Source organism: Methylonatrum kenyense (assembly GCF_023195885.1).
Classification (GTDB): domain Bacteria; phylum Pseudomonadota; class Gammaproteobacteria; order Nitrococcales; family Aquisalimonadaceae; genus Methylonatrum; species Methylonatrum kenyense.
The window spans coordinates 54,972-112,642 of the sequence record NZ_JALPKO010000008.1 but is presented as its reverse complement, the minus strand read 5'-3'; the positions used below and the strand labels follow the sequence as shown (position 1 = coordinate 112,642).

The 57,671-nt window shown below is 63.2% G+C and carries 27 protein-coding genes (2 of these 27 cut by a window edge); 20 read left to right on the top strand and 7 right to left on the bottom strand.

Annotated elements, in window-relative coordinates:
• The 8 genes in view from M0534_RS10785 to M0534_RS10750 are tightly spaced (at most 53 nt apart) and all read left to right on the top strand, a layout consistent with a single transcriptional unit that may run on beyond the window.
• A protein-coding gene (locus M0534_RS10785; protein ID WP_248568437.1) for a type I polyketide synthase crosses the window boundary here: on the top strand, positions 1–3,100 show its final stretch. The gene continues 4,706 nt to the left of window position 1, outside the view; only the last 3,100 of its 7,806 coding nucleotides appear in the window; its start codon lies off the left edge, out of view; the stop codon is at positions 3,098–3,100.
• Entirely contained in the window at positions 3,097–7,560 is a 4,464-nt protein-coding gene (locus M0534_RS10780; protein ID WP_248568436.1) for a type I polyketide synthase, read from the top strand. Before M0534_RS10785 ends, M0534_RS10780 begins: the two co-directional genes overlap by 4 nt.
• Before the next feature lie 53 nt (positions 7,561–7,613).
• On the top strand, positions 7,614–15,305 hold the full coding sequence (locus tag M0534_RS10775) for a type I polyketide synthase (RefSeq protein WP_248568435.1): 7,692 nt from the start codon (positions 7,614–7,616) through the stop codon (positions 15,303–15,305).
• The gene (locus M0534_RS10770; RefSeq protein ID WP_248568434.1) at positions 15,298–21,171 is read left to right on the top strand and encodes a type I polyketide synthase; all 5,874 of its coding nucleotides are present in this window, start codon (positions 15,298–15,300) and stop codon (positions 21,169–21,171) included. Before M0534_RS10775 ends, M0534_RS10770 begins: the two co-directional genes overlap by 8 nt.
• Positions 21,168–27,506, top strand: a complete 6,339-nt coding sequence (locus M0534_RS10765) for a type I polyketide synthase (RefSeq protein ID WP_248568433.1) — start codon at positions 21,168–21,170, stop codon at positions 27,504–27,506. Before M0534_RS10770 ends, M0534_RS10765 begins: the two co-directional genes overlap by 4 nt.
• A gap of 1 nt (position 27,507) precedes the next feature.
• The gene (locus M0534_RS10760) at positions 27,508–31,683 is read left to right on the top strand and encodes a non-ribosomal peptide synthetase (protein WP_248568432.1); all 4,176 of its coding nucleotides are present in this window, start codon (positions 27,508–27,510) and stop codon (positions 31,681–31,683) included.
• Positions 31,680–32,516, top strand: coding sequence for an alpha/beta fold hydrolase (locus M0534_RS10755; protein WP_248568431.1), 837 nt, complete (start codon positions 31,680–31,682; stop codon positions 32,514–32,516). Before M0534_RS10760 ends, M0534_RS10755 begins: the two co-directional genes overlap by 4 nt.
• Positions 32,513–34,009: an oligosaccharide flippase family protein gene (locus tag M0534_RS10750; protein ID WP_248568430.1), complete on the top strand. Its 1,497-nt coding sequence runs from the start codon at positions 32,513–32,515 to the stop codon at positions 34,007–34,009. The genes M0534_RS10755 and M0534_RS10750 overlap by 4 nt, the downstream gene beginning before the upstream one ends.
• Before the next feature lie 60 nt (positions 34,010–34,069).
• Here the strand turns inward: M0534_RS10750 and M0534_RS10745 are convergent, their stop codons facing one another.
• The 4 genes from M0534_RS10745 to M0534_RS10730 all read right to left on the bottom strand — a co-directional run bounded on the left by M0534_RS10745 (position 34,070) and on the right by M0534_RS10730 (position 37,726).
• On the bottom strand, positions 34,070–35,053 hold the full coding sequence (locus tag M0534_RS10745; RefSeq protein WP_248568429.1) for an SGNH/GDSL hydrolase family protein: 984 nt from the start codon (positions 35,051–35,053) through the stop codon (positions 34,070–34,072).
• Between the two features lie 112 nt (positions 35,054–35,165).
• A complete protein-coding gene (locus M0534_RS10740) occupies positions 35,166–36,170 on the bottom strand; it encodes a glycosyltransferase family 2 protein (protein ID WP_248568428.1) in 1,005 nt (334 codons plus the stop codon).
• 75 nt (positions 36,171–36,245) lie between these two features.
• Positions 36,246–36,929 carry a 4'-phosphopantetheinyl transferase family protein gene (locus M0534_RS10735; RefSeq protein ID WP_248568427.1) on the bottom strand — a complete coding sequence of 228 codons (684 nt, stop codon included), beginning with the start codon at positions 36,927–36,929 and terminating at the stop codon, positions 36,246–36,248.
• Complete coding sequence (locus tag M0534_RS10730) at positions 36,926–37,726, bottom strand: thioesterase II family protein (RefSeq protein WP_248568426.1); 801 nt, start codon at positions 37,724–37,726, stop codon at positions 36,926–36,928. Before M0534_RS10730 ends, M0534_RS10735 begins: the two co-directional genes overlap by 4 nt.
• A 710-nt stretch (positions 37,727–38,436) precedes the next feature.
• Here M0534_RS10730 and M0534_RS10725 point away from each other — a divergent pair.
• The 3 genes from M0534_RS10725 to M0534_RS10715 all read left to right on the top strand — a co-directional run bounded on the left by M0534_RS10725 (position 38,437) and on the right by M0534_RS10715 (position 42,300).
• The gene (locus M0534_RS10725; RefSeq protein ID WP_248568425.1) at positions 38,437–39,627 is read left to right on the top strand and encodes a hypothetical protein; all 1,191 of its coding nucleotides are present in this window, start codon (positions 38,437–38,439) and stop codon (positions 39,625–39,627) included.
• Positions 39,628–40,137: 510 nt separating this feature from the next.
• Entirely contained in the window at positions 40,138–41,100 is a 963-nt protein-coding gene (locus M0534_RS10720; RefSeq protein ID WP_248568424.1) for a phenylacetate--CoA ligase family protein, read from the top strand.
• A gap of 195 nt (positions 41,101–41,295) precedes the next feature.
• Positions 41,296–42,300, top strand: coding sequence for a glycosyltransferase (locus M0534_RS10715; protein ID WP_248568423.1), 1,005 nt, complete (start codon positions 41,296–41,298; stop codon positions 42,298–42,300).
• A 60-nt stretch (positions 42,301–42,360) separates the two neighbouring features.
• On the opposite strand, the gene M0534_RS10710 is transcribed toward M0534_RS10715, so the two are convergent.
• Positions 42,361–43,464, bottom strand: a complete 1,104-nt coding sequence (locus tag M0534_RS10710) for a hypothetical protein (protein WP_248568422.1) — start codon at positions 43,462–43,464, stop codon at positions 42,361–42,363.
• Between the two features lie 289 nt (positions 43,465–43,753).
• On the bottom strand, positions 43,754–44,638 hold the full coding sequence (locus M0534_RS10705) for a glycosyltransferase family 2 protein (protein ID WP_248568421.1): 885 nt from the start codon (positions 44,636–44,638) through the stop codon (positions 43,754–43,756).
• Between the two features lie 570 nt (positions 44,639–45,208).
• Between M0534_RS10705 and M0534_RS10700 the strand changes: the two genes are divergently transcribed.
• From M0534_RS10700 to M0534_RS10665, 8 genes are all read left to right on the top strand, one after another.
• On the top strand, positions 45,209–46,717 hold the full coding sequence (locus tag M0534_RS10700) for an oligosaccharide flippase family protein (RefSeq protein WP_248568420.1): 1,509 nt from the start codon (positions 45,209–45,211) through the stop codon (positions 46,715–46,717).
• A gap of 12 nt (positions 46,718–46,729) precedes the next feature.
• Positions 46,730–47,854, top strand: coding sequence for a glycosyltransferase (locus tag M0534_RS10695; protein WP_248568419.1), 1,125 nt, complete (start codon positions 46,730–46,732; stop codon positions 47,852–47,854).
• Between the two features lie 168 nt (positions 47,855–48,022).
• Positions 48,023–48,865: a polysaccharide deacetylase family protein gene (locus M0534_RS10690; protein ID WP_248568418.1), complete on the top strand. Its 843-nt coding sequence runs from the start codon at positions 48,023–48,025 to the stop codon at positions 48,863–48,865.
• Entirely contained in the window at positions 48,862–50,226 is a 1,365-nt protein-coding gene (locus M0534_RS10685) for an O-antigen ligase family protein (RefSeq protein WP_248568417.1), read from the top strand. Before M0534_RS10690 ends, M0534_RS10685 begins: the two co-directional genes overlap by 4 nt.
• The gene (locus M0534_RS10680; RefSeq protein ID WP_248568416.1) at positions 50,223–51,344 is read left to right on the top strand and encodes a glycosyltransferase family 4 protein; all 1,122 of its coding nucleotides are present in this window, start codon (positions 50,223–50,225) and stop codon (positions 51,342–51,344) included. The genes M0534_RS10685 and M0534_RS10680 overlap by 4 nt, the downstream gene beginning before the upstream one ends.
• Positions 51,345–51,347: 3 nt before the next feature.
• The gene (asnB, locus tag M0534_RS10675; RefSeq protein WP_248568415.1) at positions 51,348–53,306 is read left to right on the top strand and encodes an asparagine synthase (glutamine-hydrolyzing); all 1,959 of its coding nucleotides are present in this window, start codon (positions 51,348–51,350) and stop codon (positions 53,304–53,306) included.
• The gene (locus M0534_RS10670; RefSeq protein ID WP_248568414.1) at positions 53,306–55,480 is read left to right on the top strand and encodes a GNAT family N-acetyltransferase; all 2,175 of its coding nucleotides are present in this window, start codon (positions 53,306–53,308) and stop codon (positions 55,478–55,480) included. Before asnB ends, M0534_RS10670 begins: the two co-directional genes overlap by 1 nt.
• A gap of 3 nt (positions 55,481–55,483) precedes the next feature.
• Complete coding sequence (locus M0534_RS10665; protein WP_345894721.1) at positions 55,484–56,392, top strand: glycosyltransferase family 2 protein; 909 nt, start codon at positions 55,484–55,486, stop codon at positions 56,390–56,392.
• Here M0534_RS10665 and M0534_RS10660 read toward each other — a convergent pair.
• On the bottom strand, positions 56,367–57,239 hold the full coding sequence (locus M0534_RS10660; protein ID WP_248568412.1) for a sulfotransferase family protein: 873 nt from the start codon (positions 57,237–57,239) through the stop codon (positions 56,367–56,369). The two genes, M0534_RS10665 and M0534_RS10660, sit on opposite strands and share 26 nt — an antisense overlap.
• Before the next feature lie 114 nt (positions 57,240–57,353).
• On the opposite strand from M0534_RS10660, the gene M0534_RS10655 reads away from it, so the two are divergent.
• On the top strand, positions 57,354–57,671 hold the 5' end (the start) of the coding sequence (locus tag M0534_RS10655) for a glycosyltransferase family 2 protein (protein ID WP_248568411.1). It continues 567 nt past the right edge of the window; the window shows 318 of its 885 coding nt (coding positions 1–318); its start codon is at positions 57,354–57,356; the stop codon falls past the right edge of the window.

Genomic DNA, 57,671 nt, shown 5'->3' with positions numbered 1-57,671 from the left:
CCCGCTGCTTGGCCGCTCCCGCTGGCGCACGCTGCTCACGGAGACGGGCTTCGACGCCACCGCCATGGTTCCCGCAGAGACGGACTGCAGCAACGGTGTCGACCAGGCGCTGGTCCTGGCACAAAGGGATGCATCCGCCGGGATTTCCCCGGCGGCCGGCAACGAGGGGCAGCAGTGCTGGCTTGTCTTCGCGGATGCCGGGGGGGTGGGCGAGAGGCTAGCGGCAGCGTTGCGCGCGCGCGGCGACTGTTGTGAGCTGGTGTTTGCGAACACCGGGGTTGATGGGGTGACGGAGTCCGCCGCATGGCTTGATCCCGCGGATCCCGGAGCGTTGATCAACTGGCTTGGCGCCCGCGCGACCGGCGGCGACCGGCAGCCGGACAGGGTTGTTTACCTCTGGGCCCTGGACGGTCTTCCGGCCGAGGTGCTGGACGCGGCGTCCACGGACATCGAGCAAGAACGCTGGTGTGGGGCGGCGCTGGCGTTGATCCAGGGTCTCGCCCGGCATGGCGGCGAGCACCCGCCCCGACTCTGGATCTGCACCCGCGGGGCGCAGGCGGCGAGCGCCGATGGCGAGCCTCCGTCGCCGCTGGGCGCGGTGCTTTGGGGGCTCGGTCGGGTTGCCGTGCTGGAACATCCGGAACTGCGCCTGGCCAATGTGGACCTGGATCCCGATCCTTCGGTGGATACGGTGGAATGCCTGCTGGAGGTCCTGTGCAGGCCGGAGGAGTCCAGCGAGCTCGCCTGCCGTCGTGGTCTGCGCTGGACGCCGCAGCTACAAGCCGCATTGCCGGTTGAGCAGACATCCGTCGCGCCTTGGCTGGAACTCCCGCAGGGGCCCTATCGGCTGGGGTTCTCCGAGCGGGGGTCCCTGGACAACCTGCGTCTTGAGGTCCTGGAACGCCGGGAACCCGGCCCCGGCGAAGCGGAGGTCCGGGTCGTCGCCACGGCGCTCAACTTCCGGGATGTCCTGAATGTCATGGGGCTGTACCCCGGGGATCCCGGCCTGCCCGGCGCCGAATGCAGTGGCACGGTGCTTCGGATAGGGCCCGGAGTAACCGGCCTGAACATCGGTGATGCGGTGGTGGCGCTGCCCCTGGCCGGGGGCTTTGCCTCCCATCTCACGACGCGTGCCGACTGGGTGGTGCCGGTGCCGCCAGGTGTCGATGTCGAGGCCGCTGCCACCATCCCCTCGGTTTTCCTTACCGCCCACCTGGCCGTACGGGAACTCGCCCGCCCGGAGGCCGGCGAGCGGGTGCTGATCCACTCCGCCGCTGGTGGTGTCGGCCTGGCCGCAGTGATGCTGGCCCAGGCCCTGGGTGCCGAGGTGCTTGCCACAGCCGGCTCAGCGGAAAAGCGGCGCTTGCTCAGGGAAATGGGCGTTGCCCATGTGATGGATTCCCGATCCCCGGATTTCGCCGACACGGTGCTGGAAATAACCGACGGTCGGGGTGTGGACGTGGTACTGAATTCGCTGACAGACCGTCAAATGGCGCGAAGTTTCGAAGTCACCGCCTGCGGCGGGCGGTTCGTGGAACTCGGCAAGCGCGGCATATGGACCGCGGAGCAGGTCGAGGCACTTGGCCGTGGAATCCGTTACTTCATCCTGGATGTTGCCGAGCTGGCACGGCGGGAACCGGAGCGGATTCACGGGATTCTCCAGAGCCTGATGGGGCAACTGGAAAGCGGAGAGATTCGGCCCCTGCCCTACCGCCGTTACACTTTGCAGGCCACGCGCAACGCTTTCCGGAGCATGGCCCGTGGTCGTCACGTGGGCAAGCTTGTGGTCTGCCATCCCCCAGTGACGGACGAGTGCGCTGACGGTACCCGGATACGGCCGGATGGTAGTTACCTGGTGACAGGCGGCTTGCGGGGACTGGGCCTGCTCACTGCATCCTGGCTGGTTTCACGGGGTGCACGGCATCTGCTGTTGACGGGGCGCGGCGAGGCCGGTGCCGAGGACGCAGCGATCATCGAGTCGCTGCGCGCCGACGGCGTTGAGATCCGGGTGGCGCAAGTGGACGTCGCCGACGAACGGGAAATGGCGCGCGTTCTGGCGGAAATGCGGACCGGCATGCCGGCCCTCCGGGGTGTCATCCACAGCGCCGGGGTGTTGGACGATGGCGCCCTGCTGCAGCAGCGCTGGCATCGCTTTCGTAGCGTGTTTCGGCCCAAGGTTCAGGGGAGCCTTGTGCTGGACCGACTGACTGCTGCGGACCCGTTGGATTTCTTTGTTCTGTACTCGTCGCTGGTGGGAGCCTTCGGAACCCCAGGGCAGGCCAACCACGCCGCTGCCAACGCCTACATGGATAGCTTGGTGGATCGTCGCCGGGCGCTGGGCGTGCCCGGCTTGAGCGTGAGCTGGGGTGCCTGGTCCGGAGCCGGTGCCGCGGTGGAGCGCGGCGTCACCGAGCAGCTGGAGGAGGCCGGTTACGGACTGATCCCGCCGCAACGCGGATTCGCCGCACTTGAGGCGGCCATGGCTACCGGGTGGTCGCGGGTCGTGGTTTTGCCCGCCGACTGGGAGCGGCTCGATCGCTACGCCCGGGAGAACGGGAGAGTCGCACCGATGCTGGCGCGTTACGCGGCCGCGCGGGTCCGCTCGGCGCAGCCGGTCGCGGACCGCGTAGCCGACGCCGCACCGCCTGCTACGGCGCCGGCCGACCTGGCAGCCAGGATGGAAGCGGCGGCGCCCAACCAACGGCGGGCCTTGCTGATGGAGCAGATTCGCAGCGATGCCTGCCGGATACTGGGGCTGGACGAACAAAGCAACACCCTCAGCAGCAGCAAGCCACTCAGGGAGTTGGGTCTGGATTCCCTGATGTCGGTGGAACTGCGTAACGCCATCGGCGCCAGCGTGGGCCGGAGTTTGCCGGCTACACTACTGTTCGACTACCCCACGGTGAACGCGCTGGTGGATTACGTGGGCGAGCGCGTGTTCGATCTGGCGTCGGGCGACAGCGATCCGGATCGGCAACCGCCGGCCGCGGAGTCGGAGCGCGAGTTCGTCCACGGCACGGACCTGCTTGACCGGATCGAGCAGCTTGATGAAGACGACATCGATCGTCTCTCGCGGGGAAGGGGGGGTGGAACGGGATGAGCGATTTTCTCGAGAGGGTCTCCAAGCTCTCACCCAAACGGCTGGCCTTCCTTGCGTCCGAGCTGAATGCCAATCTGGAAGCGTTGAAGCAGCGCCATGCGGAGCCACTGGCCATCATTGGCTTGGGGTGCCGTTTCCCGGGGGGGGGCAGCAGCCCGGATGCTTACTGGCAGTTGTTGGTCGAGGGGCGGAACGGCGTATCGGAGGTGCCCGCCGAGCGATGGGATATCGAGACACTCTACGATCCCGATCCCGACGCGCCGGGCAAGATGAATACCCGCTGGGCAGGTTTCCTGGAAAATATCGATCTTTTCGATCCGGATTTCTTCGGCATCTCGCCGCGGGAAGCCCCCGGTATGGATCCGCAGCAGCGGCTGCTGCTTGAGGTCGTATGGGAGGCTCTGGAGCACGCCGGCCAAAGTCCGGACCGGCTGGCGGGCACCCGCACCGGGATGTTCGCCGGCGTCTGCAATGGCGACTACTGGCAGATGAACTACGCTGCCGGTGCCGAGGCCATGGACGCCTACGTGGCCACCGGGAATGCCCATAGCGTTGTCTCCGGCAGGATCTCCTACCTTCTGGGACTGCAGGGCCCAAGCCTGTCGGTGGACACGGCCTGTTCTTCGTCTTTGGTCGCAGTTCACCTGGCGTGCCAGAGTCTGCGTGCAGATGAATGCCGTATGGCCATCGCCGCCGGCGTGAACCTGATTCTAACCCCTGAACCCACCATCACCCTCTCCAAGGCCCGGATGATGTCGCCGGAGGGGCGTTGCAAGGCTTTCGATGCCTCGGCGGATGGCTTCGTGCGCGCCGAGGGTTGTGGCGCGGTGGTCCTCAAGCGCCTGTCCCAGGCCCGCGCCGACGGTGATCGGGTGCTGGCGGTGATCCGTGGCAGTGCCTGCAATCAGGATGGTCGCAGCGGGGGGCTGACGGCCCCCAATGGGCCGTCGCAGGTTGCCGTGATCCGAGAGGCACTGAAGAACGCTGGCCTGTCGCCTGCGGAGATCGATCTGCTGGAGGCCCACGGTACCGGTACCTCCCTGGGCGATCCGATCGAGGCTGGCGCCCTGGCGGAGGTGTTTGCGGCGAACCGCATGCAAAACCGGCCATTGTGGGTGGGTTCGTCCAAATCCAATTTCGGCCATGCCGAAGCGGCGGCCGGCATCGGTGGGCTGATCAAGGCGATTCTGGCGCTGCAGCATGAGGCCATCCCGCCAAGCCTGCACCTGCGCAGCCTTAGTCCGCATATCGACTGGGACCCGCAGGCCATGCGGGTGGCTACAACGGTTGTGCCCTGGCCGCGGGACGGCGCCGTTCGGGCGGCGGGGGTCAGTTCCTTCGGCTTCAGCGGCACCAATGCCCACGTGGTGCTGGGTGACCCCCCGGATACCCGGGAAGCGGATCGCCACGGGGCGGCGGAGGTCGTTCCGGATGCCTGGTTATTGCCGGTTTCAGCACGCAGTGAGGCGGCCCTGGCGGAGTTGGTGGCAAGCTACCGGTGCTTCCTGGAGGCGGGAGACCGCGGATTGTCGGCCAGCGACATTTGCCGCACCGCTGCCGTCGGGCGTTCCCATTTCGAGCACCGGCTGGTAATACGCGGCAGCGACCTTGATGCGCTGCGGCTTGGCCTGTCCCGGGTTTCGGAGGGCGCGCTCCGCGGCGCTGTGCAGCGTGGCTGCTGCAATCTGTCGGCGTCACCGGGGGTGGTCTTGCTGTTCACCGGCCAGGGTTCGCAGTATCCCGGCATGGCCCGTCGGCTTTTCGACAGCCAACCCTTGTTCCGACACGAGCTCCATCGCTGCGAGGAAATCCTCGAACCATTGCTGGATCGACCCTTGACGGAGATCCTGTTTGCACCGCATGCCGACGACGCAAGTCAGCACGACGGATTACCCCTGCTTCACGGAACCGAATATGCGCAGCCGGCGATTTTCGCGGTGGAGTACGCCCTGGCGGCGTTGTGGCGATCCTGGGGCGTGGAGCCCGTGGCGGTGCTCGGTCACAGCGTGGGCGAATATGTGGCTGCCTGTGTGGCCGGGGTGTTCGGGCTGGAAGATGGCCTGCGGCTGATCAGCGAGCGCGGGCGTCTGATGGCAGAGATGCAGCCCGGTGCGATGGCCGCGGTGTTCACCGGGGGCGATCGGGTGCAGGCGGCGCTGGATCGTGGTGGCGGCTGCGAGATCGCGTGTTTCAACGGTCCCGACAACGTGGTCATTTCAGGGGACGAGCCCGCCGTCGACGAGCTGCTGCGGCGTTTCACCGCGGAGGGTATCGGCAGTCGGCGGCTCGCCGTCTCCCGCGCGTTCCATTCAGCACTGATGGAACCCATGCTGGATCGATTTCAGCAGGTGGCGGAAGGCATTACCTTCCGGGAGCCCCGGGTCGCCATCATTTCCAATCTTACCGGTGCTCCCGCGACGAAAGGGCTGCTTACCTCTGCGGCGTACTGGCGGCGCCACGTGCGTGAGCCGGTGCGTTTTCACCAGTCCGTCCAGGGCTTGCTGGATTCCGGCCAGCGCCTGTTCCTGGAAATCGGCCCGCAGCCGGTGCTCTCCGGCATGGCCCGGGGGCTGGACACCGAGGGCGAGGCAGTCTGGCTGTCAAGCCTGTGCCGCGACGGTGAGGACTGGAGCAGTCTCCTGGAGGCGGTGGCCGGGTTGTACGTCAATGGTTTCAATCCGGACTGGGGCGCGCTTTACCGGCATTGCGGCGGCCGGATCGTATCCCTGCCCAACTATCCGTTCGAGCGCCGCCGGTTCTGGCTCGCCGATGTCGACCATCGACAGCGGATCCGGAAGCACGCTCCGCTATTCGAGAGTGCCTGGAGCGCCGGTCGGCGCCAGTCTGCCTACGTGCCGATCGGGGTGGACCTTGATGCCTATCCAGGCCGGTGGGAGGCCCTGGAACGCTTCACCGTGGCGCATGTGGCCGAGACACTGCGGGCCATGGGGGCATTCACCAAGCCCGGCGAATCCCGGGACGCGGACTCGCTGATTCATGACCTCGGCATCCCGGCCCTATACCGCCACCTGATGCAGAAGTGGCTGGAGCGGCTTGCCAGGGACGGGGTGCTGCGACGGGAGGGCGACACTTTCATGGTGGACGCGCCATTGCCGCCGCAGGACCTGGGTGCCCGGCTCCGTGAGTCCGAGCAGATCATGGGTGACGACCCTGCACTGATGGCCTTTATCCGTCATTGTGCCAGCAAGCTGCGGGAGGTGGTCGCCGGCCGTGAAAGTCCCCTGGAGATGCTGTTCCCCGAGGGCTCCTATGACCTGTCCGAGGCCCTCTACGAATCCGCCAACATGAACCGCTATGCCAATGCCGTGGCCGGCGCTGTGCTGGAGGCGGCTGCCCGCCAGGGTCGGCCGCAGCGCCCGTATCGCGTTCTGGAAGTGGGCGCGGGCACGGGCGGGACCTCCGCCACTCTGCTGCCGTTACTGGATCCGGAAACCACCAGTTACGTGTTCAGCGATGTTTCCGACGTGTTCCTGAACCATGCCCGCCGTAAATTCGCCGATTACGGTTTCGCCCGTTACATCGAGTTCGACCTGGACAGGGAGCTGGAGACCCAGGGGCTGGTCGCGGGAAGCTTCGACGCCATTGTCGGCGCCAATGTGATGCATGCCGCCCGGGACCTGGAGGGTGCCATCGGTCGCTTGGCCAAGTTGCTTGCGCCAGGTGGACTGCTGCTGCTGGTCGAAGTGACCGAGCAGCATGCCTGGTTGGAGATCAGCGCCGGGCTGGTGGAGGGTTGGCAGCACTTCGCGGACGGGTTGCGGGGAGACAACCCCTTGTTGCCTGCCTCCCGGTGGCAGGATGCCCTCACGGCCCACGGATTCGTCGAGGCCCGGGTGTTGCCGGAGGCGGGGTCGCCGGCGGGTGTGTTCGGTCAGCACGTGATCATGGCGCGCACGGCGGCGGCCGACGGTCAGCAACAGCCGAGCCAAGCGCTGGCCCCGGCGCTGCATGCGGTCGAGGCTGCCACCGAGGTGAGCGGCGGAGTGGCTGCCGTGGCCAGCCCCGACGTGATCCGTGAACGGCGCACAGCGCTGGAGGTGGCGGCGTCGGAGGAGCAACTGGAACTGCTGGTGGACTATGTTCGGGAGCAGGTGATGGCGGTCTTGCGACTGGATCCGGATCGGCGTCCCGATCGTCGCCACCGGCTGATGGATCTGGGCCTGGATTCGCTGATGGCGGTGCAGTTGCGGAATCGATTGGAACGTGGCCTGGCAATCGAACGGACGCTGCCGGCGACGTTGATGTTCGACTACCCGACTATCGAGGCCATCGCCGGCTTCCTGCAGGCGCGGCTGTTTGCGGGCGAGACGCCGGAGGCATCGCAGATCAACGGGAGGGATGCGGAACGCCTACGCCGCTCCATGGAAATCGACGAGCTGACGGATGAAGAGGCCGAGGCGGAACTGCTGCGGCGGATCGAGGGTGGCCAGGAGGATTGACTGCGTGGGCTGGAATCGCCAGCAACGGATCGGCACGGGGTGAATCAAAACAGATGACCGAACAACTTTCGCCGCTCAAGCGCGCGTTGCTCGAATTCGAGACATTGCAAGGCCGCGTTCGCGAACTGGAGGCCCGGCAGGCCGAGCCCGTGGCGGTAGTGGGTATCGGGTGTCGTATGCCGGGCGGGGTGGATTCGCCGGCGGCCTTGTGGCAAATGCTGCGCGATGGTGCGGATGCAGTCTGCGCGTGCCCCCCGGTGCCACGCCCCGGTTGGCCGCAAGACGGCGAACTTCCTCCCGCCGGCTATCTCAGCCTGGATCCCGGCGCATTTGATCCGGAGTTGTTCGGTGTCTCCCACCGGGAAGCGGCCAGTATCGATCCCCAGCAGCGTATCGCCCTGGAATGTGCCTGGGAAGCGCTGGAGAATGCCGGAATTGCCCCCGACAGCCTGCGCCAGACTGCCACCGGGGTCTTCATGGGCATCACGGGCAGTGATTACGCCCAGATCCAGGGGCAGGCGGCGAACAGGAGGGAGTTGATCCACGCCCATTACGCCTCCGGTGTGGGGCTGTCCATGGCCTCCGGCAGGATTGCTTACCTGCTGGGGTTGCAGGGGCCGGCACTGTCCATTGATACGGCCTGCTCGTCGTCCCTGGTGGCTACCCACCTGGCGTGTCAGTCCCTGCGAAACCGGGAATGTAATCTCGCCCTGGCGGGAGGTACCAGCCTGATCCTGGGGGGCGATCTCACCGCCGCCTTTCAGGCGTCGCGGATGCTGGCGCCCGACGGCCGCTGCAAGGCCTTCGATGCGCGCGCCAATGGGTTCGGTCGCGGCGAGGGCTGCGGTGTGCTGGTGCTGAAGCGGCTGAGTGATGCCCGGCAGGACAATGACCCGATATGGGCGGTGATCCGCGGTTCAGCGTTGAACCAGGATGGTCCCAGCAGTGGACTAACCGCGCCCAATGGTCCATCGCAGGAGGCGGTGATTCGTGCAGCCCTGGCGCAGGCCGGCCTGGAGCCGGCGGATGTGGGCTATGTGGAAGCCCACGGCACCGGCACGGAACTCGGCGACCCGCTGGAGGTTCAAGCCCTTGGCGCCGCCTACGGCCGCGGCCGTGAGGACGGCAAGTCGGATCTGCTGATCGGTACCATCAAGGCGAGCCTTGGCCACCTGGAGGGTGCGGCGGGTATCGCCGGGCTGATCAAGGCCATTCTGGTCGTGCAGGCCGGTGAGGTTCCCCGGCAACTGCATTTCGAAACCCCGAACCCCCATATTCCCTGGGAATCGCTGCCGGTTCGGGTGGCGGCGGAGCACCAGCCGTTCCCGGCCACGGCCGACGGCAAGCGCCGGGCGGGGGTCAGTTCCTTCGGTTTCAGCGGCACCAACGCCCACATCCTCGTCGAGGAACCGCCGCCCGCACGGCCGGTGGAGATCACGTCGGCCCGACCGGTGCCGGTGCTGCCGCTGTCGGCGCAGACTCCGGCAGCACTTGGTGCCCTGGCGGCGGCCTGGGCCGGAGCCCTGGCCGAGACCAGTGCTCCCCTGGCGGATGTCTGCCATACGGCCGGGGCGGGTCGGGCCCACCTGCCGGAACGTCTCGCCCTGGTGTGCAAATCACGGGACGACACGCTAGCCGCGTTACGGGACTTCGCCACCGATCCGGATCAGCCGCGGCCGGGACGTTTCCGGGGCAGGGCGACCGGCGACGTGGCGCGCCCGGTCTTCCTGTTTACCGGCCAGGGTTCGCAGCGGGTTGGTATGGGGCGGGAGCTCTATGCCCAGGAGATCGTGTTCCGTGAGGTGATGGACCGTTGTGATGCCGTCCTCAGGGAGTCCTTCGATATCCCTTTGCTGGATATCATGTTCGGCAGGATCGAGAACGCGGAACCGGCGCTGATGCGCACTGCGGTCGCCCAGCCGGCGCTGTATGCCCTGGGGCTGGCGCTGGCCGAGCTTTGGCAGAGCTGGGGTGTCCGGCCAGCAGCAGTACTGGGCCACAGTGTCGGCGAGTATACGGCGGCTGCCGTTGCCGGGGTCCTGTCCCTGGAGGACGGTCTTCGAATTGTTGCGGACCGCGGCCGATTGATGGACGCCCTGCCGGCCGGTGGCGCGATGCTGGCCGTGGCGGTAGGAGAGGGGCGGGTTACACCACTGCTGGCGCCCCATGCCCACGCCATGGGCCTGGCCGCAGTTAACGGCCCCGATGCCGTGGTCGTCTCCGGAGAGGCCGCAGCGGTAGACCTGCTGGCGGCAGAAGCCCGCGCGGAGGGAATCGACTGCAGCAGACTTAAGGTGTCCCATGCCTTTCACTCCCATCTGCTGGATCCGATGCTGGATGGATTGCGACAGGTCGTATCCCGCGCCTGCTTCCGGCAGCCGCGGGTGCCGCTCATTTCCAATCTGACAGGACGTCCCGTCAGCGCCGCGGAGCTCGCGGATCCGGCGTACTGGGTCCGTCATGCCCGTGAGCCGGTGCGTTTCCATGCCGGTCTGGAATACGCCCGGGAACGGGGTTTCCGTACCTTCCTGGAATGCGGTCCGGCACCCGTGCTCTGCGGTATGGGCGCCAGGGCAATGCCTGACACCGAGCTTCACTGGATCGGCTCGCTGCGCCGCGACGGCGACCAGGGCGAACACCTGGCCGCCGCCGTGGCTGCCCTTTACGCCGCCGGCGGGACACTGGACTGGCGGGCCAGGGACATGGGTCGGGAATACCGCAGGCTGCGGTTGCCCACTTATCCGTTCCAGCGCGATCCCCTGTGGGTGCCCCTGGTGCCGCAGCGTGACGGCGTGGCCAGTCCGGCACGTCGTCGCGAGCGACATCCCTTGCTGGGGGACCGGCTGGTCAGCCCTGGCGGCGGCTGGTGCTGGGAGGCGGCCATGACCGGAACCAGCCCGGTATTCCTGGCGGATCATGCGGTCAACGGCCGGATCATCGTGCCGGCTGCCGCCTACCTGGAGATGGCCCTGGCCGCGGCCCGCCGTGGTCCGGGCTGGGCCCGGCCCGAGCTGCTGGACTTCACCATCCTGGCGCCGCTGGTCCTGGACGATCGCATGCGCGCGGTGCAACTGCGCATCCAGCCGGTTGCGGATGGGCCTGCGCGGCTGACGGTGCACAGCATCGGCGAGGACGAACAAGGGTTCACCCTGCATGTGGACGGCCGTATCGCGCCCGGGGAGCCGCGGGGGCGGGATGCGGTGGCCGTTGCCAGCAAGTCGGCTTGCGGTTCGCAATATCTGGACGCGGAGGCTTTCTACGCGCGGTTGAGAACCCGGGGGCTGGATTTCGGCCCGGCCTTCCGGGGTGTTCGCGGTGTGCGTTTCGGTGACGGCGAGGCGTTCGGCGAAATCGCATGTGCGGAAGCGGTCACCGATGCCGATGCCGGGTACTGCATCCATCCAACGGTACTGGATGCCGGATTGCAGCTCATGGTAGCGGCGCTGGACGGCCGTGGTGGCGACGACGAGGCGCTCTATCTGCCGGTGACCGCAGAGCACATTCGCTTCGGTGACGGTGGCGTGCCGGTAACCAGCCACGTACGCCTGGACGACCAGGGTGTCGGTGACGGCGCAACCCTGTCCGCCACCATCCGGATGGACGATGCGGACGGTACGCCGGCCGTTAGCATCCAGCGCCTGGTGGTGAAACGCGCGCCACCCGGGTTTGGCGCCGGTGCGTCATCCGCCGGCAGTGAGGCCACCTACCGGATACGCTGGTTGCAGGAGGAGGCGGGGCCGAAGCAGGCAGTCACCGCCGGGCTGGACAGCGCGGCTACCGCCCGGGACCTGACAACCGCCATGGCGGACCTCCTCGCCGGTGATGCCGGTCGAGCTGTCGACGCATTCTATGCTGATCTTCGCCGACTCACGGTCGCCTACATCGTCGAGGCGCTGCAGATGTTGGGCTGGAAGCCAGCCGAGGGTGACATTGTGCAGGCCGGGGATCTGGTGGCGGCGCTCGGAATCCTTCCACGCCACCAACAGCTTGTCTCCCGCTACCTGACAATCCTGGCGGAGCAGGGAGTGCTGCAATCGGGGACCGACGGCTACACGGTCCGGATTCTGCCCGAACAGACGGTGTCGGCGCTGGCGGAGGGTATCGCAAGCCGTGATTACGCATCCAGCCCGGAGTTTGCCGTGGTCCGGCGCTGCGGCGAGAACCTGGCAGCAATGCTCGATGGGCGGGAAGACCCTCACGGAATCCTTTTCCCGGGCGGCGACGCGCGGGACCTCGCCGCGCTCTACCGGGACACCCCGGTGGCCAGGGGGTTGAACGGCCTGGTCCGCGATGCGGTGGAGACGGTGCTGCGCAGTGCCCCGGCCGACCGGCCTGTTCGCCTGCTCGAGATCGGCGGCGGCACCGGCGGCACCACCGCCCATGTGCTGCCGGCACTGCCGGCCGGGCGGTTCAGCTACCTGTTTACCGATATCGGTGCGCTCTTCGTCTCCCGCGCCGCCGAGGAATTCGGCCATCACCAGGGCACCGACTTCCGGGTTTTCGATCTGGACAAGGATCCGGAGGTTCAGGGTATCCCCACGGGTGGTCACGACGTTGTGCTTGCCTCGAATGTGCTGCATGCCACCCGGGACATCCGTGCCTCGCTGCGCCGGGTGCGGGAGCTTCTGGCCCCGGGCGGTGTGCTGATTGCCCTGGAAGCAGTGGAGCCGGAGCCGTGGCACGACCTGACCGTGGGCCTGCTGGACGGCTGGTGGGCTTTCACCGATACGGACTTGCGGCTGGACTACCCGCTGCTGGACCGCGCCCGCTGGCGACAGGTCTGCGGCGAGCTGGGTTTCTCGGTGACGGTAACTGCCGCGCCCGGTGAGGGGGACTCGGTAATCAGTCGTCAGGCACTGGTCATCGCCCGCCGCGACGACGATCCGGGCACGGTGGTACTGCCGGAGTCGGCGCGGGCGTGGACGGTGTTGGCCGATCGGGGTGGTACTGCCGCGCGGCTTGCCGACGATCTGCGCCGGGCCGGTGCCACGGTCGAGCTGCGCGAGGTCCCACCCGTTGCCGAGGATTGCGCCGCGCTGATCCAGCCGCCGTCTGGCACTACGGATGTGCTGTATTGCTGGTCTCTGGATCAGCCGGTCGGCGAGGCGGTGAGCGAGGAGGGAAGTTCGCTTGATCTGTGGGGCGAGGGCCTGCTGCGCCTGCTCCAGTCCCTGGCCGCCCTGGGTGATGCCGCACCGAGGCTGCACGTGCTGACCCGCGGGGCGATGCAGGCATCGGTGGTCGATACGGTAGCGAATCCGGCCCAGGCGAGCCTCTGGGGCATGCTCCGGGCTATCCGTGTGGAACGGCCTGAGATAAGCACCCGGATTATTGATTTGCCATCAATACCAGATAAAGCGCTTGAGGCTAGTCTGGTGACTCGCCTGGCGGTTCCTGTGACCGAGCCCGAGTTGGCCCTGCGTGCCGACGGCTTCCAGCTGCCGCGACTGGAAACGTTGCCGTTGGAGGACATCGCATCGGCAGACGCCGAGCCGTCGCGGCTCACCTTCGGCCGGGCCGGGGTGCTGGACGAACTGCATTTCGAGCCCTGCCCGCGCACGCCGCCGGCCGACGACGAGGTGGAAATCGAGATCGAGGCGGCCGGCCTGAACTTCCGCGACGTGATGCATGCCCTGGGGGTGCAGTACGTCGGCACCCGTCTGGGCGGGGAATGCGTTGGCGTGGTGCGTCGTGCCGGCAGCGCCGTCCATAACGTGGCGGTGGGCGACCGGGTCATGGCCGCGGCCGGTGCCTTCGGCGATTTCGTCAATCTGCATGCCGACCTGGTCGCCAGGGTGCCGGAGCGGTTCTCCATCGCCGCCGCGGCGACCATGCCCATTGCCTTCCTGACCGCGGATCATGCGCTGCGCCACGTCGGTGGCATGCAACCCGGCGAAACCGTGCTGATCCATGCCGGCGCCGGCGGCGTGGGCATGGCCGCTGTCCAGCTTGCCCTGGCGGCCGGTCTGCGCGTGTTCGGCACCGCCGGTACCGAGCACAAGCGGCAGCTGCTGCGCGACATGGGCGTCGAGGCGGTGTTCGACTCCCGTAGCCTGGACTTCGCGGAGCAGGTGCTGACCGTCACCGATGGCCGCGGAGTTGATCTGCTGCTCAACAGCCTGGCGGGGGAGTTCATCCCGGCGGGCCTGCGAACCATGGCGACCAACGGGCGATTCCTGGAATTGGGCAAGACCGGCATCTGGGATCAGGAGGCGGTGGAACGGACGGCGGGGCTGCAATCCGGAATCCGTTATCTGGTGGTGGACCTGAGCCCCCTGATCGAAACCGAACCGGACGCCATCCAGCGTGGTCTGCAGGCCCTGGTGCCGCGTTTCGAGCGTGGCGAACTGAAACCGCTGCCCCATCGCATCCTGCCCATGAACCGTGCGGTGGAAGCCTTCCGGGACATGGCCGCGGGCCGCCATGTCGGCAAACTGGTGCTGGCCCGGACGCCTCGTGGCGAAATCCCCGCCCGGCCGGATGGCAGTTACCTGGTGACCGGGGGCCTGTCGGGGTTGGGGCTGCTGGTGGCCGAACGGCTCTGCCAGCGGGGCGCCGGCCGCTTGCTGCTGGTGGGGCGCAACGCCCCGGACGATGATGCCGTCGCCTGTGTTCGCCGGTTGCAGGAGCAGGGCACGGCCGTGGAGGTCTTGCAGGGCGACATGGGTTCGGCGGCGGACCGGGCACGCGTTCTCGCGTCGGCGCGAGCGGACCAGGCTCGGCCGTTGCGCGGTCTGGTGCACAGTGCGGGCATGCTCGACGACGCCTTGCTGCCGGAACAGAGCTGGGAGCGCTTCCGCCGGGTCTTTACGGCCAAGGTTCATGCCAGCACCGCCCTGGCCGCGGAAACAGCGTCTGATCCGCTGGATTTTCTGGTCTTCTTCGCATCCATCTCCGGGGTTTTCGGCTCGTCCGGGCAGGCCAACCACTCGGCGGCGAACGCCTACCTGGACGCGCTTGCCACCTCCCTGACCGCTGCTGGACGGCCGGCGCTGTCCATTGCCTGGGGCGCCTGGAGCGGCACCGGCGCCGCTGTCCGTTACGGCACGGTGTCCCGCGTGGCTCAGCGGGGTGTGCTGGAGATCGCCCCGGAGCGTGGCCTGGCGCTGTTCGAACAGCTAGCGGGCCAGTTCCGCGGCGGCAGCGTGGTGGCTTCGCCTATGGACTGGAACGCCTTTATGGCCTCCCTGGGCCGGCACAACCCGCTGCTGGACGGGTTCCTGCGCGCCTCGGTGCCGGCCTCCGGCAGCCGGCGCCAGGATCAGCCGGCATCTCGCGAAACCATCGCCGCGGCAGTGGCCAGGGCGTCTCCCCGCCGCCGCATGCAGGTCCTGCGCAAGGGCGTGGAACAGTGCGTGAGCAGGGTCCTGGCGCTACCCGCTGGCCGGGTGCCGGACGGTGGCCAGCCGCTGGGTGAGGTCGGCCTGGATTCCCTGCTGGCAGTGGAACTCCGCAACGCCCTGGCCAGCGAGATCGGGGAATCGCTGCCGGCAACGCTGCTGTTCGATTTTCCCACCGTCGATGCGCTGGTGGCGCATCTGGCCAACCGGATGATGCCTGAGGACGAAGCCGAAGACGGCGCCCCGTCTGCCGCCGCTGCGGAGCGGCAGGCGGCGGAGTCCGGCAGACGGGAGCAGACGGCCCGAAGCAGGGGGTCGCTGTCGGTGCTGGACCTGGTGGAAGGCTTGTCCGACGCGGAGGTTGCGCGGCGGTTTCGGGGACAGACGGGTACCGATCATGAGTGATTTTCTGGAACGCATCGCCAAGCTGCCGCCCGATCGACTTGCCCTGCTGGCGGCGGAACTGAAGGACCGGCTGGACCAGGCCGAGGGCACCGCCGCGCGGGACCAGGAACCCATCGCCGTGATCGGCACCGGCTGCCGGTTGCCTGGTGGCTGCGATGGTCCCGACAGCTACTGGCGGTTCCTGCGGGACGGGAAGGATGGTGTTCGCGAAGTGCCGGCGGAACGCTGGGACGCGGATCGGTTGCGGGACGCCGACCCGGATGTGCCCGGCAAGATGGTGACCTGCCGAGGCGGGTTCCTGGACGATGTCGAGCATTTCGATGCCCGTTTCTTCGGCATCGCCCCCCGGGAAGCGGTGAGTGTCGACCCTCAGCATCGGCTGTTGCTGGAAGTGGCCTGGGAGGCCCTAGAGAACGCCGGTCTGGCCGGCGATGCGCTGACCGCGGTGCCGGGTGGCGTGTTCGTGGGCCTGTGCGGGCACGAATACTTCGAGCTGATGCTGGAACATCCCCTGGAGGAGATCGACAGCTACTACGCATCGGGGGTTGCCGGCAGCATGGCCGCCGGCCGTATTGCCTACCTGCTGGGACTTTCCGGGCCCGCGCTGACCGTGGATACCGCCTGCTCTTCATCTCTGGTGGCGGTGCACCTCGCCTGTGAAAGCCTGCGTCGCGACGAGTGCGGCTTCGCCATCGCTGGCGGTGCCAACCTGCTGCTGGGGGTGGAGACCATGATCACCCTCAGCAAGGCGCGCATGCTGTCTCCGGACGGCCGCTGCAGCACTTTCGACGAGTCGGCCAACGGCATCGTCCGCGGCGAGGGTTGCGGCGTGGTGGTGCTCAAGCGCCTGTCGGATGCCCAGGCGGACGGTGACACCATCCATGCGCTGATTCGTGCCACCGCAATCAACCAGGACGGCCGTTCCAGCGGAATCACCGCGCCCAATGGCAGTGCGCAGGAGGCGCTCATGCGGCTGGCCCTGGAACGCGCCCATCTGAGTGCCGGCGATGTCGACTACGTGGAGGCGCACGGCACCGGTACGCGTCTGGGGGACCCCATCGAGGTGCGTGCCCTGGGTGCGGTCTACGGCCAGCGCGACGCTGAAAGCCCGTTGCGCATCGGTTCGGTGAAAACCAACTTCGGCCATCTGGAGGCAGCGGCGGGCGTCGCCGGACTGCTCAAGGTGATCCTGGCGCTTCAGCACCGTCAGATCCCGCCGCATCGCAACCTGCGTCGCCGCAACCCGCTGATCGAGTGGGAGCAATGGCCCATTGACGTGCCCACCACGCTGACCCCCTGGGAGGAGCCGGCGCGGGGCGGACCCCGCCGTGCTGCGGTCAGTTCCTTCGGCTTCAGCGGAACCAACGCCCACTTGATCCTGGAGCAGGCGCCCGCGCCACCGGAGGTGGACGAGGCGGGAGGCGACGACGGTATCCGATTGCTATCCCTGTCGGCCCGCACCCCGACTGCACTCAAGACGCTGGCGCAGCGCTATGCCGATGCGCTGGAGGGCGGCATACCCGGCAGCGGAACCTTCCGCGACGTCTGCAAGACGGCAGCGATGGGGCGGGCTCGCTTCCAGGAACGACTCTGCGTGACGGCGGCGACCGGTGACGAGGCGGCCGTCCACCTGCGTGACTGGTTGGCGGGACAGCGAACCCGGGCGGTACTGGCGGGACGTGCCACCGGCAGCAGGGAGCCTGTCTTTCTGTTCACCGGCCAGGGGGCGCAGTATCCGCACATGGGTCGGGATTTACTGGACAGCAGTGAGGTGTTCCGTGATGCCTTCCTGCGCTGTGAACAGGCCCTGGAATCGCTGCTGGAGACGCCCCTGCGGGAGGTGCTGTACCCCGTCGGAGAGGACCAGGTGGGTCGGGCGGAAATCCTGCTGCAACAGACCGCCTATGCGCAGCCGGCACTTTATGCGGTGGAATACGCCCTGGCGGAACTGTGGCGGTCACGCGGGATCGAGCCGGCGGCCGTGGCCGGTCACAGTGTCGGGGAGTTCGTGGCCGCCACGGTGGCAGGCATGCTGACCCCGGCGGATGCGTTGACCCTGGTGGCGACGCGAGGCCGGTTGATGCAGAAGGTGGCCGACGGCGGGGGAATGGCTGCGGTGATGGCCGATGCAGCCACCGTGGAGGCCGCCCTGGCGAATCATCCGGCAGTCTGTATTGCTGCGTTCAATGCGCCGGAGAACACGGTGATCTCGGGGCCGCACGAGCCACTGGAAGCAGTGCTGGGCCACCTGTCGGGCAATGGTGTGGAGGTGCGCCGGCTGCCGGTTGCCGGCGCATTTCACTCGGTCATGATGGAGCCGGTGCTGGACGACTTCGAACGGGTGCTGGCCGGCGTACGCATCGGCGTGCCAGAGATCCCAATAGTGTCCACCTGTACCGGCGAGCTGATGGATGACGGCGCGTGGGCGTCACCGGCGTACTGGCGCCGGCAGATGCGCCAGCCGGTGCGGTTCGCCGACGCTGTCCGCTGCCTGCGCCGGGAGGGATTCGACACCTTCCTGGAAATCGGTCCCCGGCCCACCCTTTGCGGCCTGGGCCAGGCGACCCTGGGGGACGACGGTTCGCTGTTCGTTCCCTCTCTGCGCCAGGGCCAGTCCGAGTCCCGGGAACTGGTGCGCGGCCTGGCCGCCCTGCACGTCAATGGCATCGAGCCGGACTGGAACGCGCTGTTGGGCGAGCAGCCTGGTCGCCGCGTTGCCTTGCCAAGCTATCCATTCGAACGGAGCCGTTACTGGCTTGGTTGGTCCCGGCGGGCCTGCGGCGAGACCGCGGGCACCGCGGCGGCGCAGAGCCGGGATGAAGGCGACGGTCTGCTGTGGCTGCGCCGCTGGATAGACGATCCGGGCGGTTCCGGGGTAATGGACCCGGAGGCCGTGGTGGCGGTGCTGGACGATCGTGTGGCTGGCCTGGTTGAGGCTCACGGCGGCGCGATCTACCGCGATTTCTTGCCCCGACTGGACGCGCTGTGCACCGTCTACGTGGTGCAGGCCTTGCGCGAAATGGGGCTGAAACTGATCCCCGGGGAGACCCTGGAAGAGGGCGACCTGCGGGATCGCCTTGGCGTGTTGCCCGAGCACCGCCGGCTGTTCCACCGTCTGCTGGAAATTCTGGCGGAGGACGGGTTGGTATCCGCCGCCGGAGCCAAGACCTGGCAAGTGGAGCGCGTGCCCGAGGCGGCGGAGGTAGGGGCCATGCTGGATGCCCTGTGCACGGATTTTCCTGCCTGTCGCGTCGAGGCGGAGATGACCGCCCGGTGCGCCGGGGGGCTGGCTGGTGCGCTGCAGGGAAAGACGGATCCCATGGAGTTGCTGTTCCCTGAGGGCTCGCTCGAGCCCACCGAGCGCCTGTATGCGGACACGCCATCGTTCCGGGTCTTCAATGGCCTGGCTGCCGAGGCGGTGGCAGCCCTTGCGCGAGCCGCGCAGGGCACCGGGCGGTCATTACGGATTCTGGAGATCGGCGGCGGCACTGGTGGTACCACATCCCGCCTGCTGCCATTGCTGCGGGATCTGGAGGTAAATTACCTGTTCACCGATGTCTCGCCACTGTTCCTGGAACGGGCTCGGGACAAGTTCCAGGCGTACGATTTCCTCGAATACCGGCTGCTGGATGTGACGGCCGATCCCGGTGGCCAGGGTGTCACCCCGGCGAGCTTCGACGTGGTGCTTGCCTCCAACGTGCTCCACGCAACACCGGATCTGGCCGAAACCCTGGCCCGCGTCAACGACTTGCTGGTGCCGGGCGGCACCCTGGTGCTGCTGGAAGGGCTGCGGCCGCAGCGTTTTGGCGACCTGACGGTGGGACTGACCGATGGCTGGTGGTCGTTCACGGACACCAGGCGGCGCCCCGGTTACGCCCTCATGGACCGCAAGGGCTGGCTTGAGCTGCTGCAGGACGGCGGCTTCGATACTGCTGTCCTGCCTCGGGCCGAAGCGGGTGACGGCGGGTTGCTGGATCAACAGGGCGTCATCCTGGCCAGGCGAGGCAACCGGACACCGATCGCGGATTCCCGCAACGGGCGGTCCTGGCTGGCGGTGGTCCGCAAAGGTGGAGAATCGGAACGGCTGGCCCTGGGGTTGCGGAAGCGGGGGCTTGCGGTGCGAACCATCGACGCCCTGGCTGTGAGCGGCGCGCAGCCAGAAGCCGGCGAGGCCTATGCCGGGGCACTGGCGTCCCTGGGTTCCGAGGACGGACCGGGGGGCTTGCTGCATCTGTTGTCCGTGGATGAGACCAGTGCGCCGGATGATGATGCGACGACCGCCATGGCCCGCCAGCAACGCAGTATCGGCAGCGCTCTTGGATTGGTCCGGGCGGCGGTGGACGCCGGCAACGTCGAACTGATTTTTCTTACCCGACTGGCGCAGGCCACGGACGGCGAGGCAGTGGATCCTGTCGGCGCGCCGCTCTGGGGAGTGGCCCGCACGGTGGCGGTGGAGCATCCGGATTTACCATGCAGGGCCGTGGATTTGCCGGCGGACTGGGAAAGCGAACTGGACGCCCTCGCAGATTTGCTGCGGGGCGGTGCTCCTGTGACAGAGAACGAGGTCGCCCTGCGTTCCGGCCGGCGACTGGTGGCCCGGGTCACCCGGCAGGCTGTCGGGCAGGCTGCCGTTGCCCCGGACCCGGAGGGCAGCTACATCGTTACCGGCGGACTTTCCGGCCTCGGGCTTGCGGTGGCCCGCTGGCTGGCACAGGGCGGTGCCGGTCGCCTGGTTCTCTGCGGCCGCAGTGCGCCCGGTCCCGAGACCAGGGATTTGGTGGATCAGCTGCAACAGACTGGTGTGGACGTCCGGCTGGTGCGGGGCGATGTCGGAGATGGTGATTGCGTCGCCGCGCTGATGGACGCCGCCGAATCGAGCCGGCTCCGGGGTGTGTTCCATTGTGCCGGCGTTACCGCTGACGCGACCCTGCTGCACCAGAGCTGGGGTCAGATGGCAGAGGTCATGAACGCCAAGGTAGCCGGCGCCTGGAACCTGCACCGCGCCACCTGCGACTGCCGTCTGGACCATTTCGTGCTGTTCTCCACCGGCGCAGCCTTTCTGGGTACCGCCGGACAGGCCAACCATGCGGCGGCCAATGCCTACCTGGCCGGGCTTGCCCTGCATCGGCGGGCTGCAGGATTACCCGGGCTCGCCATCGACTGGGGTGCCTGGAGCGAGATTGGTGCGGCTACCCGCGGGGATGTGATCCGCCGGGCACGTGCCGTGGGCATGGACACCATTGATCCCCGCAGGGGGCTGAACCTGCTTGGTCGGCTCATGGCCGGGGACTGTTCACACGTAGCGGCCCTGGCCATCGACTGGGACGTGTTCCTGTCCCGTTATCCCGTCCTCGCCGCGCGGGGGGCATTCAGCTCCCTGTTGACCCGCCGGAGCGGTGCGCCGGCCGGGGAAGCGGTTGCTCCCGAGCGTGCCGAAGTGTCGGCGGAGCAAGCTGCGGCCGGCGAGCTCTCGCGGGACGTGCTGTCGGCCTCCGCGGGTAGTCGTCGGCAGGTCCTTTTCGATGGTTTGCACCGTGCCGCCGCCCGAGCACTTGGCTTGCCGCCCGGGGAAAGTATTGACCCGGGACTGCCGCTTACCGAACTGGGGCTGGATTCCCTGATGGCGGTGGAGCTGCGCAATGCCCTGGGCACCCAGCTGGGCCGCAGCCTGCCGGCCACGCTGCTGTTTACCTACCCGACCCTGGAAGAATTGACCGGACACCTGCTTTCCGGATTCGGAATGCCCTCGGAAGAGGAGGACGACAAGCTGCGGCCACCGTCCCCGTCGGTTGACGCGCTGGACGAGGATGAGCTGGCGGAATTGCTGGAGCGCAAGCTGAAGCTGCCCGGAGTTGAGAAGCAATGAACGAGTCGGGCGAACGGAAAGACCTGTTAAAACGTGCCTTCCTGCGCATCGAGGAACTGGAGCGCGAGCTGGAGTCAGGGCGCGACTTCACGCGTGAACCGCTTGCCATTGTCGGCATGAGTTGCCGATTTCCCGGTGGCGCCAATACGCCGGAGGATTTCTGGCAGCGATTGCAGGCGGGTTTCGACGCGACCTGCGAGATTCCGGCGGATCGTTGGGACGTGGATGCCTACTACGATGCGGACCCGGAGGCGGCGGGATGCATGTACACCCGGCGGGGCGCCTTTCTGGACACGCAGGTGGATCGTTTCGACGCCCAGTTTTTCGGTATCGCGCCCCGCGAGGCGGATGCCATGGATCCGCAGCAGCGGCTATTGCTGGAGGTGGTCTGGGAGGCCCTGGAACGCGGTGGACAGGCGTCATCCCGATTGAGTGGCTCGGCCACCGGCGTGTTCGTCGGCATGACGGCCCATGACTGGGCCCACATCCAGGACCGCGGCACTGATACGACCTACATCGATACCTATTACGGCACCGGGACTTCCCACAGCGTCGCCGCCGGCCGTATCGCCTATATCCTGGGTCTGAAAGGACCGGCCCTGACGATCGATACCGCCTGTTCCTCTTCACTCGTGGCATTTCATGCCGCCTGCCAGAGCCTGCGGGCCGGCGAGATTCGCATGGGCATCGTCGCCGGCGTACTGCTGATGCTCACACCCAACGGCCACGTGATCGCCTCCAGCGGACGGATGCTCTCCCGGGACGGTCGTTGCAAGGCCTTCGACGCCCGCGCCGACGGTTACGCTCGCGGTGAGGGCTGCGGCGTGGTGCTGCTCAAGCGCCTTCGTGACGCTCAAGCCGACGGCGACAACATTCTCGCTCTGGTGCGTGGTACGGCCAGCAACCAGGACGGCCGCAGTGCCGGGCTGACGGCGCCGAACGCACGGGCCCAGGAGGAGGTGATCAGTGCCGCGCTGAAGGCCTCGGGTCTGGAGCCACGGGCGGTGAGTTACGTGGAGGCCCACGGCACCGGAACGGAGCTGGGTGATCCCATCGAGATCCAGTCGCTGAGCGCGGTCCATGCCGGCCGCGATCGAGACCTGCCGCCCCTGTACGTGGGCGCGGTGAAGACCAACATCGGCCACCTGGAGTCGACCGCCGGGATCGCCGGTGTCATCAAGACAGTGCTGGCACTGCAACACGGGGTGATCCCGCCCAACCTGCATTTCGAGACGCCCAATCCGCATATCCCCTGGGAGACGAGTCCCGTGCGCATCCCGACGGAGCCCATCCCGTGGCCGGTCATTGACCGCCGTCGGATTGCCGGGGTCAGTTCCTTCGGCTTCAGCGGCACCAACGTGCACGTGATCCTGGAGACGGCGCCCACGGTGGAGGCAAGCGAGGCGGAGGGGCAGCCGAAATTACCCGCGGTCTACGCGTTGTCGGCCCGGACCCCGGCGGCGCTTGCCGAGCTGGCAGGCCGGATTGCCTCCCGCCTGGAGGCGGACCCCTCCCTGGATCCGCAACGCGTCGCGTCCACGCTGAGCTGCGGGCGGAGCCACTGGGAACACAGGGCGGCCGCGGTGATCGACTCACATGCCGGCTTGCTTGCCGCACTGCGGGAGACCGCCGACGGCGGCGCAGATATCCTCCGCGGTGAGGCCCTGATCAAGCGTTCGCCACGGGTGGCCTTCCTGTTTACCGGCCAGGGTTCGCAACGGCCGGGAATGGCCCGGGAACTGCTCGCCACCGATCCGGTGTTCCGCACCGAACTGGAGCGCTGTGACGCAATTCTCCAGCCCTTGCTCGGACGTTCCATCCTGGAGCTGGTGCGGGCCGACTCCGAGGACGCGGAGGCTGCCGCTGCGCTCCAGCAGACCCGGGTGACCCAGCCGGTGCTGTTCGGTGTGGAATGGGCGCTGGCCAGGATGTGGCGGTCCTGGGGCGTGGAACCGGCTGTTGTCATGGGACACAGCCTCGGGGAATACGTGGCCGCTTGTGTCGCCGGGGTGTTCAGCCTGGAACAGGGCTTGCGCCTGGTGGCGGCCCGCGGGCGGCTGCTCGGAGAACTGCCGACGGGTGGCGCCATGGCGGCAGTCTTCGCCGACGAGGCGACGGTGCGTGCCTCTCTGGAACCCTTTGCCGGGCGACTCGACGTGGCCGCGGTCAACGGCGCGGCCAACACGGTGGTCTCTGGCGAGGAGGCGGCCGTGGAGGAATTGTTGTCGACCCTTGGTCGGCAGTCGGTGGAGGGGAAGCGGCTGGTGGTCTCCCACGCCTTCCACTCCCGGCTGATGGAACCCGCCCTGGAGACGTTCAAGGCCGTCGCCGACGAGATCCGGTACCGGTCGCCGCAGATCGACCTGATACTCAACCGCACGGGGGCACGGGCCGAAGCGATACCGGATGCGGACTACTGGGTCCGGCATATCCGTGAACCCGTCCGCTTTGCGGAGTCGGTGGCGAGCCTGCGCCAAGCCGGCGCCACGGTGTTGCTGGAGTTGGGTCCGGCACCAGTGCTGCTGGGGCTGGCGGCGGCCTGCCCCGGGGCGTCGCCAGCCGAGGTTTACGCGCCGTCCCTGCGACCGGGGCGCGATGCCGCCTGGTCCACCCGCGAGGCACTGGCGAGCCTTTACGTGGCCGGCGTCCCTGTCGCTTGGGAGCGGATCCCGCCGGGTCGCCTGCAAGCGGTGGAGTTGCCCACCTATCCGTTCCAACGTGAACGCCACTGGCCGACACTGCAGCGCAGGAAGAAACAGCTGCCCGCAGACGGGCATCCATTGCTGGGCCTTGCGTTGCAATCGCCACGGCTGAAGGGGGCGGTGTTCGAGGCCCTGCTCGACGAGTCGGATCCCGACTGGGTGGCGTGCCACAGGGTCTTCGGCCGTGCCGTGCTGCCGGCCACGGCCTACCTGGAGCTGGCGCGGGCCGCGGGAGCCGCCTCCGGCAGGGCGTATCCCGTGGTGGAGAACATCCACATCCTGGAACCGCTGGCGGTGACCGCTCCCCGCCGCGTCCAGACCCTGATCGACGGCGACCGCCTGGAAGTGGTGAGCCGGGCCGCGGAGGGGGATGAATGGCAGACCCACATGGTTGCCCGGCTGGTGGACGGGCAGGGAAGCAGCCCCGACCACACCACGTTTCCCAACGAAGCCGGCGAGATCTGGGATTCCGCCGAGTACCTGGCGCGGATCGAGGCGGCCGGCGTGGCCTATTCCGGGCCGTTCCGCTCCCTGGGGCGGATCACCCGGGGCGAGGGCTGGGCGCGGGGGGAGATCGATGCCAGCATGCTGCCGCTTTCGGAGAAGCGGCATTACGGTGTGCACCCGGCCTTCCTGGATGCCGCCTTTCAGCTCTGCGGTGCCTGCCTTTCCGCCGAGAGCAGCGTCTACCTGCCGGTGGATATCACCGCCTATCGGGTGATTCCGGGGCAGGCGCCGACGGAGTTGCAAGGCCTGCAGGCCCTGGCACTGCTGCGGGAAGGCGATGCCGGTGCATCGCAGTTGCTGTGTGATGTCCGGCTGACGGATGCCAGCGGCCGTGAACTGGCCCGAGTGGACGGCATTCGCTTCCAGCGTGTCGGGACACCGGATGCGCTGCTCGAGCGTCGGGTGCTGGAGACACTGTACGAGGTGCAATGGACGGACTGTCGGATCCCCGAGGCATCGGTTGCTGCCGGCCTCTGGTACGTGGTCGGTGACGGTGACGACACTGCGGCAGTGGTCAGGGCCTTGCAAAGGCTGGGGCGCACCGCCGAGCATCGCTCGCCGGACGACGCCCTGACTGCGGACCCCTCTCCCGAGGGGATTGTCTTTGTCGCCCCCACAGCGGGGACGGAGATGCGTGCAGCCGAAATCGGCGGTGCGCTCCGCCGCTCGCTGGAGCCATTGCATCTCCTGGGCCGGGCACTGGCAGAAGCAAGCCTTCCCCCGCGGCTGTGCGTCGTCAGTCGCGGTGCCGTCGCCGTGGCCAGAGGCGATACGGTGAATCCCGTGAACGCCGCCCTATGGGGCCTCGGCCAGACCATGGCGGCAGAAATCCCTGCCGCCGGCTGTCGCCGCATCGACCTGCCGCCCGCTGCTGTCGGCTCCCTGCCGGCGGGACTCGCTGATGCGCTGTTGATGGACGGACCAGAGGACCGGCTTGCCTATCGCGGCGAGGACTGGCGGGCGGCCAGGCTGGTTCGCTATGGCAGCGAGTTTGTTCGCCAGGCCAGGGTGCGCCCGCAACCGGCCTACCGGCTGGAGGTGGAAGAGCAGGGACGACTGGACAGGCTTGCCCTGGTGCCGGACCGGCCCCAGCCGCCGGCAGCGGATCAAGTGCAAATCCGGGTTTGTTCCACCGGTCTCAACTTCCGCGATGTGCTGAACGTCCTGGGAATGTATCCCGGCGATGCGGGTCCCCTGGGCAGCGAGTGCGTCGGAACGGTGGAGGCTGTGGGAAGGTCGGTGCGTGACCTGTCACCCGGGGACCGCGTGATGGCGATCACCCCCCGGGGCTTCTGCTCCCTGGTCAACGCATCCGCGGCCGTCACCGTGCCGGTGCCGAAAGGGATGTCAACCGGTGCCGCGGCTACCATCCCCATCGCCTTTCTCACCGCGGACTGGGCGCTGAACGTGCTCGGCGGCATGCAGGCCGGGGAGCGGGTGCTCATCCACGCGGCGGCCGGTGGCGTGGGTATGGCGGCGGTGCAGCTGGCACGTTTGGCCGGTGCCGAGGTGTTCGCCACCGCCGGCAGCGAGCGGAAACGCGCTGTGCTGCGCCGCATGGGGATCCGCCATATCTATGACTCCCGGTCCGTGGATTTTCGCGAACAGATCCTGGCGGATACTGATGGCGCGGGCGTTCACCTCGTGCTCAACGCGCTCACCGGTGACGCTATCCAGGCCTCCTTCGAGGTGTTGTGCGACGACGGGCGCTTCCTGGAGATCGGCAAGACCGGCGTATGGGACGAGGAGCGCGTCCGTGCGCTCCGGCCCAATGCCCGCTATCACGTCATTTACCTGGGAGAGGCCTGTGCACAGGAGCCGGAGCGGGTGCGTGCCCGGTTCCTGGCGCTGGCGGACCGTTTCGCGGCGGGCGATCTGCAACCCTTGCCGGTACAGCGGTTCCTGGTGGATGAGGCGGTGGAGGCGTTCCACTACATGGCCCAGGCCCGCCACATTGGCAAGGTGGTGCTGTTCGATCAGATTTCGGAGGCGGACCGGTTGAATGGTGGTGCGGTCTGGATCACCGGTGGAATCGGCGGACTCGGGCTGGCCATTGCCCGCGACCTGGTGAACCGGGGGGCGCGGCAACTGGCCCTGACCGGTCGAAGCGGACCATCGGCAATCGCCCAGGATGCCATCGACGCGTTGCGGAACCTGGGTGCGGATGTGCTGGTTGCCGAGTGCGACGTCGCCGATATCGACAGCATGCGTCGGGTGCGTGACCAGATCGAGGGAAAAGGCTGGATGCTCCGCCACGTCCTGCATGCCGCGGGCCAGCTCGCCGATGGCGTGCTGGCGACATTGGATTGGGAGGATTTTGACGCCGTACTCCGCGCCAAGGCCGTGGGCGCACTGAACCTGCACGAGGTCACTGCGGATCTGCCCCTGGAATCCTTCGTGCTGTTCTCGGCCGGGGCCGCGCTTCTGGGATCCCCCGGGCAGTCCAATTACGCTGCGGCCAACGCCTTTCTGGACGGCCTGGCACAGTGGCGCTGCGCTCAGGGACTGCCCGGGACCGCCATTGCCTGGGGGCCGTGGAGTGTCGTGGGGATGGCGGCCCGGGCGAGACTCGACTGGAGAGATCATGGGATGGAGCCAATATCCCCGGAACTGGGGACAGCGGCGTTCCGGCGCCTGCTCAGAGACGGGGCTGTCCAGGCGGCTGTATTACCCATCAACTGGGCCAGGTTCCCCATCGAAAGGCCAGGAGGGGGAAGGGCCCCGTTTTTCGATCTTCTGGCGGACGAAGGATATTCCGGCGGCCGTGCTGCACCGGAGAGGTCGCCGCAGATGCTCGATCGCGCCGAACTCAACGCCATGGAACCCGCGGAGAGACTGGAGTGGATAACCCGCTATATCCAGTCGGCACTGGCCGGTGTGCTTCGGCTGGATACCGACAAGATTGGTACCGGGGCGGATATTGCCGATTACGGATTCGATTCGCTGCTGGCGGTGGAACTGAGGAACCGGATCGAGACGGAGGTCGGAGTCCTGGTGCCGGCGAGTTCGCTGTTGATGGGCATGACCCTGGCCGACCTGGCCAAGGAACTGTCGGAAATGATCGCCAGGACTGACGCAACGCCAAACCGGGTGGACGAAAGCGTCTGGACGGAGGGCGAAATCTGATATGGCCACCAGGGTAAACGATGTGCAGGCCGTCGCACTCCTGGAAGCGGCCAGGAGCGCAGGCGTGGAACTCTGGGTCGAGGGTCGGCGATTGCGATTCCGGGCACCACCGGAGGCGTTGTCTCCGGCGTTGCGGGATGGCCTGAAAACGAACCGTGACGAGGTTATCGAGCTGCTGCGGTCCGAGGCAGAAGGCTGGGTGGAGGACGGCGCCCTCGCCGAGAACCAGCGTGGTCTTTGGTTCGTTCAGCGACTGGTCGCGGACAATAGCGCCTACAACCTGTCCATTTCCCTGCGCCTCTGGGATTCCCTGGACGTGGCATTGCTGGAGGAGGCCGTGCAGGTACTGGTGGACCGGCATTCCAGCCTGCGTTCCAGCTACCCCCTTGTAGATGGCGTCCCCCGGCGTCGCGTCGTCGGCAGCCTTGTTGTTGCCGTTTCCAGGAAATCCGTACGTGGCCTGAACGCCGAGCGGACGCGCGCCACCGTGGAGGCAGAGGCGGCACGGCCTTTCGACCTGGAGACCGGGCCGGTGTTTCGCACGTGCCTGTTCGAGGAGCAGGCAGGTCATCATGTCCTGCTGTTGACGGTCCATCACATCGCCATTGACGGCACCTCGCTGTTTCTTCTGCTCGACGAGTTGCTTGCCGTGTATTCCGCCTTGGCCACGGCCCAGTCGGTCCCGCCTCGGCCGGATGGCGCCGGTTTCGAGGAGTTCGTCGAGTGGCAGCAGGCGACCCTTGCGAAGGCCGAGGCGCAGCAGGCCTACTGGAACGGGGTGCTGGACCCTCCACCAACGCCCCTGGGGCTGCCTACCGACTGGCCAAGACCACAGATACCGGCGCTTCGTGGGAGTTCGGTTACCCGGACCGTGGACGCCGACCTGACCGAGGCGCTGCGGGACCTCGCCAGGCGCCACGGGGTGACGGACTACGTTTGCCTGCTGTCACTGTGGGCAGCGTTCTTGTGTCGCCTGAGCGGTCAGGGCGACATCATCGTCGGCGCTTCCGTACAGGGCCGCCCGTCGGCTCGTTTCGCGACCACGATGGGGGATCTGGTCAATATCCTGCCACTGCGCTTTCGGCAGGTGGGCGATCAGACGCTCGATCAATTGTTGCAGGAAGTCCGCACCGTGGTCATCGAGGGGATGTCGCGACAGGACTTCCCGCTGCCGCGCATGCTCGAAAGCCTTGAACATCGGACGGAACGGGTTGTGCGACCGTTCGAAACCATGTTCGCCTTGCAGGATTTCACCCGTTTCAGTCTCTTTGAGCGATTGATGCTCGCCCCGGAAACAGAGCGCATCCAGGTCGGCGCCTTGACGCTCGGTCCTTTCCCGATCCGCCAGCAGGAAGGTCAGTTTGAGCTTTCACTGGAAGTCTGGCCTCGCGGCAGGTCCCTGCTGCTTGCCCTGCGCTACGACACGGAACTGTTCGAGGTGGAGACGGCTGAGGCCTGGGCAGACGCCCTGCTGGTGATTCTGCGTGCCGCGGCCAGCAGCGCAGCAACAGCCCCTGTGTCGTTGCTCCCGTTGCTGGATTCCGGGCGGAGACAGGAATTGGTGGAGCGATGGAATGCCTCCGACCGAGGCTATCCGCAAGACCGCACCGTCGCAGTACTGTTCGCCGAGCAGGCGGCGCGGCGACCGAATGCTGTGGCCGTGCGGTTCCAAGACCAGAGCCTCAGCTACCGCGAACTGGAGTTACGTGCCAGCCGACTTGCCGGCTACCTGCGCCGGATTGGCGTGGACCGCGAAATCCTCGTCGGGGTGCATCTGGATCGGGGGCCCGAGATGCTCGTTGCGGTGCTGGCGGTACTCAAGGCCGGGGGCGCCTATGTGCCCCTGGACCCTGATTTTCCGACCGACAGGCTGCGTTACATGGTGAACCACAGTGGTGCGCCGGTACTGCTCAGCCATACGCAACTGGAGGACGTTACCGTCGGCGTTGATGGGGTCACCCGGGTCTGTCTCGATCACCTGATGTCGGACGGGATCCTGGATACGGTGGAGCCGTGGTGCGCCGCTCCGGCTCCACAGGATCGGGCGTACGTGATCTATACCTCCGGTTCCACGGGCCGTCCGAAGGGCGTGGAGATCGAGCACCGTGCCCTGACCAATTTCCTGTGGTCAATGGGCAGCGAACCCGGACTGGACCAGGACGACGTGCTGATGGCGGTGACCACACTGTCCTTCGATATCGCTGCCCTGGAACTGTTCCTGCCCCTGATCCGTGGTGCCCGCATCGAACTGGTCAGCCGCAGCACGGCAACCGATCCGGCAAGGCTTGCGTCGCACATGGCAGAGGCTGGCGTGACCCTTATGCAGGCTACGCCTGCCACTTGGCGGATGTTGCTCGAGTATGGCTGGCAGGGCGACGGGCGGTTGAAGGTGTTGTGCGGCGGTGAGGCCCTGGGTCGGGATCTGGTGCACCGGCTGCTGCCGACCTGCGGCGAACTCTGGAACATGTACGGCCCCACCGAAACCACTATCTGGTCATCAGTTGCGCGGATACGTTCCGATGATCCGATAACCATCGGATGCCCCATCGCCAACACCCGCATGTACGTGCTGGATTCGAAGGGGGAACCGGTACCTGTCGGCGTGCCGGGCGAACTCTGGATTGGTGGCGACGGCGTCGCCAGGGGTTACCTTCACCAGCCGGAACTGACCACGGAACGCTTCAGGGACAATCCCTTCCATCCCGGCCGTATGTACTGCACCGGTGACCTGGCCCGGTACCGGCCGGACGGGCGCCTGGAATGCCTGGGCCGAGTCGACGACCAGGTGAAGATCCGGGGTTACCGGATCGAACTGGGTGAAATCGAGGCGGTGTTGGCCGCGCATCCGGAGGTTTCGGAATGTGCCGTGGCACTAGGGGGCAGCGATAACAACCGGCGCCTGATCGCCTGTTATGTTGGTGACGCGGCCCCGGCCGCGTTGCGCCAATTCCTTCGTGGGCGGCTTCCGGACTACATGGTCCCCGCCTTCTATCTGCCAATGGCCGCGTTGCCGCGCACGCCCAACAACAAGATCGATCGCAAGCGCCTGCCTGATGCACCGGCGGCTGAGCCGAACCCGGGTGATGGCGCGCCCCTTCCCCGGACGCCTACGGAGCGTGCCATTGCCGGGATCTGGCAGGACTTGCTGGATGTGTCTGGGGTGAGACTGCAGGACAATTTTTTCGATCTTGGGGGCCATTCCTTGCTTGCGGCCACCTGCACTGCCCGGGTGGAGCGAACCATCGGCATCCGCCTTAACCCGAGGGAACTGATCTTTCAGACGCTGGAGCAACTGGCCGCTAGCTGTGATCAGCGGCGGCGAGGCGTAGCGCCCGCGGAAGATTCCGGCATTGCCCAGTCGGTTCCCCTGCAGCGCGATAAGGAGACGTTTTTCTTCGGCCCGGAGGAGGCGCCGCTGTTCGGCAGTTTTCATCCACCCGGGAATGGCATGCAGAAGGCCACCGGCATGCTGATGGTGTACCCGATGGGCCAGGAGTACATGCGCTGCCATCGGGCTATTTACCAGCTCACCGGAAGGCTGAGCCGGCGTGGGTTTCCGTCCCTGCGGTTCGATTTCCACGGCTGTGGTGATTCCTGGGGGGACCATGAGGAAACCAGTTTGCGCCAGTGGCAGCGGGACCTGCACCGCGCGGCGGAGGAACTCGGCTCCCGCTGCGGTTTGACGGGTAAGGCACTGTGCGGGATGCGCATGGGAGCGACTCTGGCGGTGCTCGTTGCCGCGGAACGCGACGATGTGGACTGCCTGGTGCTGTGGAACCCGGTCGTCAACGGTCGCGTCCACCGCGAAGAGCTTGCAATGATGCAGAAACAGATGTTGCGGCGCTCCTACGTGTCCGCAGCCCTCGTCGGGCCGGCGGGCGGTCCGGAAACCACGGAGATTCTCGGCTTCCCCTTCAGCAGTCTGCTGCTGGCGGAACTGAATCGGATCGACTTGCTGACACTCGACCGTTGCCCGGCCAGACGGGTGCTGCTTGTGGACAGCGTCGGAGATTCGCAACTCGACTCCCTGACAAGTCATCTTGGGCGGCTTGGCGCCTGCGTGGACCGGCTGCGATTCGACGGGCCCAGGCTGTGGCTGGAAGAACCTTTCAAGGAAGTGGTCCCGGTAGAGATCTGGCGTGCGGCCGAAACCTGGTTTGACGAGGTGGCGCCGTGAGAGAAGTCGTGGTGCATTTCGGTGACAACGAGGCCCTGGAAGCCATTCTGACCGTGCCCTATAAGGCCACGGACAACCTGGATCGGCCCACCTTCGTTTTCCTCAACTCGGGTCTGCTGCATCGGGTGGGACCCAATCGACTTCACGTCACCATGGCGCGAGAGTTGGCAGTTACCGGTATTCGGAGTCTGCGCCTGGACCTCTCCGGTGTCGGTGACAGCCCGGCTTCCGGTGGTACGCACTCCATCGCCGAGCGCTGGGCGGGTGAGACTGTCCAGGCGATGGATCACCTGGAAACCCGCTACGGTGACAGCCGGTTCGTGCTGCTGGGCAATTGTTCGGGAGCGGCCATTTCCCTGATTGCTGCCGCCCGCGATTCCCGAGTGGTGGGTGCTGCGCTGGTCAACCTTCAGGGGCCCAGGACCTATCTGCGCTATTACCTGCGCCTGGCGGTAAGGAAACCCGCCATCTGGCTGCGACTGCTCGGCGGCGGGGCGCGTTACAGAGATCTACTGAATTCCCTTCGCGGCCTGCTTGCCGGCAGGGGCGACAAGAGCGTGGACGAGGAAACCCGCGCGTTTGATCTGGACGGGACGCTGAACAGCCTGGTCCGCCATCGGACGCAGGTCCTCATGGTCTACTGCGCCTGGGATCCCAGCCTGGACTTTTATCGGCTGAAGCTGCGGCCGAAGCTGGAGCAGACCATCCCGGCCACGCATCTGCGGACCGAAATAATACCCGGCATGAACCATGATTTCAGTCTGCTGGGCGGCCAGCAGACCCTCCGCCGGATCGTCAGAGACTGGGCTGCGAGCTGGAGCGCGCACGGGTGAACGCGACCGGACACGGCTTGTTCCGCGAGTCGCTGTTCATCTATCTCGCTTCCTACCTGGCCATCTTTTTCAAGTTCCTGGGGGGTGTCGTCACGGCGGCACTGCTTGGCCCTGCACTTTACGGCCTGCGCACCATCTTCGGTCTCATCACCCGCTATGAGGTCTTCTCCCACGGCGGCACCTTCGATGCCTTGCGCAAGGAGATCTCGTTTCACCGTGGCCGCAACGATCCGGGGAGAGTGGATCTCGTGATCGGCACAGTGTTTGGCGCCAACGCCCTGTACGCGGCTGCAGCCGGTGTCCTGCTGCTCGGTGCTGCCGCCTGGATGGCGGCCGCGGGCCATCGTCAGATTTATGTGGACTTCGTCATCTTCCTTGCCCTGCATATCGCCCTGGACAAGTTTCGTACTTTCTACAGCGTACTGGTGGTGGCCGAGAAAAAGGGTTTCGTGCTGGGGAAATCCAGGATCATGCATGATTTCCTGGCTGCGGGGCTGGGCGTGCTGCTGGTCTATTTCATGAGTCTGCGCGGTCTGCTTATCGGGCTGTTGCTCGCTCAGGCCGTAACCTGCGCATACCTTTACCTGGCGGTTCGAACGCTGCCGCGGCTGCGTTTCTCACCCGGTGTCCTGTGGCCGCTGGTGCGGATCGGTTTACCGGTGATGCTGACAGGGCTGGGTTTCCTGCTGTTGAAAAGCGTGGACCAGATCATCATTGCGGCCCGCTTGCCCCGGGAGATGCTGGGCTTTTTCGGTTTGGCCGTACTGGTCAGTTCGCTGATCTACATGGCCCTGTCGGATGTCTTCGGGGCGATTTTTTTCCCTCGCCTGATGGAGAAGGCTGGCCAGAGCGACGATGTACGCGAGTTGCGGGATTACCTGGTCCGGCCGACCCTGCTAGTGGCCTATCTGATGCCCTACCTGGTGGGTGCCGCCTTCCTGTTGGTTCACCTGCCTATCCTGTATGCGCTGCCTGAGTACGTGCCGGCAATAACGGTGACCAGGATTCTGATCCTGGGAGCCTTCTTCTACTGCGTGGCGGTCATGCCGCTGATGTTGTGCGTAGCCCTAAACCGGGAACGCAGCATGCTGCTGCTCACGCTGGGAGCGGTCGCGTTGAATGCGGTGCTCAGTTATGGCCTGATCAGCCTGGGCTACGGAATCGGGGGAGTTGCGCTGGGCACCGCGGCGACCCATCTGGCCTTCAGTGTGGTGATCATCTTCCACGTGTTGCGGGCCATGCAGCAGTCGATCGGCGAAGTCTGGCGTTTTCTCGCTGACGTTTACGCGCCGTTCGCGTTCGCCTGTCTGCTGCTGCTGCTGCTCGAATTCTTGCCAGGTGGTGCCAGTGGCGATGTGCTGGCCGATTTCTCGATAACCACCTTGAAGCTCCTTACCTTTCTGGTGTTTTTCACCCTGGTCCCCTGGAGGGCCCGCGGCCGGCTGGGATTGACCAAGCTGGTCAAGGGGATCCTGCGGCGCCAGGCGGATTAGAGCCATCGGCAGCGCAAAGTCTGGATGTCTTTATCGGCTGGCTTTGAGCAGGTGGGGGTGTCACTCTGGCGACGTCGCACAAGCGGACTCCTCCTTTAGTCCGGCGATACACAGGATTTCCTCATCGCTGAGTTGCGGAATATCCAGTCCGAAACTCTCGTTGAGCGGGGTGATGAACAGGGTGTTGGCCAACAGTCCGTTTACCACTGTGCCACCGTGACCCGCGTTGTCGTCGAGTTGCAGATGCGAGGGGTCATTGCTCCGCGCGGTCCTGCTGATGCGCTGGTTGCCCACCAGTATGTAGCTGCTTCCGTCGTCGGCGCGGGCCATGATTTCGTCTGCGATGACGTCCATGTCCACATAGGTGATGCGCGGATCGTGCTCGGCGTCCGCGGCCAGTGAGTCGTTGATTCGGTCGATGGCATTGCTAACCGATTGGCGCTGCTGTGCGTCCGGGTAGATCTGCTGGAATTCGGGATACAAGCCGGGGTCCGGGACGCCCGTGACCACCACGTTGGCGCCTTCGCGCCTGACCAGGGAAATGGCCGAACGAATATCCGAGGTGATCTGTAGGATTTTCTGTTCCAGTTCCGTGCCGGAAACCCGACCGTGATAGACGTCCCCGTACGAGCTGTTGGGATGGAAATCGTTGGTACCGATGTGGATTAGCACGTAGTCCACATCACCGGCCCGAACCTGCCGGGCCAGGCCCCGGGCCTGTGGGTCCAGGTCCGCCGCTCGTGCTCCGGAGCGTGCCCAGTTGTAGGCGTAACCCGTGCGCCGTGGCTCCCTTCGGTTGCCCCAGGGTCCGAAATCCACGTCGCGGGTCCGTTGCATGATTTCTACCCAGTTTAAGGTGACTTCGGAGAACGCGCCGCCGCGGTTGTCGTCGGCCCGATACTCATCGGAATTGCTGTCGCCCATGACGCCGATCGCGATGGACCCGAGGTTGTCTCCTGCGGTCAGCCCGGTGGTCCAGCAAAGGATTGTGCCGAGTAAAACCGCCAACGTGCCACGGAAAGTTGAGGTGTATGGTTTGTTCATGGCGTTGTGTTCCTGGCGACCGCTTCCATACGTACGTCCAAATATAGTTCGTGCTCCTTCCGGCCAATGCCCGATGAATCGGCGGCGCGTTGTTCCGGAGAGGGTGTTTCGCTCAGTGACCGTCGATCACGCGGGCAATCGCGGCCGTGGCCTGGCGCCTGAGTCGGCGACGGACAAGACGCGTGTAGAGGTACTTTTCCGCCGCGGCCGGCAGCAGGGCGGCGATGCGGTAGTAGAGCCTGGAGGCGATGTCGTCGCCGATACGCCATTGCCGGAAAAGGTTCCTATGCTGACGCACCACGTTCTCGTTCACTTCCAGGGGCAGGCGTTCGACCCGGGGTGAACGGTCCGCGAGGGGCGTATCGAAACGGCGCTCATGGTTGGCGTGGCGACCGGAACCGTCGAAGCCCGCGTTCTCCACCAGCGACCGACCCGGGTAGAGCGTCATCTTGCCATGGATGCAGGCCGTCCCCATCCAGCGCGTAGCCCAGGAATCGGCCCGGGCATCCCGGTTTACCGTCATCTGCAGGATCTTGGCAAGGGGGTCGGTTCCCCGGAAATCGAACTCGTAGATGAGGTTCCTGCGAATGATTTCGGCCAGCAGTTTCTCCGCATCGTGTTCGTACAGCGTCCATGCCCGTCGCCAGGTGGCCCAACCCCAGCAAAACGCGCCAGGCAGGAAAAACGTCTCCGGAAGTTGCCCGGAAACCGGGAACGTATACCCGCAGACACTGAGCACCTGCTCGTCATCCGCATAAAGCTGCAGCGCCTCGTTCATGTACTGCAGGAAGAAAGGGGATGTAATAAGGTCATCCTCCAATACGATCACCGTGTCATGAGCCTCGAGCACCTCTGTTACGCCGGAAATGATCGATTGCGCCAGGCCGAGGTTGGATGGTCGCTCGACCACTTGCACGCTGCGAAACCCTTCTGCCTGGCGCGCGATTTCACGGACGCGACGGGTGTTTTCCGCCTCGTTCCTGGTGCGCGGGCCATCGCAGAAAATGACAAGTCGGGAATGGATAGCCAGTGCGTTATCCGCCAGCGCTTTCAGGGTGCGTTCGGTATGTTCGGGCCTGTTGTAGGCAAACAGAAGGACAGGTGAAAGTTCCCTCATGGCTGGTCTCCAGTTGCCGCTCCGGCATTCACACCTAGTACTCCACGTGTTCGAAGAAACGGCTGGTGATTCGTTTCAAGCCCTCGGTAACGTGAACAGGGTCATCACACCTCCATCCCAGGACTCAAAAATGCCGTGACCCCGTTCCACTGCTTCCGATGCACGCATCTCGTTTTGCGGATGTGCGGTAAACGAGCGTGCCGGGAAGTCGATGGCCAGGACAATGTCGTGGAAATCGAATAGCCTGCGGCAGACTGGATACAGGCACTTGTAGACGGCCTCCTTGGCACTGAACACCAGCCGTAGCGTATTCGATTCGCGGTAAGCCGGCGGTTCAGATCGTGAGAGGATCAGGTGGGCGAGTTCCGGGGTTGGCGCCGGCGACAACTCCAGATCCAGTCCCACGCTATCGTAGTTGCTGGAAAGTCCTCCTATGAAGGCGCACACCAACCCGGAGTGGGTCAGGCTTCCGACCATCGCCGGTGGCCACAGGGGCTCCCGCATCGCGCCGCTCGGTATCGCTTGTGGCGGGATGCCGAGGCGCTTGAGGCCCTGCCGCGCCAACCATCGGCCCGTTGAAAACTCCCTTCGACGTTTTTCGACGGCCTTTTCCACGAACTGACGTTCGACATCAAAGGTTTCCCGCCACCTGTCGAGGACTGGTGCGTGCAACAGACACAGATCACCAGGCAGCCGCTGGTTCAGACGGGATAACGCGTCGGAAAGCGGGGTATCCGCCAAGTCTATGCACAGGCTCATTGCCGCAGCGTCTGGTCAATGATCCGCAGCACCTCGGAGGATGCGGAGTTGAGGTAGAAATGCCCTCCGGGTAGTAGGTGTCGGGAAAGCGGAACCGTAGTGACATGCTGCCAGTCCTCGAGCTGGTCCTCGTTGATCCAGGGGTCGGAGCGGCCGCCCAGCACCGTGATTGGGCAAGTCAGGGGAGCGTTTGGGCGATAGTCGTATGTCGAGATCAACGCAAGGTCGGCTCTGACGATGGGCAGCATCAGTTCAAGAACCTCGGGATACTGGAGCAGTTCCTCCGGGATTCCGTCGTAGCGAATGCGCAACTGTCGAAGAAACTCCTCATCAGGCAATTCGTGAATTGGTTCCGGTCGTGGTGTCCGAGGACTGATGAAGGCCGACACAAAAAGGTGCTCCGGCTGGCGGCCTGTTCGTTGGCGCAGCCGAATCGCAACCTCGTAGGCGATCATGGCGCCCATGCTGTGGCCAAATAGGGCGAATGGCCGGTCAGGTGTTCTTTCGATAAGTCCGCATACGGCGGCAACATAATCCGTGATGTTTTCACAACAAGGTTCGCGGTATCGGTTCTCCCGTCCCGGTGGCTGAATCCGATGGACCCCGATGTGCCTGGGTAAAACCTCCGGCCATGTCCGGTAGGTCGCGGCGCCAGCGCCCGCCGGGGGAAGGCAGTAGAGGTCGATGTCGGCGCCTTCGCTCGAAGCGAACACCCAACTGTCGAGGTCGTTTTGCAGGGTAAAGTCTTTGCCCGCCGAGTTCCCCGCGCCAATATCCGTGCCTGTGGTGGGGCTCATCTTGATTTTCCACCCGTCGTCTTGGCCAACCGGCCATTGTTTTTAGCGCCGTAGCTATCGGACACATCGTGCTCGACCGGTTCATCACCCTGGTTGAATCCCGAATGTTCCGTGAAAGCCGGGGTGACGGTTCCCGCGCTTCGGTCACAGTGCCCACAATCCTAAAAGTAGCACCATGTTTCGGTGGCCGGAACGTTGGCGAACCCGGTCTCGAAATCATTTTTCAGCCGTAGTCGCGAGTCGCGCAAGCAAACACGGATTTAACCGTCGCTGGCCCAAAACCGGCCGGATCCTTCGGATTGGGGCGCGTTTTTCCCGACTGCGGCGCTGCGGAGCGCGCCGCGCCTCGGAAAAATGCGGACGCCAACGCAGGCGCGCGAATAGATCAGTGTTTCCTTAACAGACCAAAGGTACGAACTGACCAAAAAACTGTGATGGAGGTTTGGGCGCTGTTAACCTGTTTCCTGGAGAGTGGTTATGCACAAAGCCTCGGGTTACTAAACGGGTCTTGCAGCCCCATTTCGTTCAATCGTCGAGCAGATTAAAAACCGCGGCAGATAAATGGCACAATCGACCTCGTTCTGGTCCCTTTGACGCGGTACGAACGGCTTAATGATCGACTTTTCTGGCGTTGCCGGCTCAGCAGCTTGTGAGGGAAAACGAGTGCAATTACCTGGCGCCACCGCGGTTGAACGTTTCGGTACGGCACCGTGAGCGGCGCCAGTGAATCTTCCGGCCGGTCGGTGCTTGTTGCTGAGCCGATGCGATGCGGGGAGGAGCACCAGCCGTTTAACGCCTCGTTATTGCTGATGTGTCTCGCGGCATTCCCGGGGCACACAATACTCTTCGCCGCGGAATCCGCGCACCTGCGAGCAATACGAGCAGCCATCACCGACACCTCGCGGATTCGCTTTCTGCCGGTTGACGTTGCCGAGCGGAGGGCCACTGGAGCAAGGCGGCTGGCCGGCGATTGGGGGTTCGCTGGCACACTGCGCCATATCTTGCGGGATGAATCCCCGGAGCGCCTCATCCTTTCCTCCGTCACACGGGAATTGCTTTGGGCGCTACGAGCCCGCGTCGCCAGAGGTGGGCTTCCTCCAACCCTCGCGATATTCCACGCGGGCCTGGCCGATGCTGTGAGACAGCGTAAATTTTATTTGTCGCACCCACTGCTCTCGTTGCGGTCGGCAATAGTAGGCGCACCGAGGGACATACGCTTCGCCGTGCTTGAGGAATCGATTCGGGCTGCCGTCGCCTTAAAGGATGAGGCGGTTGCCGCGCGGATCGGCGTGCTTCCCCATCCGCTGCCACCGGACCTGCTGGATCCTCCCGAGCCGAGAAAACTGCGGGCAGGAGGGCGGGTACGCATCGGTTTGCTGGGCCTGTGTTCCCCGCAGAAAGGCCTGTTCAGATTTCTCGAAATGGCGAAGTATGCGCGGGAGTCCGGATACGATGATCTGCGGTTCGAGATTGTCGGGCGCTTGCATGAAGACGTGGTGGATGCATCCAGGAACTACCTCGCCTACCTCGACAGATGGCCGTCGTGCGAGCGTATTCCACGCGGGGAATACGTTGACGCAGTCCGGAATCTCGACCTTGCGGCCTTTCTTTTTCAAGGTAAATATTATGAATTGACAGCGTCTGGGGTGCTCCTGGATTGCATTGCATTGGGGGTTCCTCTACTCGCGATGGATTCCCCCCTCTTCAGGGCCTTGAATTCCCAGGTCGGCCGTATCGGGCTGATGGTTGACGCAGGCATGTCCCATGAGGAGGTGCTCAATCTCGTGCGCTCGACCTCCAAAGACCAGTATGCGGTCATGAACGCGAACCTTTCCCGGCTTCGTGAGTTGCGCATGCCGGATTACCAATCACGGGTATTGAGCCAAAATTTGTTTTCTTGAGTTTTTTATTAATGATAGAAATCAGTGTTTCCTTAAGCGTAACCGGTAAAGCTCTCCGGTGAGGTGGCCGACTGTCCTTGCTAAAACCATGTTTGTGGATTATCGAAATGAAGAGGGCTGTTTCCAGCCATGTTGTCGGGTAATCAGATGGTCCTAGGTCGGTTTTTTTATGATTTTGCGGCGTTACTACAGCGTACGCCCTACAGGAAGGAGCTTGAAGCTTGCCTGGAACGGCAGTATTGGGTAGCGGCGGAGCTGGAGGCGTGGCAACTTGCCCACCTAAACCAGCTGTTAGGGCATGCCAAGTCAAGCACCGAATACTACGCTGCCGTGACTGAATCCCGACTTTCCTCCTTGAATGACTTGCCGTGCCTGCCTTTGCTCGCAAAGCAGGACGTCAGGCAACACGTTAGGCGGCTAAAAGCCGGTAGGGATGCTCGCGGAGCAATCCGAAAAACTACCGGCGGCTCGACAGGAGCCCCGGTCACCCTTCTGAAGTCCCGTCATGCAATGAGCGTAGAGCTCGCCGTGGCATGGAGAGGAATGGGCTGGGCAGGGGTTTCACCCGGCGACCGGCAAGTGAGGTTTTGGGGCTTGCCCCATCGGCGGGTGGCCAGAATAAAAGCAAGGCTTACGGACTTCGTGGCCAGCCGGATTCGCTGTTCTGCGTTTTCATTCACGGACAAGGACTTGGCCCGGTATCATGCTCAACTCTCCCGCTTCCGGCCGATATATGCGTATGGTTATGTGTCCATGCTACGGGAGTTTTCAGAATATATGGTGTCCCGAGGATTGTCGGCGCCTGACAGCCTTAAGGCGGTTGTTGCAACAGCAGAACCCCTCACTGATTTCGATCGGAGGGAGATAGAAAGCGCGTTCGGTGTTCGGGTTTACAATGAATACGGGTGTGGGGAAGTAGGCACAATCGCCCATGAATGTGAGCACGGCTCATTGCACATTAATGCGGACAGTCTTATTGTCGAAACGCTGCGCAGTGACGGCTCGCCCTGTAAAACCGGTGAGTCTGGGCAAATTGTTGTAACAGATCTTCACAACTTCGCTATGCCGGTAATTCGTTACGCTTTGGAAGATTACGCGACTTGCACAATAAGTAAGTGTCGCTGCGGAATAAATTTGCCAATATTGGAATCCATACAAGGTCGAGAATATGATGTGCTTATCAATAAATTCGGGCAAAGATTTCACGGCGAATTTTTTCTTTATATATTTGAGGATTTAAAAAATTCAGGCGTACCGGTGAGCGGGGTCCGCGTTACGCAGACGAGCCCCGATAAAGTCGACTTGGAGATTGTCTCTTCAAATAGCGAATCGGTGGATAGGGTTGGTGATGTTTTTCGAAAAAAACTCAGGCAATCATTTTCGGATACGGTTCAAGTCGACGTATCTGAGGTAAAGCATATCGAACGTGAAGCATCCGGAAAGATGCGTGTAATACGTCGACGGGATTTTTGATTTTTCTTTTCTGGTGTCCTTGCGGGTTTTTGTAGTCAGATAAGATCATACCCTATAGGGCTGTTCAGGAGGGCGGTAATTAATCCGGATAATTCATGAGTCTTCGAAAAGTTCTAATGGTTTTAAAGCCCGCGCTTTTATTTTCAGAGTGAGTCTGGTTAAATAAGATCGCGTTCATGTGGGTTCAGATGAAAAATGACAGATTTCGCAATTTGGGTTACTTGGGAAGACCATAGGCGATCGCGAGAGCTTGCCGAAGCGTTTGGGTTTGAGTATTTCCCGCTGGAATCAGGTCATTGGCGGTATCTTAGATATTTGATTTTAACAGCTAAAACCGCGTCACTGGTCAGGAAAAAGAGGCCGCGCTTAATTGTTTGCCAGAATCCATCTGTCGTACTTGCTGCCGTCCTGTGTTTTTTGAAAAGGCCGTTTAATTTCTGTCTGGTTGTTGATCGGCATTCGAATTTCAAGCTTCAGTCGCTGGGCTCGAAATCTCTCAAGTGGCGAGTTTTTCACTTTTTGAGTCGCTGGACTATAAAAAAATCCGATCTGACAGTTGTTACGAATTCGTATTTAGCAAATGTTGTTGAGAGTTGGGGTGGAAGGGCCGCTGTGCTACAAGATCGGATACCTGGGTTGATCCCTAGTAACCCGGAGCGGATCCCTGATGTTATGGCGGGTAACGCCGGTCATGCTGTTACATGTATAACCACGTATGGGGAAGATGAACCTATAGGGGAGATCATTGCGGCGGGAAGTCAAATGGAAAACGTCTCAATGTATTTAACTGGCCGTTATCAAAAAACAGAATGGGCAACGGCGAAGGATCGCTTGTCTTCCTCTGGGGTTTTTTTGACGGGCTTCTTAAACGAGAAAGACTATGTCGATCTTATCAACAAATCCGATGTAGTGGTGGTACTAACCTGTTGGGAAAATCTCCTGACCTGCGGTGCATACGAAGGTCTTGCGCTTCGAAAGCCGCTTGTTCTGTCCGACACAGAAGCGATTAAATCGTACTTTAGCTTTGGGGCGGTGTATGTCGAGCCCGAAGCGTCGGCCATTCAAAAGGGTATAGAGGAGGCGCTAAGAAGAAAATATGATCTTGAAGGCGAAATTAACGATAATATGTCATCTATTAAAAGTAGTTGGAAAGAATCTTTCGAGCACGTTCGACGCGTGATGGAAAAATATGCCAATTAGGTATGGAAACAGCGCTTCCGTGCGCTGTTTAACGTTTTGCGGGGTTTTCTGTCCTAGCATTTAGTTGGCTTGAAGGCTGCCTGGTGCGCTGGGGCACGATGGGCAGCTTAACGCGTATCCCCGTGAGTTTGCGACGCCATCGGGATTAACGACGTAAAGGTAAAGATCTTCGTTCGGAGTTTCACTCAGGCTTTTCGGTTCGAAATCGACTGAGATTTCCGAATCGCTCCAAGAGCTTGGAATAAGTATCTCTGAATGCGTCACGGAGCTCCAACGTGGCTGGTCGCTTATCAGGACACGCGCCGGCGTTGTGTCAATGTAGATGTCGCTAATCCACTGGGTTTGATTAGCGATTGAGCTGGTTCCGTGCGATGGATTCCATCCTATTTGAGCAATGCGCAGACCGGTCGGGTGATTGCGGGCGAGGTAGCGGGAGTCGCTATCCTGAAAACGGATATATTCATCGCCGTTAACCGACGCGACGATCAGCCCGCGATCAGCGTTGATCCAGAACTCATGCAGATTCCAGGCGTTGGGATCCCCGGTCCAGTCTTCCCAAACGGTTTTTGCTGAGGTCCCGCCCGCATTTCTGTTATTTACGGTTAATTGTTTCTGGGTCCACGAAATTCGAAGGTCGTCGCCAGAGCCGGTCCAAACCCGCATGAACTTGTGCGATGCATTACTTCCTGAATCTAGAGGTGTTCTTTCGAAACGACTCCAGTATCGCACATAGATTTCGCGAATATCGGTTGGTGGCGAGTTGCCGCCGAGCGCCGTGGGGTTCGATAACGCTCCGTTCCCTCTTGTGACGTAACGCATTGAATCCCCGTCGTATCGGCTGCGGTCGTTGGTTCCGCGTTCGAGATAGACGTCTTGGTTGGTGCTTGTGAATGGGTAGTTCTGGCCGGTCGGAATCGGGGCTCCGTTGGAGACGCTCGAATATACGTCGGCCTGGTTGTCCGTGGTGTCCCAAAGAGCGGGTTGGGGACGTGATTTGGAGCCGAAGCCTGTTCCCTCAATGGTGAGGGTACTTCCGGCCGCTAATGTTCCGTCTACTGTAGCTATTTCCGGCGCGGCGTGGGCGACTCCGGACGCTATGAGTGGAAGAATTACAGCGGACTGCAAGAGCAGGGTTTTGCTGCGTCTCGGTATGTCGTTAATCACTGTTACGGATCCTCCAGCTATGAGAGATCACCAAGCCCTGTATCGTTTAGGCGTGAGTTGATTCTCGCTCATAACAACGCGAATCCCGGAGGCGTCCATCTTGACGGGGTATCGCTAGGTGGGGGAGCCGGTGCATCCAGGCACCTGGTGTTAGCCTTGGGTCAGGTCGTGCCCGCCAAGGTGTCAGTATAGTATGACTGGTGATTCTTGCCGTACACCTGTCGCCGTCGCACGACCGGGGGCTGCCTCGCGACGGTGAAATGACAACATGGCGTGTTACCAGCTGAAGTCATGTTTTTTTTTCCAGCCTTGCGAGTACTTTTAGAGCCCTAATGGGGTCGAGGATCGCAGCAAGGAAGAATTTTGGGGCGCTTTTTAATATCAAACGATTGTTAAATTCGACTGTTGCTAGCCGATAGTTTAAGACTGCGAGGCGTTTTCTTGTCGTAGATTTATTGTATGGAAACCTGCGAGTTGCGCGCTTCAAAATCATGAATCCAGTATTCCATCTCACGGCCTTTCCCTTCCCGCTTATGGAATCAGCATGCATCCGGTAGTAAAAAAGGTGCTTGGCGATGTAGGCAAACCGGATTCGTTCAGCGAGGCGGATGAGCATGTCATGGTCCTGGGCGGCTCGAAACGCCTCCTCGAAAGGACCGACCGCGTCGTATGCCGTACGTCGGACCAGAGCGTTACCGGGAAGAAGAAGGTAACAGTCCAGTAATACCGCGTTGGGATCGTTTGGCTCTCGGTGGTCCTCTGGGTAAAAACTCTCGAAGGGAACGCCATCGGCGTTAGTTCGCCACCCATTTGAGTAGACCAGGCCGATTTCCGGATGGGACGCAAGGAACGGGACCTCTACCGCGAGTTTCTCCGGTTCAAGGTAGTCATCGCTATCGAGAATATTGATGTAGTCCCCTTTGGCATGCTGAATACCAAGGTTTAGCGAGGCGGATTGGCCGCGGTTCTGTCGGCCTGGGTGCTCCAGCACTATGAGCCTCGGGTCAGTGGCCATCTCGTCCAGGATCGCCCTGGTCTCATCCGTTGAACCGTCATCCACCACGATCACCTCGACCGGGTGGTATGTTTGCCAAAGGGCGGACTGGACACACTGCCGGATATACTTGCCTCTGTTGTAGGCAGGAATGATGATTGACACGAGCTTGTTGGCCATCAGGAATCTGCTCCCGAGGTTTCGCTTTGATAGGTGGTCGCGGGCAGTCGATGCTCACCGGCCCCCAGGGGAAACACTAGTTGATTCGCGCTCCTTCGTTGGAGTCCGCATTTTTCCTGGTCAAGCCGCGCTGCGCGGGGTTGCGGTCGTTCTGCGGTCAAGCAGCGCAACACAGCAACCGGGAAAAATGCGGGCCAGGTCGAAGACGCTGGGCGTTTTGGCGCACGGCCGGCTTGCGCCACCGGCCCGGTCGCGATCTCGACCGAAACGGCACCGCGGCTTGCCAAGTGACCAAAACCGGTCTCGGGCGCAGACGCGGGAATAAATCACCGTTTCCCTGGACCAAGTCTAGTTAAATAAGGAGTCTGTTCGCCGCTGAATTCGCCCAGGAACGGAGCTGCCATGATAATCCCACCGCTCAGCGTACAGGTTTCATCGTTTCTCGGGACCACGCCGTCAACCGTGCAGCTGGACGGCGGCCTTTCGTGTTGCCAGACGATGGTCCGGTTTCTGATGGGGTTCCCCCGAAGGGCGCGCTCCGGATGACGGCTTGCGTGCGGGGGATTGGGTGTGTTTAGACGGCTGGCGGTCAATACCGGGTCCAACGTTGCCGTCCTCTGCGTGAGTGTTGTCGTCGCCTTCATCCTCACGCCTGTCCTGGTCAGCAACCTTGGCATTTATGATTACGGCCTGTGGGAAATGCTCGCCGCTGTGCTGGGATATGCCGGCATGCTGGAACTGGGGTTGCGGCCGACGGTTTCGCGCTTTACGGCGAAGTACAATGCGGAACGGGATCGGGCTGCGCTCCGGCGTTTGTTCAGCACATCGCTCGTTTTCCTTAGTGCAATCGGGTTTGTCGTTTCTTGTGTATTCCTGCTTTGGGCCGTGCTTCTGCCGGATGTATTGGCCCCCGCAAATGAGCCGGCAGATCGTTATGCGGTCCTGCTGTTGATCCTCGCTGCCAACGTGCTCGCGGCGTTTCCCGGTCATGTTGCGGAAAGCGTGCTCGAGGGAATGCAGCGCTACTATCTGAAGAACATGGTTGCTATCGTCAAGATGGTTTCCGTCTGCTCGATCATTTTGTGGTTCATAACGCCTGATAACGGTCTGTTGTTGCTCGCCGGGGTCAGTGCAGTCGGGTTGTGGGTCCGGAACCTTGTCTATTTTCTCATTGTGATGTGGCTGGATCGGGACAGCTTCCGGTTCAAGGTGGCAGCGGTATCCCTGCCGCATTTGAGGGAACTGGTCGTATTCGGTACCAAGTCATTCGTTCAAGGTGTCTCGTATCGTATCGAAACCATGACCGACAGCCTGGTCATAGGCATCATCCTCGGCCCGGCAATGGTGCCGTTCTACAGCATCCCTGCGAATCTCGTCCAGTACCTCAGAAATCTCTGCAGTGCGATAACTCACGCCTTTATGCCACTTTTCAGCAGTCTCGATGCGCGGCATGAGGTCGAGCAGATTCGCCAGATCTACCTTGTCGCAAGCAAACTGATGGTTGGTTTGGTGCTGCCACTTGGCGCTGGCGCCGTGCTGCTTGGCCCCGCATTTCTTACAATCTGGATTGGTCCGGAAATAGCCGACCATTCGCAAACGATTATCCTGTTGCTAGTGCTCTTCCTTAGCCTGCCCCTCCTGAACCCCTTTTCAAGCCGTTACCTGACCGCGATCAACCGGCACGGCATATTCGCGATTTTCTCCCCCGTTTCAGCCCTGCTGAACCTCGGTTTGACCATCCTTCTGGTCCAGTGGATGGGTGTTGTCGGGGCTGCCTGGGCCTCGCTGATTGCAGTTATAACTGTGTTTCCGATATATCTCGTTTACACCACACGCCACCTTGGAATCACTGTTATCCGGTATGTCCGGGAGAGCATCATGCCCGCATTTTCTCCAACCCTGTTCATGACATTGGCCGTTCTTTACTATCGGATCGAAGTCGAATTGACTAGCTACATGGATCTTGTGCTCGGCGTGCTGATAGGGGGACTGATTTACCTGCCGTTATTCGTTGGCCTTGCACTGACAACAAGTGAACGCTCTTTTCTGGTTGGCCGCGTATTCGGGATGAGAAGGTAGGGGCAGGTTGTGATGCGAACCCGGGATGCGAGCGATCTGAGCCTGGCATTCGTCATTGACCGTTTCAGCCAGCGCGGCGCAGGGACCGAAGGGCAGCTACTCCGCCTAGTCAATGAACTGCTGAACCGCGGGGTGGATTGTCGTCTTGTAGCCTTGCAGCCAACCGACTACTTGTTGCAGCAGGGATTTCCCTGCCCTTGGCAGATTGTCGGCCGTGACCGGATTGCCGACCCCCGCACCTGGTACGCACTTTGGCGCTGTGCGCGGGACTTGCAGAGGCGAGGGGTCAGACTTGCCCATGTGTTTTTCAATGATGCATCCGTACTTGCACCGCCGGCGTTTTCAGTTACGGGGATGCCGACACTAATTTCCAGGCGTGACATGGGGTTCTGGTATACCCCGTCGTATCTGCGTTGCCTGCGGCTGACGCGCCGATGGATTGCCGGTTGTGTCGCCAACAGTTACGCCGTTCGGCGGTATACCAGTGAGATGGAGCGCATTCCGCCGGAGGCGATCAGCGTTATCTACAATGGGGTGGAGGCCGACCAGTCTCGCGTTGAGGCCGTGCCGGCGCTCGACGCATTGCGTGCCGAGGGTCGCGTGATTGCCGTGCTGGTCGCCAATCTACGGCCGATAAAAAGGGTTCAGGATCTCGTCGAAGCCCTGGGTTTTCTGCGTGCCAGCCACCCGGCACTGGCGGTCGCAGTGATCGGCGCCGGTGATTCCGCTGGACTGCAAGCGCGAGCGGCTGATCTGGATGTTGCCGACAGGCTGGTCTTCCTCGGATCCCGTGACGACGTGGGCAATTGTTTGCGCTATGCGGATATTGGCGTGCTGTGCTCGGAATCAGAGGGGTTCTCGAACGCCATTGTCGACTACATGCTTCGGGACCTGCCGGTGATCTGCACCGATACTGGTGGCAATCCGGAAGCGGTGGAAAACGGTGTCACCGGTTTGTTGTATCCTGTCGGAGACGTGGGTGGCCTTGCGGCCGCCCTTGCGCGGCTAGCTGACGATAAGGCGCTTAGAGGACGGCTGGGCGAGAATGCTGGCAAAGTCGCTCGTACGCGGTTTGCCGTGGACCGCATGGTAGCCGAGCATATCGCGCTTTACCGGTCGATTCTGCGGGAGCGGTAGGTGGTGGCCGGACTCTCTCGGGTTGTGCGGGCCCTTGGTCCGATAGGTCTGTATGCGGCTTCGCGAGGGCTAACGCGACGGCATCCCCGTATCCTGATGTACCACCGGTTTTCATCCGAGCCACGTCGTGGCTTCGTAAGCTCCGGGACGCTGGCTCGGCAGTTGACCATGATCCGCCGGCATTTCAACCCGGTCACGCTCAGCCAGCTTCTGGACATCTGGCGTTCCGGAGGCAAAGCGGCACCCAATACAATCGTGCTGACCGTCGACGACGGATACCGGGACTTCCACGATGTCGCCTGGCCCCTCCTGAAACGCCATGACGTCCCTGCCACGCTTTTTGTAACCACCGGTTTCGTCGACGGCGAGCTCTGGCTCTGGCCGGACCAACTTGCCTGGCTGCTGGAGAGCGTCCAGACATTACCGGAACAAGTGGTCGCCCCGCCGGTACAGTTGCAGCGCCAGCCAGGCAAAGTATGGAACAGGTCAACCGTCTGGCAGGCACTCGTCAATGCATTATTGCGGTTGCCAGACGGAGAAAAGCATTCGGCGATAGCGGCATTGGCGGCCGGCCTGGGTACGCGTCTGCCAGCTGCGCCACCGTCCGAGTACGCCGCGGTAAGCTGGGACCAGCTTCGGCAGATGCAGCTGGCCGGCCTTGACGTTGGGGGGCATACACACAGCCATCCGACGCTGCCCAGGGTGGCAGATGCGGACCTTCGATTGGAAATAGATCATTGTCGAGAGCGGTTGGACGCTGAACTTGGCCCCCGGCCGCGGCCATTTTGCTATCCGAACGGGCAGCCTGCGGATTTCAGTCAAGCGGTACGCGATCGTGTCGAGAAGGCGGGCTTCACCGGTGCCGTGGTCGCCTACGCGGACGGTCAGCCGCATCATGATCTGTATGCCTTGCGACGGCACGCCGCTGCCGACAGCGATTTTCAGTACAGCAAGGCCTTGAGCGGACTCGAGTGGCTTGGGCAGCGGGTGCGGCGCATGGTGGCGGCATGAGTTCGGTACTCGGCTATCAGCGGCGGGTGCCGGCGGTCGGTGCCGCGCTGCGGGAGAAAACAATCCCCGGCGTGATCTTTGCCATGTACTGTTACTTCCTGTTTGACTATTTTTTCCGCCTGGCCGCCCGCTATCCCTTCTACGCCCAGCTTCGTCCGACTCTGGTGATGGTGCTGCTGATTTCCTTCGCCCTGCTTTTCCAGGCGGACAGGTATCGCAGCGTGGTCCGTGACCCGCGAGTCATGGTGATATGGGCGCTGATTGCCTACCTGATCGTGTCGCTACCTCTGGTGGAATGGCCGGGCAGTGTGGTTCGGCATCACGTGGATGATTTCGTCCGTGCCGTGGTGTTCCTGTTCTTCACCGCCTTCATTGTCGATACTGATCGTCGTTTGAAGGTCCTCGTCGGGCTTTGGCTGGCGCTGCAGGTGCATCGGGTGTTCGAACCATTGCGCCTGAACATCATGTACGGCTACTGGGGGTCGGCAACGCATCTCGGGCATGGTGAGTTTGCCGATCGCCTTGCCGGGGCGCCCGCGGACGTGATCAACCCGAACGAGTTGGGCTTTGTGATCGTGACCGCGATCCCGTTTCTGCATTTCCTGCTCGGTGGTTCGCCGCGCTGGTCTCTCAAGCTGCTTTATTTGCTGCTCCTGCCGCCGCTGCTTTACGCACTTCTGTTGACGGGGTCGCGGGGGGCCTTTTTGGCAGGCCTCGTGGTGGTAGGGATGATCTTCTGGGAGAGCCGCCGAAAGGCGCTGGTCGCCGGTTGCATCATTCTGATTGCCATTGGCGGCTGGAGCCAGATGTCGGATACCCAACGTGACCGCTACCGGTCGATCTACGACGAATCCGCAGCCCAGTACCAGACTGCCCATGGGCGGCAGCAGGGGATCATCGACGAATTCAGGCTGGGACTGAACCGTCCGGTATTCGGGCACGGATTGGGAACCACCAAGGAAGCCAAAGTGCACTACACGCCAGGGCGGGCCCAGGCATCGCACAATCTTTACGCCGAGTTACTCATTGAAATCGGTGTGATCGGTGCGGCCGTCTTCATGTACTTTCTCTGGCTGGTGTACAGGCTGGTACGCCACAATCTTCGGCGCATGAAAACGGCATTGCGCGTTCGTCCGGAATTGCGAACGAGCTTCGAGTACCGCCTGAACCAAGCCTTGCTGACCACGTTCCTGATGTATGCGGTCTACAGTATCAATTACTGGGGGCTATCCCAGTCCTATTGGTATCTGTTCGCCGGTTTCTGTATTGCCTTCGCCCGCTCCATCAACCGCAATCAGGATCGCCTTTTCGGTTCCCCGCCTGAGCGGCAAACCCCGGTCCGACCGGTCGGGGAGAAATGAGAATCCTGCTTGTCGTCCGGTGGCCCAGTGGTGGCATCAGGACCTATTTGCGTTACGTCTACCGCCATGCCGAGTTGCGGGAGCATTCTTTCGCCCTGGTTTCGCCTTCGGCTCAGCATCTGGATTTTCTGAGTGAGCCGGAGTTTTCCAGCCATGTCGAATACCTTCCGCTTGATCCCGGAGTGATGCGCTTCGGAGCGGGCATCGTCTCCGCTTTGCGATCCTGGAGACCGGACCTGGTTCACTCCCACGGCTTCACCTCGGGCATTTTTGCTGCCCCTCTGGCCCGCTTATTGCGCAAGCCAAGCGTGCTGACGCCCCATGACATGCTACTCGATTCGCATCTCACGGGCCGAGCCGGAAGTGTTCGCCGCCTCGGTGTTCGTCTCGCACTTCAATCCGCAAATCACGTCATGGCGGTTGGTGAGGACGCCCGTCGGAATCTGCTGGGTTTCATGCCGAAACTCGCCGAAGCTGAACGTTGCTCCGTGGTCCGTAACGGCATTGATGCACAGGCCTTCCTCGGTCCGGAGCGTCGTGATCTGCGACGGGAACTCGGGCTGGCCCCGCAGACCTTGCTGCTGGGGTTTTTTGGTCGATTCATGGCGCCGAAGGGGTTTACGGTGCTCGTGGATGCGGTGGCCGACTGTCGGGGTCGTGGGCTTGATGTGCAGGTGGCCTGTTTCGGTTGGGGCGGCTTTATTCGCGAGGAGCAGGATAACCTTCGCCAACGGGGCCTTGCCGAGGCGTTTCATTTTCTGCCACACACCGACAATGTGATGGCGGCGCTGCGCGGCGTCGACGTGGTCACCGCGCCGTCACGCTGGGAGACCTGCCCGTTGTTGCCCATGGAGGCTTTGGTTGCCGGTGCCCCTTTGCTGGCCAGTGACTGTGTCGGTATGCGGGAGGTGGTCAGAAATACCCCGGCGCTGGTGTTTCCGAGCGGCGCTGCGGCGGTCCTGTCGCAGCGGATCCAGCAGCTTACGAACGAGTTGGCCGGGTTACAACAGGCGGCGGAGGCGTTTCGCGAGGAAGCTGCTCGACGATTCGATTCGGCGCAAACGGCGCGCGGACTCGCCGAAATCTATCGTCGGTTTGGCGCCGGGAACAGGGTGTGAGTCATGTGTGGAATCGCCGGATTCTGGGATGCGGGGAACAGACTTCGAAGCGGACCGGATGCAGTACTCAAGGCCATGGCACAGGCGATTCGCCACCGTGGCCCTGATGCGGAGGGCCAGACCTGGGAGCCGGGCCTAGGCGTTGGTATGACACATCGGCGCCTTGCGATTCAGGATCTGTCGTCGGCCGGCGGTCAGCCGATGCGCTCGCCCAGCATGCGCTTCACCATGGTTTTCAACGGCGAGATCTACAACTTTCTCCACCTGCGGAAGGAACTCGAATCACTGGGGCGTGGTTTCACCGGCCATTCCGATACGGAGGTCATGCTCACGGCATTCGAACAATGGGGCGTCGAGGCGGCGCTGGAGCGCTTTGCCGGGATGTTCGCCTTTGCACTGCTAGATCATGTGCATCGGGAGCTATGGCTGGTGCGTGACCGGATGGGTGAGAAGCCACTGTATTACGGCTGGCACCAGGACACGCTGGTTTTCGCGTCCGAGTTGAAGGCCCTGCGCGCGGTCCCGGGGTTCGCGCCGGAACTCGATCGCGACGCCCTGGCCCTGTTGTTCCGCCATAACTACATCCCCGCACCGCACAGCATTTTTCGCGGTATCCACAAACTGCTGCCTGCTCATTGTCTGCGTCTCTCGCTGGACACCTCCGGCCAGAGTGACTGTCGACCCGTGCGGTACTGGTCCATGGACGATGCTATCGGTCACGCAGCCGAGCTTCCGGAAGACGCGGTCCTGGACAGCCTGGAGGAACTGCTGGGTTCGGTGATCGGCGAGCAGATGCTGGCTGACGTGCCGCTCGGCGCCTTCCTGTCCGGTGGGGTCGATTCGTCAACCATTGTCGCCCTGATGCAGCAGAGGGCAAAGCGGCCGATACGGACATTCACGATCGGTTTTCGGGAAAAGGGCTTCAACGAGGCGGAGCATGCGGCAGCCGTCGCCCGCCACCTCGGCACGGACCATACCGAACTGTACCTGGAACCGGGCGATGCGCTGGATTGCATTCCACGGTTGCCGGAAATCTGGGATGAGCCCTTCGCCGACTCCTCCCAGATACCCACCTACCTGATCAGTCGACTGACTCGGCAGCACGTAACCGTCGCGCTGTCCGGAGACGGCGGTGACGAGTTGTTCGCGGGCTATGGCCGCTATCCGTCAACGCTGACGGCCTGGAACCGTCTGCATGCCAAACCGGGGTTTCGCCAGCGGGTCGAGTCTGTCGCCCTTGCCCTGCCGAACGCGATCGCCGGGTCCCTGGCGCGGGCAATCAGGCCGAAACGTCGCCACCTGTCGGGTTTCGGCATGGCGGAGAAACTTGCCGCGGAACGCGCTGCCCGAGGCGCCGGATCGCTGCAAGCGTTTTATCGCCAACGCGTCGGTTACTGGGCGGATCCCGCCGCGCTACTAGTGCGCGGTGCAGAGCCTAGCTACGTACTGAATGAGGCATGGCCTCGAAGCATTGCGGAGGCAACGTCGCTCCGGCAATTGCAGTGGCTGGATCTCAACAGCTATCTGCCGGACGACATTCTGACCAAGGTGGATCGGGCCGCCATGGCAGTAAGCCTGGAAACGCGTGTTCCTTTGCTTGACCACCGGGTTGTCTCATTCGCCCTGTCGTTGCCCGATCATCTGAAGCTCCGGGATGGGGCCGGAAAATACCTGTTGCGGCGGCTATTGCATCGACACGTGCCGGCATCGCTTGTGGATCGGCCCAAGCAGGGATTTGCGGTGCCGATCGCGCAGTGGTTGCGCCTTGAGCTCAGAGACTGGGCGGAAGCGCTGCTCGAGCGTCGGCGGCTTGAGCAGGAGGGCGTGTTGGATGCCACGCGCGTGCGCCGCACCTGGCAGGATCATCTCGAGGGACGCGCGGATTACAGTTTCCAGCTTTGGGGGATCCTGATGTTCCAGGCCTGGTATGAACGGCATTCCCGTTGTGGTGGTGCCGGCTGATGGCCGACGTACGGCCTGCCGCCTATAGCGCTCGGTATCGGCCGAGCATCCTGGCTTTGCTCGGTGGCGGAACGCAACGGTCGGCGCTCTGGCGCTGGCAGTTCGAGTCCAATCCGAGGGGTATTCCGTTCGACCCGGTGCTGATGCTGGACGCGCGGGGACGCATTGCCGGATTCAATGGCGTCATGCCGGTGCGGGTGCGGTTTGACGGTGTCGAGCGCATCGCCTGCTGGAGCTGTGATTTTCACGTGCATGTGGCGCATCGAGGAAGTGGCGTGGGTCGCCTGGTCAAGGAGGTACTGCACGGCAGGTATTCGCTGTTGTTGACTTTCGGGGTCAGCGATATCGCTTTCAGTGTGCTCCGTCGTCTTGGCTGGCATCAGGCCACGGACGTCTGGCGTTATCGCTACATTCGCCGAATCGGCAGCGTCAAGGATCTGGCTCGGCTGTCTCTGCAACTCGGAAATCGGCTGCGACGTCTGCCGACGCGGTCGTCGTCTGGTGCTTGTGAACTCGTCGCGAAGGAGTCGTCGTCGCTGCCGTCGGCGGAGGAGCTGGATGACCTGTGGGGTCGGGTGGCGGGTGGATACCCGCGCATTGTCTGTCGTGACCACGTCTATCTGGCATGGCGCTATGAACAATGCCCGGCTGGCGGTTACCGGTACCTGGTATTGCGGGATGCCGGACGGCTGCGGGCGCTTGCCGTCTATCGCCGTCATGCCGGGACGGCAAGGCTGGTCGACCTGGTTGCTGCTCGGCAGGATACGGCGGCGAGAGCGGTCTTGCTGAGCAGCTGGTTGCGCTGCACCGCGCATGCGCATCAGCTGCAGGTCGTCACCAGTGATCGTGTCCTGGGAAGATTGCTGGAATCGAAAGGGTTTCTCCGAACCCGCGATAAGCCCCGATTCCTGGTGCGGGACGGAGGCGAGGCGCCGGCCGTGGCCCAGGGCTGGTTTCTGATGGCGGGTGATTCCGACGGTGAATTTCTGCAGGCCGCCAGCGAGCAGGAACTGGGATCCGGTGCTGAGTCGCAGCCAACCGGAGATAAGGCGGGCAAGGCACTGCAGGTCCATGAAGTTTCGCCGGAGACCCTGTTCGCGGACTCTGCCATGTGGGATGACCTGATCCGTCGCTCCGATGCGGATCCGCTGTTCATGGGCTGGGCCTGGCAATCGACCTGGTGGGAAATCTGGCAACCCGCGCTTGGTCTGGAGCCTTGCCTGCTGGGAGTCTATCGGGAAGCGAATCTGGTGGGGCTGGCTCCGCTCTTCCGGTATCGGCAACGCCATGCCGTTGCCGATACCATTGAGCTGCATTTCATTGGTAACGCCTGGAACATCAGCCCGACGGTACGGACGGAATACATCGATCTGATCGCGGAACATGGCCTGCGTGACGACGTCACTAGGGCGGTCGAGCAGCATCTCGCCAATGCCGTGCACTGGGATGTGCTGGTTGTCTGTGACCATGTCGGGCGCGATCCCCTGCCCGGGCTGGCGGCAGCGAAGGGTACCTCCCGGCTGGTTCGAAAAACCGATGACGGCTGGTCTGTTGCCACGGATGGCTGTTTCGCCGACTGGTTACAGAGCCTCGGCTCCAGCACCCGGTTGAAGGTCTATAACCGGCGACGTTATCTGGCAGCGGGGTCGACCCTGTGTTTTCGCTGCGAGCCGGATTTCCGTAAGGCGCTGGCGCAATTGAACGCCTTCCATCAGAAACGCTGGGGGAAGCCATGTTTTTCCGGCGAGAGCCTGGATTTTCACCGCAGGCTGCTTTCGCGTCTCGATCGACCGGAGGCAATTCGCTTCACGGTTCTGGAGATCGACGGAGTCGTCCGTTCCGTGCTGTACGACCTGCGCCTGGCTGGCCGGACATACAATCTGCAGGCGGGCTTCGATGAGGGGTTCGACCCGAAGGTTTCCCTGGGGACCCTGCATCTTGGCTATGCCATCGAGGAGGCGTTCTCGGCGCCGGCGGTGCGCGCATACGATTTGCTAGCGGGGACAGGGAAAAACACTGACTACAAGCGGCATTTCCACGGCCATTGCGTCCGATTCGTTACCTTTCAATTGGTTCGCAAGCCAACGTTGCGCCTGGTTTATGGTGTCTATGGAATGATGCCTGACTCGCTCCGCCATCAGGCTCGGCGCTGGTTCGGAAGAAGAGGCGCTTAGCCAGTGAAGACAAGCCCTCCGCTGATAAGCGTGATCACGCCGACCTTCAATCGCGCCAGCTTCCTTGGACAGGCGGTTGAGAGCATTCTCGGGCAATCCCATTCCAGACTCGAACTGCTGGTGGTTGATGACGGCTCAACTGACGGGACGCGGGCCCTCATGCAGCGTTACCTGGGGGACGAGCGGGTTAGGTATTTCCATCAGGAGAATCAGGGCCAGAGCGCCGCCAGGCGGTTCGCACTCGGTCAGGCCCGTGGCGAATTCATCGCGTTTCTCGATTCCGACAATATTGCGGCGCCCACCCGCCTTGCCACATGCCTCGGTGCGCTGCAGCAGTCCCGGAAATATGACGTGGCCTATGGTGACGTAATCAAGATCGATGGCGACGGCAATGAGATATCACGGTCAAACATCCGTCGTTACAGCGGTCGTATTCTTCCGCAAATGCTCCAGGAAAATTGTGTCAGCATGAATACCGCGCTTGCCAGGCGGTGCGTTTTCGACTCGGACGTCATGACGGTACCACATCGACGGGTGGCTGATGATTACGAGATGTGGCTGCGAATTTCGGCACGTCACCGATTCCTGTACCTAGCGGAATATCTTGCGTACTACCGGGTGATGCGGGAGCAGATATCCTCCGACAAAATCGGCCGCTTCGACGCAAATGAAGCAATCCTCAATGATTTCCTGCGTGAATACAGAGGATTGATTACGTCTGCCGAACTGCGTGCGGGGTGGAGCGGTTTCATGCTCCGAAAGGGTGAATACCATGCGTCTCAGGGACGAATTGTTGCAGCACTGCAGTGTTACATGCGTGCGTTGCGACATACACCCGGCAGTCGGCGCCCGTGGCGGTTCATCGCCAGACTCGCGGCCTTTGGCCTCATTCGTAGCCGTAACGCTGGATGACAGGAGCCAGATAGTCGTTGAGCACTGCCTGTTGTTCGTTGCTCAGGTCGGACCGCCATTTCTGATTCTGGTTGGAAACGGTAATCGATTCAACCGTCCTGTGGAAGAGTTCACTATTGCGTGAACTTGAGAGGTCGAGAAAATCCAGTGTGCGATCCGTTTCTTGCAGCTTGTTCTTGCAGAAATCCTCGTATCGGATTTCCAGGTAGTCTTCTTCCGGAATCATTGAGCTGGCCTTTTCGAATGCCTTCATCCGGTTTTCCCAGCCAATTGCAGCGAGCAGCACAAACGACTCGCCGCTGTCCTGCCATGCCTTGCGCTGCGCATCACTCAGTTCGCCGCGCGCCCATTGCCCTGGACCGGTCCAGCCATCGAAGTATGGTGCCGCAAGCACGGAGTTGACCACGGCACGACCATCCCGAACGATATGAACGAATTTGGCATCGGGGAAGATCCGTTTCAGATAGCGGATTCTTGGCCAGCCGGTTATTTTTGCCAGCAGCCGCTTGTCTGCCGGGATCGATCGGGCGAGTGCGCTCCGAAGGCGTGGGACGACGCGCGGAATGACGTCGTGTTCCGTGATGTCGCGATAGGGCCTGGAGAAGCCGTGGCAGTGATGTTCCCAGAAGCGATAGGGTTCGCTTGGCACCAGGTACCGCCTGGCGAGCTTCCCGACGACCGGATAGTCCAGTGCCTTGATGCCCCAGCGGTTCAAATAAACTCGACCTGGCCGCTGTTCGGCCAGCTGCGTCAGCCAGCCGAGGTCACGATGGTGCCGCAGGATATCGTGGAACATGGTGCTACCGCAGCGCCCTGTGCCGACGATGAAAATCGGTTTCTCGATCATTGCTTGGTTCCGGCAGAGTTCCGAGCGGATCCGTGTTTTCTTAACCCGAATCATGAAACATGCTAGTGCCAGTTGTCATTGTAAGTTTCCTGGCGTGGGGTTGGTGTAGGTGGCATGACGGCTGAACCGCGAATCAGTGTGATTACTCCCACCTTCAACCGGGCACAGTATCTGGCTCAGGCCATTGAAAGTGTCCTCGCCCAGAATTACGTGAATCTCGAACACTGGATTATCGATGACGGATCGACCGATGGCACCGAGACGGTCGTGGCGCGCTACCTCGACGATCCGAGGGTTCACTACGTGCGGCAGGGCAACCAGGGTCAGAGCGCCGCCAGGAATCGGGGGCTGTCGTTGAGTGAAAGCGACTTTGTCTGCTTTCTGGATTCCGACGACTACTGGTTGCCCGGAAAGCTTGAACGCTCCCTGGCC

What these genes read in the sequence shown, in the direction of transcription:
- M0534_RS10780 (WP_248568436.1), top strand. Translation starts at nt 3,097, where the DNA reads ATGAGCGATTTTCTCGAGAGGGTCTCCAAGCTCTCACCCAAACGGCTG.
- M0534_RS10775 (WP_248568435.1), top strand. Translation starts at nt 7,614, where the DNA reads ATGACCGAACAACTTTCGCCGCTCAAGCGCGCGTTGCTCGAATTCGAG.
- M0534_RS10770 (WP_248568434.1), top strand. Translation starts at nt 15,298, where the DNA reads ATGAGTGATTTTCTGGAACGCATCGCCAAGCTGCCGCCCGATCGACTT.
- M0534_RS10765 (WP_248568433.1), top strand. Translation starts at nt 21,168, where the DNA reads ATGAACGAGTCGGGCGAACGGAAAGACCTGTTAAAACGTGCCTTCCTG.
- M0534_RS10760 (WP_248568432.1), top strand. Translation starts at nt 27,508, where the DNA reads ATGGCCACCAGGGTAAACGATGTGCAGGCCGTCGCACTCCTGGAAGCG.
- M0534_RS10745 (WP_248568429.1), bottom strand. Translation starts at nt 35,053, where the DNA reads ATGAACAAACCATACACCTCAACTTTCCGTGGCACGTTGGCGGTTTTA.
- M0534_RS10740 (WP_248568428.1), bottom strand. Translation starts at nt 36,170, where the DNA reads ATGAGGGAACTTTCACCTGTCCTTCTGTTTGCCTACAACAGGCCCGAA.
- M0534_RS10735 (WP_248568427.1), bottom strand. Translation starts at nt 36,929, where the DNA reads ATGAGCCTGTGCATAGACTTGGCGGATACCCCGCTTTCCGACGCGTTA.
- M0534_RS10730 (WP_248568426.1), bottom strand. Translation starts at nt 37,726, where the DNA reads ATGAGCCCCACCACAGGCACGGATATTGGCGCGGGGAACTCGGCGGGC.
- M0534_RS10720 (WP_248568424.1), top strand. Translation starts at nt 40,138, where the DNA reads ATGAGCGTAGAGCTCGCCGTGGCATGGAGAGGAATGGGCTGGGCAGGG.
- M0534_RS10715 (WP_248568423.1), top strand. Translation starts at nt 41,296, where the DNA reads ATGACAGATTTCGCAATTTGGGTTACTTGGGAAGACCATAGGCGATCG.
- M0534_RS10705 (WP_248568421.1), bottom strand. Translation starts at nt 44,638, where the DNA reads ATGGCCAACAAGCTCGTGTCAATCATCATTCCTGCCTACAACAGAGGC.
- M0534_RS10695 (WP_248568419.1), top strand. Translation starts at nt 46,730, where the DNA reads ATGCGAACCCGGGATGCGAGCGATCTGAGCCTGGCATTCGTCATTGAC.
- M0534_RS10690 (WP_248568418.1), top strand. Translation starts at nt 48,023, where the DNA reads ATGATCCGCCGGCATTTCAACCCGGTCACGCTCAGCCAGCTTCTGGAC.
- M0534_RS10685 (WP_248568417.1), top strand. Translation starts at nt 48,862, where the DNA reads ATGAGTTCGGTACTCGGCTATCAGCGGCGGGTGCCGGCGGTCGGTGCC.
- M0534_RS10680 (WP_248568416.1), top strand. Translation starts at nt 50,223, where the DNA reads ATGAGAATCCTGCTTGTCGTCCGGTGGCCCAGTGGTGGCATCAGGACC.
- asnB (WP_248568415.1), top strand. Translation starts at nt 51,348, where the DNA reads ATGTGTGGAATCGCCGGATTCTGGGATGCGGGGAACAGACTTCGAAGC.
- M0534_RS10670 (WP_248568414.1), top strand. Translation starts at nt 53,306, where the DNA reads ATGGCCGACGTACGGCCTGCCGCCTATAGCGCTCGGTATCGGCCGAGC.
- M0534_RS10660 (WP_248568412.1), bottom strand. Translation starts at nt 57,239, where the DNA reads ATGATCGAGAAACCGATTTTCATCGTCGGCACAGGGCGCTGCGGTAGC.